The 55,366-nt window shown below is 58.6% G+C and carries 53 protein-coding genes and 6 pseudogenes (2 of these 59 running past the window's edge); 40 read left to right on the plus strand and 19 right to left on the minus strand.

Annotated features, from left to right (window positions below; translation table 11 throughout):
- From ACXPVS_RS06370 to ACXPVS_RS06395, 6 genes are all read left to right on the plus strand, one after another.
- Positions 1-254, plus strand: the 3' end of a protein-coding gene (locus ACXPVS_RS06370; protein WP_201187542.1) for a 3-methyl-2-oxobutanoate dehydrogenase (2-methylpropanoyl-transferring) subunit alpha. 982 nt of this gene lie to the left of the window's left edge; the window shows 254 of its 1,236 coding nt (coding positions 983-1,236); the start codon falls outside the window, past its left edge; it ends in the stop codon at positions 252-254.
- Position 255: 1 nt separating this feature from the next.
- Positions 256-1,314 carry an alpha-ketoacid dehydrogenase subunit beta gene (locus ACXPVS_RS06375; protein ID WP_458509162.1) on the plus strand — a complete coding sequence of 353 codons (1,059 nt, stop codon included), beginning with the start codon at positions 256-258 and terminating at the stop codon, positions 1,312-1,314.
- Positions 1,315-2,595, plus strand: a complete 1,281-nt coding sequence (locus tag ACXPVS_RS06380) for a dihydrolipoamide acetyltransferase family protein (protein ID WP_458509163.1) — start codon at positions 1,315-1,317, stop codon at positions 2,593-2,595. It begins immediately after the preceding gene.
- 17 nt (positions 2,596-2,612) lie between these two features.
- On the plus strand, positions 2,613-3,995 hold the full coding sequence (gene lpdA, locus ACXPVS_RS06385; RefSeq protein ID WP_458509164.1) for a dihydrolipoyl dehydrogenase: 1,383 nt from the start codon (positions 2,613-2,615) through the stop codon (positions 3,993-3,995).
- Between the two features lie 159 nt (positions 3,996-4,154).
- Positions 4,155-5,174, plus strand: coding sequence for a branched-chain amino acid aminotransferase (locus ACXPVS_RS06390; RefSeq protein ID WP_458509165.1), 1,020 nt, complete (start codon positions 4,155-4,157; stop codon positions 5,172-5,174).
- Between the two features lie 163 nt (positions 5,175-5,337).
- Positions 5,338-5,865, plus strand: a complete 528-nt coding sequence (locus ACXPVS_RS06395) for a serine acetyltransferase (RefSeq protein WP_458509166.1) — start codon at positions 5,338-5,340, stop codon at positions 5,863-5,865.
- Here the strand turns inward: ACXPVS_RS06395 and ACXPVS_RS06400 are convergent.
- Positions 5,850-6,762 (minus strand): annotated as a pseudogene (locus ACXPVS_RS06400) (LysR substrate-binding domain-containing protein). The gene ACXPVS_RS06395 and the pseudogene ACXPVS_RS06400 sit on opposite strands and share 16 nt — an antisense overlap.
- Between ACXPVS_RS06400 and ACXPVS_RS06405 the strand changes: the two are divergent.
- A complete protein-coding gene (locus ACXPVS_RS06405) occupies positions 6,673-6,861 on the plus strand; it encodes a hypothetical protein (RefSeq protein WP_458509312.1) in 189 nt (62 codons plus the stop codon). The pseudogene ACXPVS_RS06400 and the gene ACXPVS_RS06405 overlap by 90 nt on opposite strands.
- Positions 6,862-6,872: 11 nt before the next feature.
- Complete coding sequence (locus ACXPVS_RS06410; RefSeq protein ID WP_458509167.1) at positions 6,873-7,481, plus strand: LysE family translocator; 609 nt, start codon at positions 6,873-6,875, stop codon at positions 7,479-7,481.
- Here ACXPVS_RS06410 and ACXPVS_RS06415 read toward each other — a convergent pair.
- A complete protein-coding gene (locus ACXPVS_RS06415; protein ID WP_458509168.1) occupies positions 7,478-8,242 on the minus strand; it encodes an ArsR/SmtB family transcription factor in 765 nt (254 codons plus the stop codon). The genes ACXPVS_RS06410 and ACXPVS_RS06415 overlap by 4 nt on opposite strands.
- 82 nt (positions 8,243-8,324) lie before the next feature.
- Between ACXPVS_RS06415 and ACXPVS_RS06420 the strand changes: the two genes are divergently transcribed.
- Positions 8,325-9,446 carry a cytochrome P450 gene (locus ACXPVS_RS06420; RefSeq protein WP_458509169.1) on the plus strand — a complete coding sequence of 374 codons (1,122 nt, stop codon included), beginning with the start codon at positions 8,325-8,327 and terminating at the stop codon, positions 9,444-9,446.
- 33 nt (positions 9,447-9,479) lie between these two features.
- Here the strand turns inward: ACXPVS_RS06420 and ACXPVS_RS06425 are convergent, their stop codons facing one another.
- Positions 9,480-9,956: an MEKHLA domain-containing protein gene (locus ACXPVS_RS06425; protein WP_458509170.1), complete on the minus strand. Its 477-nt coding sequence runs from the start codon at positions 9,954-9,956 to the stop codon at positions 9,480-9,482.
- A 31-nt stretch (positions 9,957-9,987) separates the two neighbouring features.
- Here ACXPVS_RS06425 and ACXPVS_RS06430 point away from each other — a divergent pair, with 31 nt between their 5' ends.
- A complete protein-coding gene (locus tag ACXPVS_RS06430; protein WP_458509171.1) occupies positions 9,988-10,179 on the plus strand; it encodes a hypothetical protein in 192 nt (63 codons plus the stop codon).
- Between the two features lie 20 nt (positions 10,180-10,199).
- On the opposite strand, the gene ACXPVS_RS06435 is transcribed toward ACXPVS_RS06430, so the two are convergent.
- A complete protein-coding gene (locus ACXPVS_RS06435) occupies positions 10,200-10,538 on the minus strand; it encodes an FKBP-type peptidyl-prolyl cis-trans isomerase (protein ID WP_458509172.1) in 339 nt (112 codons plus the stop codon).
- Between the two features lie 185 nt (positions 10,539-10,723).
- Between ACXPVS_RS06435 and ACXPVS_RS06440 the strand changes: the two genes are divergently transcribed.
- A complete protein-coding gene (locus ACXPVS_RS06440) occupies positions 10,724-11,797 on the plus strand; it encodes a diguanylate cyclase domain-containing protein (RefSeq protein ID WP_458509173.1) in 1,074 nt (357 codons plus the stop codon).
- Positions 11,798-11,809: 12 nt separating this feature from the next.
- Here the strand turns inward: ACXPVS_RS06440 and ACXPVS_RS06445 are convergent.
- Positions 11,810-11,980: pseudogene (locus tag ACXPVS_RS06445) on the minus strand (RcnB family protein); the annotation flags it as partial.
- Positions 11,981-12,113: 133 nt separating this feature from the next.
- Here ACXPVS_RS06445 and ACXPVS_RS06450 point away from each other — a divergent pair.
- Positions 12,114-13,937 (plus strand): monovalent cation:proton antiporter-2 (CPA2) family protein, encoded by a 1,824-nt coding sequence (locus ACXPVS_RS06450; RefSeq protein ID WP_458509174.1) that lies wholly within the window; start codon positions 12,114-12,116, stop codon positions 13,935-13,937.
- Positions 13,934-15,046: a DNA alkylation repair protein gene (locus ACXPVS_RS06455; RefSeq protein WP_458509175.1), complete on the plus strand. Its 1,113-nt coding sequence runs from the start codon at positions 13,934-13,936 to the stop codon at positions 15,044-15,046. Before ACXPVS_RS06450 ends, ACXPVS_RS06455 begins: the two co-directional genes overlap by 4 nt.
- Here the strand turns inward: ACXPVS_RS06455 and ACXPVS_RS06460 are convergent.
- Positions 15,027-15,599, minus strand: a complete 573-nt coding sequence (locus ACXPVS_RS06460) for a cytochrome b (RefSeq protein WP_458509176.1) — start codon at positions 15,597-15,599, stop codon at positions 15,027-15,029. The genes ACXPVS_RS06455 and ACXPVS_RS06460 overlap by 20 nt on opposite strands.
- A gap of 322 nt (positions 15,600-15,921) precedes the next feature.
- Between ACXPVS_RS06460 and ACXPVS_RS06465 the strand changes: the two are divergent.
- The 3 genes and pseudogenes from ACXPVS_RS06465 to ACXPVS_RS06475 all read left to right on the plus strand — a co-directional run.
- Positions 15,922-16,374: pseudogene (locus tag ACXPVS_RS06465) on the plus strand (tetratricopeptide repeat protein); the annotation flags it as partial.
- 11 nt (positions 16,375-16,385) lie between these two features.
- Positions 16,386-17,048: a response regulator gene (locus ACXPVS_RS06470; protein WP_458509177.1), complete on the plus strand. Its 663-nt coding sequence runs from the start codon at positions 16,386-16,388 to the stop codon at positions 17,046-17,048.
- Positions 17,045-18,463, plus strand: a complete 1,419-nt coding sequence (locus ACXPVS_RS06475) for an ATP-binding protein (protein WP_458509178.1) — start codon at positions 17,045-17,047, stop codon at positions 18,461-18,463. Before ACXPVS_RS06470 ends, ACXPVS_RS06475 begins: the two co-directional genes overlap by 4 nt.
- 106 nt (positions 18,464-18,569) lie before the next feature.
- On the opposite strand, the gene ACXPVS_RS06480 is transcribed toward ACXPVS_RS06475, so the two are convergent.
- Positions 18,570-19,454, minus strand: coding sequence for a LysR family transcriptional regulator (locus ACXPVS_RS06480; protein ID WP_458509179.1), 885 nt, complete (start codon positions 19,452-19,454; stop codon positions 18,570-18,572).
- A 121-nt stretch (positions 19,455-19,575) separates the two neighbouring features.
- Here ACXPVS_RS06480 and ACXPVS_RS06485 point away from each other — a divergent pair, with 121 nt between their 5' ends.
- The 3 genes from ACXPVS_RS06485 to lldD all read left to right on the plus strand — a co-directional run bounded on the left by ACXPVS_RS06485 (position 19,576) and on the right by lldD (position 24,095).
- On the plus strand, positions 19,576-21,225 hold the full coding sequence (locus tag ACXPVS_RS06485; RefSeq protein WP_458509180.1) for a GMC family oxidoreductase: 1,650 nt from the start codon (positions 19,576-19,578) through the stop codon (positions 21,223-21,225).
- A gap of 80 nt (positions 21,226-21,305) precedes the next feature.
- The gene (locus ACXPVS_RS06490; protein WP_458509181.1) at positions 21,306-22,928 is read left to right on the plus strand and encodes an MFS transporter; all 1,623 of its coding nucleotides are present in this window, start codon (positions 21,306-21,308) and stop codon (positions 22,926-22,928) included.
- 24 nt (positions 22,929-22,952) lie between these two features.
- Entirely contained in the window at positions 22,953-24,095 is a 1,143-nt protein-coding gene (gene lldD, locus ACXPVS_RS06495; protein ID WP_458509182.1) for an FMN-dependent L-lactate dehydrogenase LldD, read from the plus strand.
- Positions 24,096-24,163: 68 nt separating this feature from the next.
- On the opposite strand, the gene ACXPVS_RS06500 is transcribed toward lldD, so the two are convergent.
- A complete protein-coding gene (locus ACXPVS_RS06500; protein WP_458509183.1) occupies positions 24,164-24,532 on the minus strand; it encodes a DUF427 domain-containing protein in 369 nt (122 codons plus the stop codon).
- A 394-nt stretch (positions 24,533-24,926) separates the two neighbouring features.
- Between ACXPVS_RS06500 and ACXPVS_RS06505 the strand changes: the two genes are divergently transcribed.
- From ACXPVS_RS06505 to ACXPVS_RS06525, 5 genes are all read left to right on the plus strand, one after another.
- Positions 24,927-25,100 carry a hypothetical protein gene (locus ACXPVS_RS06505; protein ID WP_458509184.1) on the plus strand — a complete coding sequence of 58 codons (174 nt, stop codon included), beginning with the start codon at positions 24,927-24,929 and terminating at the stop codon, positions 25,098-25,100.
- Positions 25,101-25,218: 118 nt separating this feature from the next.
- A complete protein-coding gene (locus tag ACXPVS_RS06510) occupies positions 25,219-27,168 on the plus strand; it encodes a DNA topoisomerase III (RefSeq protein ID WP_458509185.1) in 1,950 nt (649 codons plus the stop codon).
- A 78-nt stretch (positions 27,169-27,246) separates the two neighbouring features.
- Positions 27,247-27,876 carry a glutathione S-transferase family protein gene (locus ACXPVS_RS06515; RefSeq protein WP_458509186.1) on the plus strand — a complete coding sequence of 210 codons (630 nt, stop codon included), beginning with the start codon at positions 27,247-27,249 and terminating at the stop codon, positions 27,874-27,876.
- Between the two features lie 48 nt (positions 27,877-27,924).
- Complete coding sequence (locus ACXPVS_RS06520; protein WP_458509187.1) at positions 27,925-28,428, plus strand: GNAT family N-acetyltransferase; 504 nt, start codon at positions 27,925-27,927, stop codon at positions 28,426-28,428.
- Between the two features lie 519 nt (positions 28,429-28,947).
- Positions 28,948-29,277, plus strand: a complete 330-nt coding sequence (locus tag ACXPVS_RS06525) for a hypothetical protein (protein WP_458509188.1) — start codon at positions 28,948-28,950, stop codon at positions 29,275-29,277.
- A 189-nt stretch (positions 29,278-29,466) separates the two neighbouring features.
- Here ACXPVS_RS06525 and cynR read toward each other — a convergent pair whose 3' ends face one another.
- The gene (gene cynR / locus ACXPVS_RS06530; protein ID WP_458509189.1) at positions 29,467-30,372 is read right to left on the minus strand and encodes a transcriptional regulator CynR; all 906 of its coding nucleotides are present in this window, start codon (positions 30,370-30,372) and stop codon (positions 29,467-29,469) included.
- Positions 30,373-30,495: 123 nt separating this feature from the next.
- Between cynR and cynS the strand changes: the two genes are divergently transcribed.
- Both cynS and ACXPVS_RS06540 read left to right on the plus strand, forming a co-directional pair.
- A complete protein-coding gene (gene cynS / locus ACXPVS_RS06535) occupies positions 30,496-30,963 on the plus strand; it encodes a cyanase (RefSeq protein ID WP_458509190.1) in 468 nt (155 codons plus the stop codon).
- Between the two features lie 60 nt (positions 30,964-31,023).
- Complete coding sequence (locus ACXPVS_RS06540; protein WP_458509191.1) at positions 31,024-31,686, plus strand: carbonic anhydrase; 663 nt, start codon at positions 31,024-31,026, stop codon at positions 31,684-31,686.
- A gap of 80 nt (positions 31,687-31,766) precedes the next feature.
- On the opposite strand, the gene ACXPVS_RS06545 is transcribed toward ACXPVS_RS06540, so the two are convergent.
- The 3 genes and pseudogenes from ACXPVS_RS06545 to ACXPVS_RS06555 form a co-directional block, all read right to left on the minus strand.
- Positions 31,767-32,117 carry a BON domain-containing protein gene (locus ACXPVS_RS06545; protein ID WP_458509192.1) on the minus strand — a complete coding sequence of 117 codons (351 nt, stop codon included), beginning with the start codon at positions 32,115-32,117 and terminating at the stop codon, positions 31,767-31,769.
- A gap of 167 nt (positions 32,118-32,284) precedes the next feature.
- Positions 32,285-33,787 carry an aldehyde dehydrogenase family protein gene (locus ACXPVS_RS06550; protein ID WP_458509193.1) on the minus strand — a complete coding sequence of 501 codons (1,503 nt, stop codon included), beginning with the start codon at positions 33,785-33,787 and terminating at the stop codon, positions 32,285-32,287.
- Between the two features lie 178 nt (positions 33,788-33,965).
- Positions 33,966-34,319 (minus strand): annotated as a pseudogene (locus tag ACXPVS_RS06555) (glutaminase); the annotation flags it as partial.
- On the opposite strand from ACXPVS_RS06555, the gene ACXPVS_RS06560 reads away from it, so the two are divergent.
- The 4 genes from ACXPVS_RS06560 to ACXPVS_RS06575 all read left to right on the plus strand — a co-directional run bounded on the left by ACXPVS_RS06560 (position 34,269) and on the right by ACXPVS_RS06575 (position 37,039).
- Positions 34,269-34,436: a hypothetical protein gene (locus ACXPVS_RS06560; RefSeq protein WP_458509313.1), complete on the plus strand. Its 168-nt coding sequence runs from the start codon at positions 34,269-34,271 to the stop codon at positions 34,434-34,436. The pseudogene ACXPVS_RS06555 and the gene ACXPVS_RS06560 sit on opposite strands and share 51 nt — an antisense overlap.
- 36 nt (positions 34,437-34,472) lie before the next feature.
- Positions 34,473-35,171, plus strand: a complete 699-nt coding sequence (locus ACXPVS_RS06565; RefSeq protein WP_458509194.1) for a dienelactone hydrolase family protein — start codon at positions 34,473-34,475, stop codon at positions 35,169-35,171.
- 49 nt (positions 35,172-35,220) lie between these two features.
- Complete coding sequence (locus ACXPVS_RS06570; protein WP_458509195.1) at positions 35,221-35,397, plus strand: hypothetical protein; 177 nt, start codon at positions 35,221-35,223, stop codon at positions 35,395-35,397.
- 214 nt (positions 35,398-35,611) lie between these two features.
- Positions 35,612-37,039 carry a diguanylate cyclase gene (locus ACXPVS_RS06575; protein WP_458509196.1) on the plus strand — a complete coding sequence of 476 codons (1,428 nt, stop codon included), beginning with the start codon at positions 35,612-35,614 and terminating at the stop codon, positions 37,037-37,039.
- Positions 37,040-37,073: 34 nt separating this feature from the next.
- Here ACXPVS_RS06575 and ACXPVS_RS06580 read toward each other — a convergent pair whose 3' ends face one another.
- Positions 37,074-37,694 (minus strand): cell wall hydrolase, encoded by a 621-nt coding sequence (locus ACXPVS_RS06580; protein ID WP_458509197.1) that lies wholly within the window; start codon positions 37,692-37,694, stop codon positions 37,074-37,076.
- 175 nt (positions 37,695-37,869) lie between these two features.
- Here ACXPVS_RS06580 and ACXPVS_RS06585 point away from each other — a divergent pair, with 175 nt between their 5' ends.
- The 8 genes and pseudogenes from ACXPVS_RS06585 (at position 37,870) to ACXPVS_RS06620 (ending at position 45,895) form a co-directional block, all read left to right on the plus strand.
- Positions 37,870-38,721 carry a CAP domain-containing protein gene (locus ACXPVS_RS06585; RefSeq protein WP_458509198.1) on the plus strand — a complete coding sequence of 284 codons (852 nt, stop codon included), beginning with the start codon at positions 37,870-37,872 and terminating at the stop codon, positions 38,719-38,721.
- Between the two features lie 321 nt (positions 38,722-39,042).
- On the plus strand, positions 39,043-39,930 hold the full coding sequence (locus tag ACXPVS_RS06590; RefSeq protein WP_458509199.1) for a serine hydrolase domain-containing protein: 888 nt from the start codon (positions 39,043-39,045) through the stop codon (positions 39,928-39,930).
- 289 nt (positions 39,931-40,219) lie between these two features.
- Positions 40,220-40,426, plus strand: a pseudogene (locus ACXPVS_RS06595) (FAD-dependent oxidoreductase); the annotation flags it as partial.
- Between the two features lie 210 nt (positions 40,427-40,636).
- Positions 40,637-40,786: pseudogene (locus tag ACXPVS_RS06600) on the plus strand (RidA family protein); the annotation flags it as partial.
- 343 nt (positions 40,787-41,129) lie between these two features.
- The gene (locus ACXPVS_RS06605; protein ID WP_458509200.1) at positions 41,130-42,518 is read left to right on the plus strand and encodes an amino acid permease; all 1,389 of its coding nucleotides are present in this window, start codon (positions 41,130-41,132) and stop codon (positions 42,516-42,518) included.
- A 58-nt stretch (positions 42,519-42,576) separates the two neighbouring features.
- Complete coding sequence (locus tag ACXPVS_RS06610) at positions 42,577-43,959, plus strand: NAD(P)/FAD-dependent oxidoreductase (protein WP_458509201.1); 1,383 nt, start codon at positions 42,577-42,579, stop codon at positions 43,957-43,959.
- 12 nt (positions 43,960-43,971) lie between these two features.
- Entirely contained in the window at positions 43,972-44,322 is a 351-nt protein-coding gene (locus tag ACXPVS_RS06615) for a cupin domain-containing protein (RefSeq protein WP_324732252.1), read from the plus strand.
- Between the two features lie 61 nt (positions 44,323-44,383).
- A complete protein-coding gene (locus tag ACXPVS_RS06620) occupies positions 44,384-45,895 on the plus strand; it encodes a CoA-acylating methylmalonate-semialdehyde dehydrogenase (RefSeq protein WP_458509202.1) in 1,512 nt (503 codons plus the stop codon).
- 56 nt (positions 45,896-45,951) lie between these two features.
- Here ACXPVS_RS06620 and ACXPVS_RS06625 read toward each other — a convergent pair whose 3' ends face one another.
- Together ACXPVS_RS06625 and ACXPVS_RS06630 are read right to left on the minus strand one after the other, a co-directional pair.
- Complete coding sequence (locus tag ACXPVS_RS06625) at positions 45,952-47,400, minus strand: PucR family transcriptional regulator (protein ID WP_458509203.1); 1,449 nt, start codon at positions 47,398-47,400, stop codon at positions 45,952-45,954.
- Positions 47,401-47,876: 476 nt separating this feature from the next.
- Entirely contained in the window at positions 47,877-48,758 is an 882-nt protein-coding gene (locus tag ACXPVS_RS06630; RefSeq protein ID WP_458509204.1) for an ATP-binding protein, read from the minus strand.
- Between the two features lie 110 nt (positions 48,759-48,868).
- Between ACXPVS_RS06630 and ACXPVS_RS06635 the strand changes: the two genes are divergently transcribed.
- Positions 48,869-49,693 carry an AraC family transcriptional regulator gene (locus tag ACXPVS_RS06635; protein ID WP_458509205.1) on the plus strand — a complete coding sequence of 275 codons (825 nt, stop codon included), beginning with the start codon at positions 48,869-48,871 and terminating at the stop codon, positions 49,691-49,693.
- A 198-nt stretch (positions 49,694-49,891) separates the two neighbouring features.
- Positions 49,892-50,110, plus strand: a complete 219-nt coding sequence (locus tag ACXPVS_RS06640; protein ID WP_458509206.1) for a PLD nuclease N-terminal domain-containing protein — start codon at positions 49,892-49,894, stop codon at positions 50,108-50,110.
- A gap of 221 nt (positions 50,111-50,331) precedes the next feature.
- On the opposite strand, the gene ACXPVS_RS06645 is transcribed toward ACXPVS_RS06640, so the two are convergent.
- The 4 genes from ACXPVS_RS06645 to ACXPVS_RS06660 all read right to left on the minus strand — a co-directional run.
- Entirely contained in the window at positions 50,332-50,880 is a 549-nt protein-coding gene (locus ACXPVS_RS06645) for a cupin domain-containing protein (RefSeq protein WP_150747385.1), read from the minus strand.
- A gap of 236 nt (positions 50,881-51,116) precedes the next feature.
- Positions 51,117-52,403, minus strand: a complete 1,287-nt coding sequence (locus ACXPVS_RS06650; RefSeq protein ID WP_458509207.1) for an NAD(P)/FAD-dependent oxidoreductase — start codon at positions 52,401-52,403, stop codon at positions 51,117-51,119.
- A gap of 52 nt (positions 52,404-52,455) precedes the next feature.
- On the minus strand, positions 52,456-53,946 hold the full coding sequence (locus ACXPVS_RS06655) for an aldehyde dehydrogenase (protein ID WP_458509208.1): 1,491 nt from the start codon (positions 53,944-53,946) through the stop codon (positions 52,456-52,458).
- Between the two features lie 82 nt (positions 53,947-54,028).
- A protein-coding gene (locus ACXPVS_RS06660) for a glutamine synthetase family protein (protein ID WP_458509209.1) crosses the window boundary here: on the minus strand, positions 54,029-55,366 show its 3' portion. It continues 39 nt past the right edge of the window; the window shows 1,338 of its 1,377 coding nt (coding positions 40-1,377); its start codon lies off the right edge, out of view — the gene reads right to left on this strand; the stop codon is at positions 54,029-54,031.

The raw sequence follows: 55,366 nt of genomic DNA on the forward strand, positions 1-55,366 counted from the left end.
GGAGCTACTTCCCGTTGGGCGACCCGATTGCGCGTCTGAAGCAGCACCTGGTGAAAATCGGTCAGTGGTCCGAAGAGGAACACGTTGCTGTCAGCGCCGAACTGGAAGCCGAAGTGATCGCCGCACAGAAAGAAGCCGAGCAGTACGGCACCCTCGCCGGCGGCCAGATTCCGAGCGCCGCGACCATGTTCGAAGACGTCTACAAAGAAATGCCGGAGCACTTGAAGCGCCAGCGTCAAGAGTTGGGGATCTGACATGAACGATCACAACAACAAAATCGAGTTGGAAGCCGCCATGACCACGACCACCATGACCATGATCCAGGCCCTGCGCTCGGCCATGGATGTGATGCTTGAGCGTGACGACAACGTCGTGGTGTTCGGCCAGGACGTCGGCTACTTCGGCGGCGTGTTCCGTTGCACCGAAGGCCTGCAGAACAAGTACGGCACCTCCCGGGTATTCGATGCGCCGATCTCCGAAAGCGGCATCGTCGGCGTCGCCGTCGGCATGGGCGCTTACGGTCTGCGGCCAGTGGCCGAGATCCAGTTCGCCGATTACGTTTACCCAGCGTCGGACCAGATCATTTCCGAAGCCGCCCGGCTGCGTTATCGCTCGGCCGGCGAGTTCACCGCCCCTATGACCCTGCGCATGCCCTGTGGTGGTGGCATCTACGGCGGCCAGACCCACAGTCAAAGTATTGAGGCGATGTTCACCCAGGTTTGCGGTTTGCGCACGGTCATGCCGTCCAACCCTTACGACGCCAAAGGTTTGTTGATCGCCTCCATCGAAAACGATGACCCGGTGATCTTCCTTGAGCCGAAACGCCTGTACAACGGCCCGTTCGACGGGCACCACGATCGCCCGGTAACCCCGTGGTCGAAACACCCGGCCGCGCAAGTGCCGGACGGTTACTACACCGTGCCGCTGGACGTGGCCGCCATCGCGCGTCCCGGCAAGGACGTGACCATCCTGACTTACGGCACCACCGTTTACGTGTCGCAAGTGGCGGCTGAAGAAACCGGCATCGACGCTGAAGTCATCGACCTGCGCAGCCTGTGGCCGCTGGACCTGGACACCATCGTCAAGTCGGTGAAGAAAACCGGCCGCTGCGTGATCGTTCACGAAGCGACCCGCACCTGCGGTTTCGGCGCCGAACTGGTCGCCTTGGTGCAAGAGCACTGTTTCCACTACCTGGAAGCGCCTATCGAACGCGTCACCGGTTGGGACACTCCCTACCCGCACGCACAAGAGTGGGCGTATTTCCCTGGCCCGTCCCGAGTGGGCGCGGCTTTGCATCGGGTTATGGAGGTCTGAATGGGCACGCACGTTATTAAAATGCCGGACATTGGTGAAGGCATTGCAGAAGTTGAATTGTCGGTATGGCACGTCAACGTCGGCGACATGGTCGTCGAAGATCAGGTACTGGCCGATGTCATGACCGACAAAGCGATGGTCGACATCCCGTCGCCGGTGAACGGCAAGGTGATTGCGCTGGGCGGTGTGCCGGGCGAAGTCATGGCGGTTGGCAGCATCCTGATCAGCATTGAAGTCGAAGGCGCGGGCAACGTTAAAGAGTCGGCCCAGCCTGCACCTGTTAAAGAAGCGCCGGTTGCGGCGCCGAAAGTTGCAGCCGTAGTTGAAAGCAAACCGGTCGTTTCTGCGGCGCCGCGAGCTGCCGTATGCCAAGGCCCAATGGCCGCTCGCGATACTGATGAGCGTCCGCTGGCCTCCCCGGCCGTGCGCAAACATGCGCTGGACCTCGGCATCCAGTTGCGTCTGGTGCGTGGCACCGGCCCTGCCGGTCGGGTGCTGCACGAAGACCTCGATACCTATCTGGCCCAGGGTCAGCAGCCGCAATCCACCGCTGCCACCGCTGCCGCCGCTTACGCCCAGCGTAACGACGAAGAACACCTCCCGGTCATCGGCATGCGCCGCAAGATCGCCCAGCGTATGCAGGATGCCACTCAGCGCGCCGCTCACTTCAGTTACGTCGAGGAAATCGACGTCACCGCCGTGGAAGAACTGCGTGCTCATCTGAACGAAAAACACGGCGCGACCCGCGGCAAGCTGACCTTATTGCCGTTTCTGGTCCGCGCATTGGTTGTTGCGCTGCGCGACTTCCCGCAAATCAACGCACGTTACGACGACGAAGCCCAGATCATCACCCGCCTCGGCGCCGTGCATGTAGGCATCGCCACCCAAGCCGACATCGGTTTGATGGTGCCGGTAGTCCGTCACGCCGAAACCCGCAGCCTGTGGGACAGCGCCACCGAGATCTCCCGTCTGGCCACCGCCGCGCGCATTGGCAAGGCCAGCCGCGATGAGTTGTCCGGTTCGACCATCACCCTGACCAGCCTCGGCGCCTTGGGCGGTATCGTCAGCACCCCGGTGCTAAACCTGCCGGAAGTAGCGATCGTGGGCGTCAACAAAATCGTCGAACGCCCGATGGTCGTCAAAGGCCAGATCGTGATTCGCAAGATGATGAACCTCTCCAGCTCCTTCGATCACCGCGTGGTCGATGGCATGGACGCGGCGCAATTCATCCAGGCCATTCGAGGCTTGCTCGAACAACCCGCCACCCTGTTTGTGGACTGATTATTAGTGGAGCAGGCATGCAAACTTTGAACACCACGCTGCTGATCATCGGCGGCGGCCCCGGCGGTTATGTAACGGCGATTCGTGCCGGTCAGCTGGGCATCTCGACCATTCTGGTGGAAGGCGAATCACTGGGCGGTACGTGCCTGAACATCGGCTGCATTCCGTCCAAGGCGTTGATCCACGTCGCCGAACAGTTTCACCAGACGCAGCACCACAGCCAGCACTCGGCGCTGGGCATCAGCGTGTCGGCGCCGACGCTCGATATCAGCAAGAGTGTCGAGTGGAAGGACGGCATCGTTGATCGCCTGACCACCGGCGTTTCGGCGCTACTGAAAAAGAACAAAATCCAGGTTATTCAAGGTTTTGCGAAAGTTATCGATGGTAAAACCGTAGAAGTCGGCGACACGCGCATTCAGTGCGAGCACCTGGTGCTGGCCACCGGTTCGAAAAGCGTGAACCTGCCGATGCTGCCGATTGGCGGGCCGATCCTCTCCTCCACCGAAGCCCTGATGCCGACCTCCATGCCGAAACGGCTGATCGTGGTCGGTGGCGGTTACATCGGTCTGGAGCTGGGGATTGCCTATCGCAAGCTCGGTGCCGAGGTCAGCGTGGTCGAGGCTCAGGATCGCATCCTTCCGGCCTACGACGCCGAACTGACGCAGCCTGTGCATGACGAACTGAAAAAGCTCGGCATAAAGCTTTACTTGAAGCACAGCGTCCAAAGCTTTGATTCTGCTGGTAATACACTGCAAGTTATTGACCCGGACGGTGGCACCCTGAACCTGGAAACCGATCAGGTGCTGGTGGCCGTCGGCCGCAAACCGAACACCCAGGGTTGGAACCTCGAAGGTTTGAACCTGGACATGAACGGCTCGGCGATCAAGATCGACAACCGCTGCCAGACCAGCATGCGCAACGTGTATGCCATTGGCGACGTGAGCGGTGAACCGATGCTCGCGCACCGGGCCATGGCTCAGGGCGAGATGGTTGCCGAACTGATCAGCGGTAAATCCCGCGAGTTCAACCCGACTGCCATCGCCGCCGTGTGCTTTACCGACCCGGAACTGGTGGTGGTCGGAAAGACCCCGGACGACGTCAAGGCGGCGGGTCTGGACTGCATCGTTTCCAGCTTCCCGTTTGCGGCCAATGGTCGGGCGATGACGTTGGAATCGAAAAGCGGTTTCGTGCGGGTTGTGGCGCGGCGTGACAATCATGTGATTGTCGGCTGGCAGGCGGTTGGTGTGGGCGTGTCGGAATTGTCGACAGCGTTCGGTCAGAGCCTGGAAATGGGCGCACGGCTGGAAGACATTGCCGGCACGATCCACGCGCATCCGACGCTGGGCGAAGCGGTTCAAGAAGCGGCGTTGCGTGCCCTCGGCCACGCGTTGCATCTGTAACCGCCTCACCCTGATCGTTCCCATGCTCTGCGGGGGAACGATCAAAGGAACGCATTCTGGGCTGCGGAACAGGCCCGGAATGAAGTATTGTTGTCCCCATCCAGAAAAACGTCAGAAGCCTTGAACCGTTTCGGCGGTTGTTAAGCGATAGAGGGTGTCATGGGTAACGAAAGCATCAATTGGGACAAGTTGGGTTTTGACTACATCAAGACAGACAAGCGCTATCTGTCGCACTGGCGTAATGGCGAGTGGGACAAAGGCACCCTGACCGAAGACAATGTGCTGCACATCAGCGAAGGCTCTACTGCCCTTCACTATGGCCAGCAATGCTTCGAAGGGCTGAAGGCCTATCGTTGCAAGGACGGTTCGATCAACCTGTTCCGCCCGGACCAGAACGCCGCACGCATGCACCGCAGCTGCGCGCGCCTGCTGATGCCACAGGTGTCCACCGAACAGTTCGTCGACGCGTGCAAGGAAGTGGTCCGCGCCAACGAGCGTTTCATCCCGCCTTACGGCACCGGCGGCGCGCTGTACCTGCGTCCGTTCGTGATCGGCGTGGGTGACAACATCGGCGTGCGTACCGCCCCCGAGTTCATCTTCTCGATCTTCTGCATCCCGGTCGGCGCCTACTTCAAGGGCGGCCTGACCCCGCACAACTTCCTGATCTCCAGCTACGACCGCGCCGCGCCACAAGGCACCGGTGCGGCCAAAGTCGGTGGTAACTACGCGGCCAGCCTGATGCCAGGTTCCCAGGCCAAGAAAGCCCACTTCGCCGACTGCATCTACCTGGACCCGATGACCCACACGAAAATCGAAGAAGTCGGCTCGGCCAACTTCTTCGGGATCACCCACGACAACAAGTTCGTGACCCCGAACTCGCCGTCGGTCCTGCCGGGCATCACCCGTCTGTCGTTGATCGAGCTGGCAAAATCGCGTTTGGGCCTGGAAGTAGTCGAAGGCGACGTGCTCATCGACAAGTTGTCCGACTTCAAAGAAGCCGGTGCTTGTGGTACTGCCGCGGTGATTACACCGATCGGCGGCATCAGCTACAACGACAAACTGCACGTGTTCCACAGCGAAACCGACGTCGGCCCGGTCACCCAGAAGCTCTACAAAGAGCTGACGGGCGTACAGACCGGCGACATCGAAGCGCCAGCGGGCTGGATCGTCAAGGTTTGATTTGACGGGGCCTGACCCCAAGCGGCACATAACCCATCCATCGCTTTGCCGATGGGTGGGTTTTTTATTGCAAAAAAAATGGCTATCCAGGGTCCGCGCCTATTCCATAGCTCACTTGTTAAACTAACCCATTTTTCAGAGCCATAAGGCTAGGGGCTGCGCCGTGAATTTAGAAACTTTGACGATGCATTGGAGATCGGAAGTTTCAAACAAGAAAAAACCGGGAAGTCGCATCGGTCTGATAACCAACATTCTCAAACGAACCAGCAAGAACAATACGCTTAGGTACTTATTTTTATTTAGACTTGCGCAGTATCTAAATGCGCGAAAAGGTGTGTTCCGCGTTTATGCGAAACGATTGGAAAGGAAGATCAACCTAAAGTACGGGGTTGAAATAAGTATTGATGCCAAAATAGGCCCCGGCTTTCGTATCGGCCATTTGCCTGGGATCGTCATCACTGCCCATGTTCAGATCGGCCGAAATTTCTTTATCCGTCAAAACACCACCATTGGTATAAAAACCATGGGGTTACCTGAATATGACCTCAAGATCGGCGATAACGTAAGTGTTGGGGCAAATAGTTGCATCATCGCGGACACCCTCTCAATTGGTAATAACGTTACTATCGGGGCCATGTCCTTCGTCAATAAAAACATCCCTGAAGGCGCAACGTTTTATAACGCCCGATAATCGTGACGTCTCTGGAGGGTGTCCCGAGTAATCCGAGCAAACAACCACTCCACAAACACCCGTGTCTGCACCGTCACGTCCGGCGCGACACCGTAGTAATAGCGCGGTAACGGCATTCGCAATTCGGGTAACGGGCAGATCAGGCGACCGCTCGATAGGTGGGTGCCCAGCAAAGAAGTCGGGCACAAGGCAATGCCCTGTCCTTCCACGGCGGCCTCAAGCACCAGGTGCATGTGGTCAAACTGCCGGGTGACCTGAGTGGCTGACTGGCCTTGACCAAAATGCAGGGCCCAGTTGTGCCAATCTTCGCGGCGCGCCTTGGCGGTCAGTAACGTGTGCAGGTTCAGGGACGCGAGGTCTTCAAAGGTCAGGCGCTCGACCAGCGAGGGTGCCGCGACCAGCAACAGTTCGTCATCGAAGAGGGCTCGCGCCTCAATTGCCGGCGCCCAGTCGTCACGACCACGGCGAATGACAATATCGAATCCGTCGCGGGCATGATCGGGGGCTTGGGTCTGGGTGATGACGTGCGGTTTGATGTCCGGGTGCTGCGCAATGAAATCCGCCAGCCTGGGCGTTAGCCAAAGCATCGCGAAGGATGGACGGACATTGATCTTCACGGTCGGCAGCGAGGCGTGCTGCTTGAGTTCAGCTGCGGCGTTGGCGATCTGCGCCAGCCCGGCACTGACCTGCTCATAAAAACGCTGACCGGCCGGCGTCAGCACCGATTGACGGATACGCCGCTCGAACAGCAACACACCCAGGTGCTCCTCAAGCAATTATGTGCCGGCTGACGGCACTGTGACTGACATGCAACTCTTCGGCCGCCAGGCTGAAACTCTGATGACGAGCAGCAACGGCGAAGGCGCGAACAGCATTAAGCGGCGGCAGTGGATTTATCATGCGTCTAATTTAGTCACCTATGCGCTGCATTTAAAGCGTTTGTCACGCCCACGTCGTCACGCCAATCTGCCAGCACGCAGCCAGAGCGGCACCTGACGGAGCAATACATGAACAGCTACGGACTTTTTCTACTGTTTGCCACCCTGACCATTTTGAGTCCAGGGCCGGGCGTGGTCCTGACTCTGTCCAACGCGGTACGCCACGGCTGGACCGGAGCAGTCCCGGGCATTCTGGGGATCGCGTCGGGGGCGTTCGTTGTCGCCGCCATCAGCGCCACCAGTGTCGGCCTGATCCTCAGCACCTCAGCCAACGCCTTTACCGCCTTGAAATTCGCAGGCGCCGCCTATTTGTTGTACCTGGGTTACAAAAGCTGGCGCTCGGCTGGTTACAACACACTGATTGAAACGCGCCCCTCAAGTCCGGGCTACCGCTTTGTTGAAGCAGCTTCGATCCAGTTTCTGAACCCCAAGGCCGTGTTTTTCTTTCTGGCGGTATTCCCGCAATTTATCGACACCTCGGCGCACTTCTCCACCCAGTTTTTCAAGCTGGTCTCCTCCTACGGCGTGCTGGTGATTCTGGTGCATGGCAGCTATGCCTTGCTCGCCAATGCCGCCAAAGGCTGGTTGTCCAGCCCGAAGGGTTCCTGGCTGGCAGCGAAAGTCTCGGGCGTGACCTTCGCTGGTTTCGGCGTGCTGATGGCCTCGGCCAGTCGCTAAGGCGCAGAACTGGCGTTCGCGCGACGCCTGGTCTCGGTGAATGCAGGCTGTGCTGTCGACACCTGAACCGGCAGTTCAACAGCGAACCGGCTGCTGAGTTCCTTTCGCCCCGTCGCCGTCAACGCCAGCGCGCGGCTGTCCAGGTCCTGAGTCACCCATTTGCGCTTGATCGCTGTTTGCAATAACGCCGCCCCCAACGAACCACCCAGATGCGGCCGGCGCATGCTCCAGTCCAGGCATGGGCAGGCGAATCGGCGACGCTGCGTGCTCAAGTCCTTGACCGCGATACCTAACCCTCCAAACAACACCTCACCGCTGTCGCTCAGCTGATAGACCTGCTCATCGGTTTCCAGCAGCCACCCCGCCTCGATCATCCGGTCATGCAGCAGCACCGCCAACGTGCCGGCCATGTGGTCGTAGCAAGTGCGGGCGAATTGCAGGCGATCCGGGGTACGCGAATGGAAGGTCGGCGCAGCGTTCTGGCCGATCACCATCAACGCTTCCAGCGCCTGGGCGACGCGCTTGTCCGTCAGGCTGTAATAGCGATGCCGGCCCTGCACGTGCAGCCGCACCAGCGCCAGCTCCTTGAGTTTGGCCAGGTGCGCGCTGGCGGTCGAGGCGCTGACTTCGGCAATCGCCGCCAACTCAGTGCTGGTGCGGGCGTGGCCGTCCATCAGCGAACAGAGGATTTTCGTCCGGGCCGGTTCCGCGATCGCCGCAGCCACCTGAGAAACGCCGATGTCGTGCTGTTCTACGTTCATATTTCGCTCCCGGACGAATCAAGGCCCTTTCGGACTGGAGATAGTAGCAACACTTTTCCAACCACGAACAAGGCTGCGACCCATGGACCCGATCACCGCTGCAACTCATGCCGATCCATATCCCTATTACGCGCAACTGCGCGCGGAGGGCGGGCTGGTTTTTCACCAAGGACTGAACGTCTGGGTGGCGAGTAGCGCCCGAGCCGTTGCGGCCGTGCTGGCGCATCCTGACTGTCATGTCCGGCCGTCCCACGAGCCGGTGCCCAAGGGGATTGTAGGCGGGATGGCCGGCAAGGTCTTTGGTCAGTTGATGCGGATGAATGAGGGCGAACGGCAGCGTTGCCCGAGGTCGGCGATTCAACCGGAGCTGGCGTTGCTTGATGTGGCTGAAGTCAATGCGCTGGTCAGTGCGCGTCTGATCACGCCCGGCGCCGATGGACTGTACAAGGCGATGTTCCGCGGGCCGGTGAGCGTGACGGCTGCATTGCTGGGGTTCTCTGCGCCTCAGGGTCGGGCTATCAGCGAGCTGACCAGGGACTTTGTCGCGTGCTTGTCGGCCCTCGGCGATCAGGCGCAACGGGATGCAGCGCACGTTGCAGCGCAACACTTGAGCGACTATGTCGTTGAGCTGCTGGATGAGCCGAACAATCAGAGCACCCTGCTCGCCGGAATTCGCCAGCGCTTCGCGGCAACCTCTGGCGACGTTGAAATGTTGGTCGCCAACCTGATCGGGCTGTTTTCCCAGACCTATGAAGCCACCGCGGGGCTGATCGGCAATGCGCTGTTGGCGTTGATTCAAAACCCATCGTTGCACAGCGAATCGACACCCGTTGACGACTTGATCGCTGAAGTTCAGCGCTTCGATCCGTCGGTGCAGAACACCCGCCGGTTTGTCGCGGCGCCTTGTGAAATCGAGGGGGTAAGCCTGAACGCCGGCGACGCGATTCTGGTGCTGCTGGCTTCGGCTAATCGTGATCCGCAGCTCAATGACCCTCCCGACGTCTTTCTTCTTGATCGTCCAGACCGACGTAGCTTCACCTTTGGTGCGGGGCGGCATCAATGTCCGGGGCAGAGATTGGCCCTCAGTATTGCCAGTGCAACGTTGAAGGAGATTCTTTCGTTAAAGCCTGCTTTGGATCGCCTGACCTGGCATTACCGACCTTCGCTCAACGGGCGTATTCCGCTGTTTAGCGATTTGCCGTAAGCCCGATCGTTCCCGCGCTCTGAGGGGGAACGATCAATCAACCCGACCAACACGCTTCGCATCCGGCCAGAACAGTGCTGCCTGCCCGCGATGCTCACCGTGCTGATCGATCAGCGTCCAGACTTTTCCTTCGTGAATCATGAAGGCATTGCCATCTCGATCCACCCGATAACCGCTGTAACCATGAGCGATCCCGTTGGCCGTGACTTGCTCCAGCAATGTTTGGCGCATGGCTCGGTCCAGTGGCGAAGCGCTGAACCGTGACGGCATGCCGAGGAATTGCGAGCGAGGGTATTTGAAACAGATCAACGTTTGTTCGTTGGCGTAGAAGAAACAAGGATCGGCTTCAGTGCCGTGGGCCAGCAGGCTGTAAGGCGCGTGCGCATGCAACCAGTGCAAGCGCTCAGGTCCGCTCAGTGACTCAGGGGCTGGCAGGCTTTGGCCGGTCCAGCGCCGGTAAGCGTCGTCCAGCAGTTGAACAGCAGCTACATATTCGTTGATTGACGACACGCGCCCTCCCACGTAAAGGCGTTGGTTTTTGATGGATGTCTACCACGACCACGTCAGGCCATGGGATAAACTCTACCAAGATATGAAAAATGCGCTGATCAAAGCGAAGAAAGCAGATCGCCATCATGGCGAACGGGATAATAAAACGGTGCTGGCGACACTCGAAAAGGTGAAAAACAAACTCCCTTCCCTTGACGGAATTATTGCGCGGCCCTCGTCATAAAACTAGTTTCAACTCACGCATCAATCATCGCGGGTCAGCACTTCCAGTAATTCAATCTCAAAGATCAGGTTCGAATTCGGCGTGATCTTGCCCATGGTCCGTTCACCGTAAGCCAGAGGCGCCGGCACCAGTAACTTACGCTTGCCACCAACCTGCATGCCCATAATTCCCTGATCCCACCCTTTGATCACCCGACCCGTGCCAATCACGCACTGGAAAGGTTTACCCCGGCTGTAGGAGGAATCGAATTCAGTCCCGTCTTCCAGCCAGCCGCGGTATTGGGTGGTGATCAGCGCGCCTTTGACGGCGGCTTTGCCGTCGCCCAGTTCAAGGTCGATTAGCTGAAGTTCGTCATTCATTGCAGGCCCTCGTGTGTTCGTTTGCCAAAAAGGCTTATTGGGCGCCGTTTTCCCAGATTGGCGGTCGATTGGCAACCACTGCGATCACCTGGCGAGGGGTTTAAACCTGTTTCCCACAGTGACCGTGAACTAAGATAAGCAACACCTACCCGTACGGATCAACACGCCATGATGGCAATTTCTGAATGAATCTGGTCTGGACCAGCGCAACCATCGGCTCACTGATGCTTGCCCTGATCGTCGCGTTGTTCTGTCGCGAGCGCTCGCTACAAAAGCAACTGGCCGAGTATCGCATGCTGATCACCAGCCTGACCGACGGACAAAACATCCGTCAGGACGGTGACGCCGAACGCTTCAAGCGCAGCCAGTACTTCGCCCGTATCGGCACGTGGGACTGGGATGTCGACACCGACAAGCTCTACTGGTCGGACGCGATCTACGGCATGTTCGGCTTCAAGATCGACGAAGTAACGCCCTCCTACGCGCTATTTTGCTCATGTGTTCACCCGGACGACCGGGCCAAGGTCCGGACCGGGGAACTGCGCTGCCTGGAAACCGGTGACAACCATGACGAGGAATATCGAGTGGTCTGGCCCGACGGCACGGTCCGCTGGCTTCGGGAAACCGGCAATGTGGTCAAAAACGACCAAGATGCAACGATCAAGATGATGGGCGTGGTGCGCGATATCACCGAGGAAAAAGCCTCCGCCAGCTACCTGCGGCACCTGGCCCACTTCGACCCGCTGACCGGCCTGCCCAATCGCCTGGTGCTTGAGGAGCGTCTGTCCGAGGCGCTGGAACAGGCGCGCACCAGCGCCACGAGGGTTGCGCTGGTGTTCGTCGACCTCAACGGTTTCAAGGCAATCAACGACCAGTACGGCCATGCCGCCGGCGACCGGGTACTGATCACCACCGCCACCCGACTGAAGAGAATCCTGCGTTCAACCGATACCGTCGCCCGGATCGGTGGCGACGAATTTGTGGTCATCCTTCAAGGCCTGCCCCAGGGCATCAGCCTGCAAGACGAAGCCCGCAGCATCTGCCAGAAAATCTTTGTCGAACTGTCGCCACCGGTGACCCTCGGTAATGATCAACGCCACATTGGCACCAGCCTGGGGGTCGCGGTGTTCCCGGACCATGCGCCGAGCATGGACCGATTGATTCATATTGCCGATCTGGCGATGTATGAGGCGAAGCGCAGTGGGAATAATCAGTATCGGCTGGGCACTGAACGCCCCGTACGCGCTCACAGCGAATAGCCCTTCGACGGTTTAACGCTCCACTGCCGTGATATCCACAATCGTCCCATTGGTGATCATCACCATCATGTACTTGTCATTGATCTGCACCCATTGCGCCTGAGCCTTCGGCGCTTTAAGGCCTTTGTGCTTCCAGTTGAGCGGGGATTTTTCGCTGCGCTGATAAACGTCGGGGGCACGATCGCCCTTCACCATCCGACTGCGCTGGCGCTGAATCATTCCTTATTGCTGCGATGATTGCGATCGCATTAGCTGACGCATGCTTCTCAAGCCTTTATCCTGAGCGCCCCCGCCGTACCGAGTTCTGGAGTAAGCCATGCCCCACGAAGGCAACCTGTTGCAAGCCGCTGTCGTGTTTCTGTTCGCGGCGGTGCTCACCGTTCCCTTGGCCAAGCGCCTGCAACTGGGGGCGGTGCTGGGTTATCTGTTTGCAGGTGTAATTATCGGGCCCTCGGTGCTGGGGTTGATTGGCAATCCGCAAAGCGTCAGCCACATTTCCGAACTCGGGGTGGTGTTGCTGCTGTTCATCATTGGCCTTGAACTGTCGCCGCGACGGTTGTGGGTGATGCGCAAATCGGTGTTCGGCGTCGGCCTGGCGCAAGTGCTGCTGACCGGTTCGGTGATTGGTGTGTTGGCGTTGTATGTGTTCGGCCAGCCGTTGAACAGTGCGATCGTCCTGGGCTTGGGCCTCGCGCTGTCGTCCACGGCGTTCGGCTTGCAAAGCCTGGCCGAGCGCAAGGAACTGACCAGCCCTCACGGGCGCTTGGCATTCGCGATTCTGTTGTTCCAGGACATCGCCGCCATCCCGCTGATCGCCATGGTGCCGTTGCTGGCGGGCGGCGATCACACCAGCAGCACTGGCGAAGACCTCAATCACGGCTTGCGCGTACTGGGCAGCATCGCGGTGGTGGTCATCGGTGGGCGGTATCTGCTGCGCCCAGTGTTCCGGGTGGTGGCCAGGACCGGTTTGCCGGAAGTCTCGACCGCCACTGCGTTGCTGGTGGTGATCGGCACGGCGTGGCTGATGGACCTGGTCGGCGTGTCCATGGCACTGGGCGCGTTCCTTGCCGGGTTGCTGCTGGCGGACTCCGAATACCGTCACGAACTGGAAGCGCAAATCGAACCGTTCAAAGGATTGCTGCTGGGGCTGTTTTTCATCAGTGTCGGCATGGGCGCCAACCTGAGTCTGCTCCTGAGCACACCGATCACGGTGCTGGGCCTGACCCTGTTGCTGATCGCAATCAAATTGCCGTTGCTGTTTATTGTCGGTCGGCTGGCGGGTGGTCTGGGCAAAGTCAGTGCTATTCGTCTCGGCATCGTGCTCGCGGCCGGTGGTGAATTTGCGTTTGTGGTGTTCAAGATCGGCCGCGACCAAGGACTGTTCGAACCGCACCTGTACGACTTGCTGGTGCTGACCATCACCTTGTCCATGGCGGTGACGCCGCTGCTGTTGCTGGTGTGCGCGAGACTGGTCAGCCCCAAGGTTCAACCCGTGGTAGTGCCAGAGAAGTTCCGCGAAATCGATACCGACACGCCGCGCGTGGTGATCGCCGGCATGGGCCGTATGGGGCAGATCGTTGCGCGGATTCTGCGCGCGCAGAACATCAAGTTCGTCGCCCTCGACACCTCGGTGGAAACCATCGAACTGTCGCGCAGCTTCGGCGGTGTGCCGGTGTTCTACGGCGACCCGATGCGCCCGGAGATCCTCAGTGCGGCCAAGGTCGAGCAGGCGGAATACTTTGTCATCGCCACCGACGACCCGGACACCAACATCAAGACCGCCGAGTTGGTGCACAAACTCTACCCGCACATCAAAATCATTGCCCGGGCCCGTAACCGTCAGCATGTGCATCGCTTGGCAGACCTTGGCGCCGAGGCCATTCGGGAAACCTATTATTCGAGTCTGGAAATGAGCCGACGCACCCTGGTCGGCCTAGGGCTGACCCAGGACCAGGCCGATGCGCGGATCAAGCGCTTCAAGCATCACGACGAGCAGGTGTTGGAAGCCCAGCATGCGATTTATGACGATGCGGCGAAGGTATTGCAGACGGCGCAGGAAGCCCGGGTGGAACTGGCGAGGTTGTTTGAGTCGGATCAGCTGGAAGAAGAATCAGGAACGATCAAAAGGACACCTCGATGAGCAATGCAGATCAAACCTCCCCGGCCCTGAAAGAAATCTTCAACGCCGACCGCCTCAAGCACATCGCCACCGAGATGACTGCGGTCTACCCCACGTTCAACGCCAAGGCCTTCCTGAAAATGGCCAACGAGGGGCTTGCCGAATTATCCATCATGCAGCGCATGGCCCGAGTCAGCGAGTGCCTGCACACCGTCCTACCGTTGAACTATGAAGAAACGCTTGAAGTGCTGCGCGCGCTCGCTCCACGGCTGAACAGCGGCTTCGTCAGCATCTCATTGCCGCATTACGTCGCGACCTACGGCGGACACGCTTTCGAAAAGTCCTTGGACGCACTGAAATACTTCACCACCTTCGGCTCCTCGGAATTCGCGATCCGCCATTTCCTGCGCAGCGACATTGAACGCTCACTGGCGGTCATGCACGATTGGTCCCTGGACGAAAACGAACATGTTCGCCGCTTGGCCAGCGAAGGCAGCCGTCCACGCCTGCCCTGGTCGTTTCGGCTGGAACAGATTCAGGCTGACCCGACATTGGCGGCGGCGATCCTCGATAACCTCAAGGCCGACAACAGCCTCTACGTGCGCAAGTCCGTGGCCAACCACCTCAACGACATCACCAAGGATCACCCACAATGGGTGCTGGACCTGATCGAAGGCTGGTCGCTGGACAACCCACACACCGCATGGATCGCCAAACACGCCCTGCGCAACCTGATCAAACAGGGCAACCAACGCGCATTGGCGATCATTGGCGCAGGCGGCAAGCCTGAGGTCGAGATCATCGATGTGAAGGTGGAGCCGGCGGTGATTCATCTGGGTGAAAAAATCACCCTGTCCTTCGCCGTGAAATCCACGGTCCATGACAGTCAGCGACTGGTGATCGACTACGCCATCGATTACGTCAAAGCCAACGGCAGCACGTCGGCGAAGGTATTCAAGCTCAAGGCGCTGACGCTTCCCGGCAAGGTGACCAAGACCATCACCCGGGGTCAGCACATCAAGGAGCTCACCACACGCAAGCACTACGTGGGCAAACACGCCGTACACGTGCTGGTGAATGGAGAGCGCCTGGCTAGCACCGGGTTCGAGATTATCGCTGACGCTGATTGACCGTGTTGCCGGATCGACCAGGCAACATGCGCGTCAGGGTGTTGTCGCGGACCCAATAGTGATGAAACAACCCCGCCGCCGCGTGCAAGCCGATCAGCCAGTAACCGGCGCTGCCGAGCAGTTCGTGCCAGTGCTTGAATTGCTTGGCCAGGTCCGGATCGACGGCCACCAGCGATGGCAGGAAGAACCCAAAATAAGGCATCGGCTTGCCACCCGCCGACAACATCAGCCAGGCCAATAGCGGCACGGCGATCATCAACCCATACAGCGCCAGATGCATCAGGTGCGAAACGCCCGTCTGCCAGCCGGGCGGCGCCGGCGTGATGGGCGGACGCGGAGTGAGCCGCCCAAGCAAGCGCACCCAGACCAACACAAAAATGCTTAACCCAAACAAGCCGTGTAACCCCAGGAACAAGCTCTTCAATGCATGCCCGCGGGGCAACAGCCCTTTGATTTCGATGCAGGCATAAACGCCGACAAACAGCGCCAGCATCAGCCAGTGCAAGGTAATAGAAAGTTTTCCATACCGGTGTGCTACTGAATCGCGGGTCATAAAAAGGCCTCGTGAATGTCATTGTGGCTGCCGACTCATTCGCGCAGCCCGGTTCCGCTTTGATGCCGAACCGATTGGCGCCACCCTGCCCGTCCAGTCTTAAGGCAATCTGAAGACAGCCCCATCCGATCTTTTGTCCACCTTCAGACTTCGCTAAGAAATGCCTCCGATACTCCCCCCACACTGACTCGGGGAGCGTCTTCCAATGCCCGATTTCGACTGAAACATCCCTCTGCCCCTGCATTTTGGCCAAGCCGAAACCCCGCAGGAGCGGTTCAATCTGCCGATCATTCGCGACGCCCTCGAGGGCAGGGCAAGCCTGAAAAGCTGGGCCCACATTCAATACGAAGTGCCCGCGGATCAACGCACTGCGGCGTTTGAAAAACTCGCCGTCCATGCCTCGGCGTTCACTCACGAGCGCCAATCAGTGGCCAACGCCTGGATCTGGTCCGGTATCGTCACCAGCAGTTGGGCCGGTGCCCAGAGCGGGCTCGGTGCACTGTACGACCGCGTACCGGGTTGGCCCATCGGTTTCGGCGACGCCGACAAGGCCGAACAGTTGCTCAAACAGGCCTTGCAACTCAACCCGAACGGCATCGATAGTCTGTACTTCTGGGGTGATCACCTCTACCGTCAAAAACGCTACATCGACGCCCGAAGCTCGCTGCAAAACGCCCTGCAGGCAGACCTGAGGCCAGGCCGGGAAACCGCCGACGCGGGGCGGCGCAAAGAGATCGGAGCGTTGCTGGTGGACGTGAACAAGAAACTCAACTGACAGGAGCCCGTGTGCGCTTATTACTGATTGAGGATGACGTGGCCCTGGGCGAAGGCATCCATCAGGCCCTGGGCCGCGAAGGTTATACCGTCGACTGGTTACAGGACGGCAGCAGCGCCTTGCATTCGCTGCTCAGTGAGTCCTTCGACCTGGCAGTGCTCGACCTCGGCCTGCCGCGCATGGACGGGCTGGAAGTGTTGCGCCACCTGCGTGACAGCGGCTCCAATCTGCCCGTGCTGATCCTCACCGCGCGGGACGCCACCGAAGACCGTATTGCCGGGCTGGACGCCGGGGCCGACGACTACCTGATCAAGCCTTTTGATTTAGCCGAACTCAAGGCGCGTCTGCGGGCCTTGCTGCGGCGCAGTGCCGGCCGCGCGCAGATGCTGATCGAACACGCCGGCATCAGCCTCAACCCTGGCACCCAGCAAGTCAGCTACTTGGGCAATCCGGTCGCGCTGACACCCAAGGAATATCAGCTGCTTCACGAACTACTCTCGCCACCGGGCCGGGTCATGACTCGCGATCACTTGATGCAGTTGCTTTACGGCTGGAACGAAGAAGCCGAAAGCAACACCCTGGAAGTGCACATCCATCACCTGCGCAAGAAATTCACCAGCGATCTGATCCGTACCATTCGCGGTGTCGGTTATCTGGTGGAGGAGCGTCTATGACGTCCATTCGGCAGCGCACCCTGACGTTGATCATCGCACTGATGCTCGCGGGTCTGGCGGTGATCAGCGTGTTCAACTGGCACGACAGCAATCACGAAATTGCCGAAGTCTATGACGCTCAACTGGCGCAGAACGCCCGGCTGCTGCAGGGTGTGATGCGCATGCCGCTGGCCAGCAAGGAGCATACCGGGCTGTATCAGGCATTCAACCGGGCCTTGGGCGAAGCGACGCCAAGAGACGATGGTCATCCTTATGAAAGCAAAATTGCCTTTCAAGTCTGGAATCGTCACGACGACGTGTTGGTGCACACCGCCAGCGCGCCCTCCTTCACCGCGCCCCCGTCGACACCCGGTTTCAGCGATGTGGTGGATCTGAACAACCGCCACTGGCGCGCGTTCATGCTGGAAGACAAACAAACTGATGTCAGGATCTGGGTGGGCGAACGCGCCGATGTGCGGTCGGAGCTGGTAGACCGGATTCTGCGCCATACCCTGTGGCCTAATGTGCTGGGCAGCCTGATTCTGGTAGCGATGGTGTGGCTGGCCATTGGCTGGGGCCTCAAGCCCCTGGCCGATATGGCGGCGACGCTGCGGGCTCGGCACAGCGGCTCTCTGGAACCGCTGCAACTGACGCCGCTGCCCCGCGAGCTCGAGCCGATGCAAGCGGCGCTCAATCGCATGCTCGCGCAGATTCAGGAAGTGCTCGGCCGCGAGCGACGCTTTATCGCCGACGCCGCCCATGAACTGCGTACGCCTCTGGCGGTGCTGCGGGTGCATGCGCAAAACCTGCTGGAGGCCGGCACCGAACAGGAGCGCCGGGAGTCCCTTGAGTTTCTGATTTCGGGCGTGGACCGAACCAGCCGTTTGGTCAACCAGTTGCTGACCATGGCGCGCCTTGAACCCAAAGCCGTGACACCGGTGCAGCACACCATTAACCTGACTGAAACCGTACGTGACAGCCTGGTTCAGCTCACGCCTTGGTTACTGAGCCAGAACCTTGAGCTGGCCTTCGACGTCGCCGACCGGCCCCTGAAAGCAGTCGCTGACGCCGCCGCCATCGACATCGCCCTGAATAACCTGATCAGCAATGCGGCCAATTTTTCCCCCGCGCACGGCGTCATCACCGTGCAGCTGGATCAGGCTGACGGGAGCTATTTATTGAGTGTCGAAGATCAGGGGCCGGGTATCGACGAAGCGGAACGTGGCCGGTTGTTCGAACGTTTTTACAGTCGCGGTAACGTCCAGGGGGCGGGGTTAGGGCTGACGATCGTCAACACCATTGCGGATCGGCTGGGCGGACGCATCACCTTGGTCAACCGACCGGAGGGCGGGTTACGGGCGACGCTGTCGATACCGGACGGCCATTCCCGCACACCTTTACCGCGCACCACGCACAAATTGCCGCCGAATGTTTGAGTGATCACACGCGGGGTCTTACGGTAATGCCGCCGGTGTTCAGTGAGTCTGGCACGCTACCAAGATCAAAAAACCGGGCCGCGTCCGGACGGTTTTTTGATGTTTGTTACCCCATCAACAACCCCTGCTCCGCCTCGCACAACGCCACTACGTAATCCCACAACACCCGCAACCGCACGGATTTGTGCAGCTCACGCCGCGTGCTGATCCAGTAGCTGCGCTGGATGCTTTCATCCGGCAACAACGGCACCAGGCCAGGATCGGCGCTGGCCATGTAGCACGGCAGCACCGCGATCCCCAACCCGGAACGAGCGGCCTGTTGCTGGGCGATGACGCTGGTGCTGTGAAACACCACCTGCGGATTGCGGCAGAAGCTGTTGAGAAACATCAGTTCCTGGCTGAACAGCAAGTCATCGACATAGCCGATCCAGGCGTGGCGACCGAGGTCTTCGCGGCTGCGCAGCGGTGGCGAACGATCCAGATACGCCTGGCTGGCGTACAACGCCAATCGATAGTCAGTCAGTTTGCGCGTAACCAGCATGTCGGCCGCCGGGCGTTCCAGGTGGATGCTGATCTCGGCCTCGCGATTGAGGATGCTGACAAAGCGCGGCACCGCCACCAGTTCCACTTCCAGCCCCGGAAAACGTTCGAACAGTCCGTTCATGCGACTGGCAAGGAACATGATACCCAGCCCTTCGGTCACGCCAACACGGATCTTGCCCAGTGGTGCCGTGGACTGGGTGATTTCTTCCTGCGCCAGCAACGCAACATTTTCCATGGCTTCGGCGTGTTTGAGCAGCGCTTCGCCCGCCGGCGTCAGCTCATAACCCTGGGCGTGCTGAACAAACAACGCGGTGCCGAGGCTCTTTTCGATGGCCTCGATGTGACGGGCCACGGTGGCGTGGGTGGTGTGCAATCGGCGGGCAGCGGTGAGCAAACGCCCGCTGCGCTGCAACTCGAGAAAAAACCGCAGGTCATTCCAGTCAAACATGATCCGTCCTTGAGGTGGGGCTGTTTAAAAACGCACAGCGGCTGCGCAAAAACTAACATTCTTTTGACGAAAGCTAACAACTAGGATGACCGACTATAAGAACCACAAATTGAGGTCACGGATGCAGACTTCCCTGGATGAATACGACTACATCGTGGTCGGGGCCGGCCCGGCCGGTTGTTTGCTCGCCAATCGATTATCGGCCGACCCGCAGCATCGCGTGTTGCTGCTCGAAGCCGGCGGCCGCGATAACTATGCGTGGATTCACATTCCCGTGGGTTACCTGTTCTGCATCGGTAACCCGCGCACCGACTGGTGCTTCAAGACCGAAGCGCAACCCGGCCTGCAAGGTCGCGCCCTGAGTTATCCGCGTGGCAAAGTGCTCGGCGGCTGTTCCTCGATCAACGGCATGATCTACATGCGCGGCCAGGCCGGTGACTACGATGGCTGGGCGGCTCAGGGCAATCCCGGCTGGCGCTGGAACGACGTGCTGCCGCTGTTCAAAAAAAGCGAAAACCATTTTGCTGGCGACTCGGAGTTTCACGGCGCCGCCGGTGAATGGCGGATCGAACGTCAGCGACTGTCGTGGCCGATTCTCGATGCATTCCAAAGGGCCGCCGAGCAAAGCGGCCTCGCCAGCATCGATGACTTCAACCAGGGCGACAACGAAGGCTGCGGTTACTTTCAGGTCAACCAGAAGGCGGGGATTCGCTGGAACGCGGCCAAGGCGTTTCTCAAACCGATCCGCAACCGGCCCAATCTCACCGTACTGACCGACGTCGAAGTGGATCGCGTGCTACTGGAAAACGGCCGTGCGTCATCGGTCAGTGCGCGTTGGCAGGGTCAGGCGAAAACCTTTAAAGCGCGCAAAGAGATTGTGTTGTGCGCCGGTTCCGTAGGCTCACCGAGCATCCTGCAACGTTCCGGCATCGGCCCCCGCCCGCTGCTGCAAAAACTGGGGATTGGCGTTGCCCATGAACTGCCCGGCGTGGGTGCAAATCTGCAGGATCACCTGCAACTGCGCCTGATCTACAAACTGGAAAACGCCCGCACTCTGAATCAAATCGCCGCTAGCCTGTGGGGCAAGATGGGCATGGGCCTGCGATACCTGTATGACCGCAGCGGTCCGTTGTCCATGGCGCCGAGCCAACTTGGGGCCTTCGCCCGTTCGGGACCGGAGCAGACGTCGGCGAATCTCGAGTACCACGTTCAACCGCTGTCGCTGGAGCGTTTCGGCGAGCCCTTGCATGCGTTCCCCGCCTTCACGGCGTCGGTGTGCGATCTGCGCCCGCAAAGCCGTGGTCGCATCGAGATTCGCTCCACCGACCCGCAGGAAGCGCCACTGATTCAACCCAACTATTTGAGCCATCCGGAAGACTTGCGGGTGGCAGCAGACGCCATTCGCCTGACCCGCCGCATCGTCGCCGCACCGGCTCTGCAAGCATTCAAACCGGTCGAGTACTTGCCCGGCGACAGCTTGCAGAGCGAAGAACAATTGCACGAAGCCGCCGCCCGCATCGGCACCACTATCTTCCATCCGGTCGGCACCTGCCGCATGGGCAACGACGCGGACGCCGTGGTCGATGCGCAACTCAAAGTCCACGGCATCCCCGGCCTGCGCATCGCCGATGCCTCAATCATGCCGCGCATCACCTCGGGCAACACCTGTTCGCCTACGCTGATGATTGCCGAAAAAGCTGCACAACTGATCCTGGGAACACCCACAAGGAGTTTTGCACCCGACGAAAAAGCACTGACCGCAGTCTCTTGAGCAAAGGAATAGCGACGCTAGCCCATAAGGCCGGCGTCGACAGTGGAACAAAAAAAACAATCACTGTGAGGGATACCGATATGTCAGAACATGTTCAGCCTCTGGAAGCCGTCCGCAGCGCGGGCACCAGCCAGGAAACCCAGAAAGTCATCTTCGCCTCGTCGCTTGGGACGGTCTTCGAGTGGTACGACTTTTTCCTTTATGGCGCCCTCGCGGCGGTGATCAGCAAACAGTTTTTTGCCGGGGTCAACGACACCACGGCGTTCATCTTTGCGCTGATGGCCTTCGCCGCCGGCTTCATTGTGCGGCCGTTCGGCGCCTTGGTGTTCGGCCGGTTGGGGGACATGATCGGGCGTAAATACACGTTCCTTGCGACCATCATCCTCATGGGCCTGGCGACCTTCTGCGTCGGGCTGCTGCCGACCTACTCAAGTATCGGCATTGCCGCGCCGATCATTCTTGTGGTGCTGCGCATGCTTCAGGGCCTGGCCCTGGGCGGTGAATACGGCGGCGCTGCGACCTATGTCGCGGAACACGCACCGATGGGTAAACGCGGTTTCCACACCAGCTGGATTCAGTCCACCGCAACCCTCGGCTTGCTGCTGTCGCTGCTGGTGGTGCTCGGTTGCCGCTACTTCACCGGTGACCAGTTTGAAGTCTGGGGCTGGCGCATTCCGTTTCTGTTCTCGATCATTTTACTGGGCATCTCGACCTGGATTCGCATGAGCCTGCACGAGTCGCCTGCGTTCGTGAAAATGAAAGAAGAAGGCAAGCTCAGCAAGTCGCCGCTGCGCGATTCCTTCGGCAAATGGGACAACCTGAAAGTCGTACTGATCGCCCTGTTCAGCATCAATGCCGGGCAAGCCGTGACCTTCTACGCGGCGCAGTTCTACGTGCTGTTCTTCCTCACCCAGTTCCTGAAAATGGACCCGGCGCTGGCCAACAGTCTATTGATCGTCAGCGTAATCATCGGCGCACCGTTCTTTATTTTCTTCGGCTGGCTGTCGGACAAGGTCGGACGCAAACCGGTGCTGATGATCGGCCTGCTGCTGGCGACTGCACTGTACTTCCCGATTTTCAAGTCCATCGCCCACTACGCCAACCCGGCCATCGACCTGGCCAGCCGTCAGGCACCGATCACCGTACTGGCTGACCCGGCCACCTGCACGTTCCAGTTCGACCCGGTGGGCAAGGCGAAATTTGATAGCCCTTGCGACAAGGTCAAAACCTTCCTGGTGAAACAGGGCCTTCCCTACAACAGCGAAGCGGCTCCAGCCGGCAGCGCCCTGCAGGTGAGCGTCGGTGACGTGAAACTCGAAGGCTACGATGAAGCGGCCCTGCGAGGCGCCGTGACCTTGGCGGGGTACCCGTCACAAGCCGACACTCAACTGATCAACAAACCGATGATCGTGGCGCTGATCGTCGCACTGATCATCATCTCCGCCATGTGCTACGGCCCGCTGGCAGCGCTGATGGTCGAACTGTTCCCGACCCGCATCCGCTACACCTCGATGTCCCTGCCGTACCACATCGGCAACGGCTGGTTCGGCGGTTTCCTGCCTACGGTGTCGTTTGCCTTGGTGGTGTACACCGGGGACATTTTCTACGGGCTGTGGTACCCGGTGGTAATTACCGGGGTGAGCCTGGTCGTCGGGATCATCTGTTTGCGTGAGACCAAGAACGTGGATCTGGATACCAACTGACAGCACGAGCCAAACCGAGGCACCATGATCATTTCATCCGCATCTGACTACCGCGAGGCAGCACGTCGTAAACTCCCGCGTTTTTTGTTTGATTACATTGATGGCGGGGCTTATGCAGAGCATACGTTGAGGGCCAATAGCGCTGATCTGACGGGTATCAGCCTTCGTCAGCGCATTCTGAAAAACGTCGAAACCTTGAGCCTTGAGACCACCCTCTTCGACCAACCACTTTCAATGCCAATCATATTGGCTCCGGTCGGCCTGACAGGCATGTTCGCCCGTCGTGGTGAAGTGCAGGCGGTTAAAGCGGCGGAAAATAAAGGCATTCCACTGTGCCTGTCGACGGTGTCGGTGTGCTCGATCGAAGAGGTCTCGGCACAAAGCCAACAGTCCATCTGGTTTCAACTGTATGTGTTGAAGGACAGAGGCTTCATGAAAAATGCACTGGAACGGGCGAAGGCCGCCGGTGTGAAGAACCTGGTGTTTACCGTGGACATGCCCACGCCCGGCGCCCGATACAGGGACGCACACTCGGGCATGTCAGGCCCTTTTGCATCATCGCGGCGAATGCTTCAGGCCATGACCAAACCCGACTGGGCATTCAATGTCGGCGTCATGGGGCGTCCACACGACCTGGGCAATATTTCAACGTACCTTGGCAAAGCCGTCACCCTCGAAGACTACATGGGCTGGCTGGCCAATAACTTCGACCCTTCGATCAGCTGGAGTGATCTGGAGTGGATTCGTGAGTTCTGGAAAGGCCCGATGATCATCAAAGGCATTCTCGATCCTCAGGATGCCAGAGACGCGGTCAGCTTTGGCGCGGATGGCATTGTCGTGTCGAACCATGGGGGGAGACAGCTGGACGGCGTGCTCTCCACAACCAAAGCATTGCCGCCCATCATGCACGCCATCGGTAATGATCTGACGGTACTGGTCGACTCGGGAATCCGCTCAGGGCTTGATGTCGTACGGATGTTGGCACTCGGCGCAAAAGGCGTATTGCTGGGGCGTTCCATGGCCTATGCCCTGGCCGCCGATGGTCAACGCGGGGTGGAGAATATGCTGGACATCTTTGCCAAGGAAATACGCGTTGCCATGACCTTGACCGGGGTGACCTCGATTAACCAGATTGATGAATCCACGCTGGTGGAGGCTGTTCGATGAGCTGAACACCTGACCTTAAAACGCCGCGCCCATGCGCGGCGTTTTCGTTGATGCCTGGAAAGCGATCCTCACTCGACGTCTTTGAGCACCTCAAACGTGACTTGATCGGGATAGAACGCCATGTAGCCGCGAATCTGATCGACCGACACTTTGGGGTCTTCATAGCTCCACACCGCGTTAGCGCCCTCATTTCCCGGGACTTGCAGACTGAAATAGCTGGCATCACCTTTGTAGGGGCAATAACTCGTGTGATCGGTGCGGGCAAAGTGTTTTTCGTCGATGTCCTCCCGCGGTACGTAATACACCGGCGGATAGTTGGCCTCGAGCAACACCAACGCTCGTGCAGAAGCGGCCACCTGAATACCGTGAAACTTTACAAGCAGGCAGCCCGGCTGCTCTGCGATGGTGATGACAGGACTAGGACCGGTGCTTTTCATGGAGTACGTTCCTCATGAGGCTGATGGGCCGCGCAGCAGCCCCAAAACCTGAGACCACAACTTTCAGGTATAACCCAGATTTTGCACACATGACGGCTTCGCAGCCGAACGGGACGGTGCGGCGTTCCGAAGAGCCTCCTCAATGGCATAGGTAATGCCAAGTCCCTGCACGGCGAGGTCCTTGGTCCTTCCACCGAACTGAATATTCGAAGTCGGCGAAACATCGTCCACGATCAATAGGACCGTTGACATTCCTACTGCGCAGTCGCGCAGTGGTGGCGTGGGGTTCGAGTCTCAGAAACTTGAGGGTCCAACATGCCAGCCACCCAGTTTTCTCTCGACCAGACAATCATCACCTTGGATGCCCGTCCCGCAGGCGTAGAGCCTAACCATCGTGATGGAAAACAACGGCGGCACCGGGGCACCGGAGACGTTTGCCGACATCGTCAAGGACGCCCTTGCGGGTCTCTTTTCCGAGTCGTGTGGCATCAGCGATGTGTTGAAGACCATTCTCAAACGAGAACCCGACACGAAACTGGACCAACCGGTGGTTAACCTGAACTACTGAGGCGCTTGTGCAATGAATCGCAACGCACCGACTGTACATCCATACAGATAAAGATTGCCCCATCGCTCATCAGCCGCCATTCTGTCCGCCTCTCGACAGTTGATGAGCGATGGTGGTTATGCGGCTGTACCTCTGTGAAAAACCTTCCCAGGCCAAAGACATTGCGGCCGTCCTCGGCGCCAGGCGTCGGGGCGACGGCTGCTGGCTGGGAACGGACGTCACAGTGACCTGGTGCATCGGCCATCTGCTGGAAACCGCGCCACCGGACGCCTATGACGCACGTTACAAGCGCTGGGTGCTGGCGGATCTGCCGATCATTCCAGACAAGTGGAAGATGACCGTCAAACCGCGTACGGCCAGCCAGTACAAGGCCGTCAAACGGCTGCTCGGCGAGGCCAGCGAACTGGTGATCGCCACCGATGCCGACCGTGAGGGCGAGATGATCGCCCGGGAACTGGTGGAGCATTGCCGTTATCGCGGGCCGATCCAGCGGCTATGGCTGTCGGCGCTGGATGATGCATCGATCCGCAAGGCATTGGCAGCCCTGAAGCCGGGGGCCGAGACCTTTAATCTTTATCATTCGGCACTCGGGCGTTCGCGGGCCGACTGGCTGATCGGTATGAACATGAGTCGGTTGTTCACACTGCTGGGGCGTCAGTCCGGTTATCAGGGCGTATTGCCGGTCGGTCGGGTGCAAACGCCGACCCTGCGCCTGGTGGTGGATCGCGACCGCAGCATCGCCGATTTCGTGCCGATCGCCTATTGGGCGATCGATGTGCAACTGCTGCACGACGGCACCGCGTTCACCGCCCAGTGGCGCGCCGCCTCCGAAGTTTGCGACGATCAGGATCGCTGCCTGAGTCAGGCGTTGGCGCAGAAAGCAGCGGCGGCAATCGGCAATGCGGCGAGTGCCAGGGTGATCAAACTGCGCACCGAGCGGATGCGCGAAGTAGCCCCCCTGCCCTTCGATCTGGGCACCTTGCAGGAAGTCTGCTCGAAGAAACTCGGGCTCGGCGCCCAGGAAACGCTCGACATCGCCCAAGCCCTGTACGAAACCTACAAAGTCATCACCTATCCACGCAGCGACTGCGGCTATCTGCCCGTGAGTCAGCACAGCGAAGCATCAGGCATTCTTGCTGCACTGAGGCAGGCGGACCCGGCGCTGAACGCCTTGAACGATTTCCTGGAGCCTCAGCGCCGTTCACGAGCCTGGAACGACGCCAAGGTCAGCGCTCACCACGGCATCATCCCCACCGCCGCGGCGAAAAACCTCGAGCGACTGGCGGGCAAGCAGCGGGCGGTCTATACCCTGATCCGCGCGCGCTATCTGGCGCAGTTTCTGCCCAACCATGAATACGACCGGACCCAGGCCGACTTCGACTGCGCCAGTGAAGCCTTGCGTGCCGTCGGCAAGCAGATCGTCGAGCCCGGCTGGAAACGCGCGCTGCCCGAGGCCCTCGCCCCATCCAAGGGCCGCGAAGCACCGGCGCCGCAAACGCTGCCTGCATTGGCCGAAGGACGTGATTGCGCGGTGGCTGACGTGAAGCTCAAGGACCTCTGGACGCAACCGCCCAAACCGTTCACCGAAGGCGATCTGATCAAGGCGATGAAGAACGTCGCCAAACTGGTGGAAGATCCGCTGCTCAAGCAGAAACTCAAGGACACCACCGGCATCGGCACTGAAGCGACCCGCGCCTCGATCATCCAGGGCCTGCTCGACCGTGGTTATATGATCAAGAACGGCAAGGCCCTGGCTGCCACCCCGGCCGCGTTCAGCCTGATCGATGCCGTGCCGCGTGCCATCGCCGACCCTGGGACCACGGCAATCTGGGAGCAGGCGCTGGACATGGTGCAGAGCGGCGAGATGAGCCTGGAAGAATTCGTCACCAAACAGGCCGCGTGGATGAGCAAACAGGTCGCCCGTTGCGCCGGCCTGAGCCTGATCATCAGCGGACCTGCAAGCCCCGCCGGGCGCGGTGCTACGCCATGGAAAAACAAACGCAAGCCCGCCAAACGCAAGCCCTCGACGGGCACCAAACGCGCGGCAAAACCGTCGAGCAGCGTTTAAGGGCACTTCGAGCAAGCCAAAAGGGTCTAGTGTTCTTCAAGCCCAGCGACAGCCCCATTTTCTGATAAGGCCTCAACCATGATTATTGTGCATCACCTGAACAACTCCCGTTCCCAGCGGATTCTCTGGATGCTGGAAGAACTGGCCATCCCTTACGAGCTGAAATGCTATCAGCGCGACCCGAAGACCAACCTGGCACCGCCGGAATTGAAAGCGATCAACGCCCTGGGTAAATCACCGGTCATCGAAGACGGCGCGCAGAAGCTGATCGAGTCCTCGGCGATCATCGACTACCTGATTCGCCGCCATGGCGACGGTCGCCTGCAACCCGATCCGTCCACCCCCGCCTATGACGAATACGTGCAGTGGCTGCATTTCGCCGAAGGCTCGGCGATGTTGCCGTTGATGTTGAACCTGTATGTAGGGCGTCTCGGTGAGGCCGGCACACCTTTGCATCCGCGGATCAATTCGGAGGTGGCCAACTACCTGAGCTACCTCGACACGGCTCTGAGCCCGTCCGATTATCTGCTGGGCGATGAGTTCAGCGGCGCCGACATCCAAATGAGTTTTATCGGCGAGATCGCCCGAGCCCAAGGCAAACTCGATGACTATCCTCATATTGCGGCCTGGATTGAACGCTTTCAGGCTCGTCCGGCCTATCAAGCCGCACTGAAAAAAGGCGGACAATACGATTTCGCCCCCCACTGAGTGATCATGCCCGGGCCAGGGATGGCCTGCACCTCAGGAGCCATCAACATGCCTTTGATCGAACTGCACGCCGCCCAGCGCGACGAACTGGAAACGATTGAAAACCTGATGCAGTTCTATATGTATGACTTCAGCGAGTGGCTGCCGCTGAAGCTCGGTGAGCAGGGTTTCTTCAACGCTCAGCCCAAACCGGGTTACTGGCGAAAACCCGCAACCAGGCCGTTTCTGATCAAGGTCGACGGAGAATTGGCCGGTTTCGTGACAGTGGATGATGAAACCTATATTCATGATGCCGAGTACAACATCGGTTACTTCTTTGTCAGTCGACGCTTTCGTGGCCAAGGCGTCGCGACGTTTGTCGTTTCCACCCTCTTAAGCCGGTTCCTCGGTCAATGGCAAATTTTCCACCTCGACGTGAATCAGCCCGCGCAGCGGTTCTGGGCCAGGGTCCTGGCTGATATCACCCATGGAAACTTCACTCTGCATCAGCTGCCGGTAGACGGTTATCCCTGCACCGTTTACCGATTCCAGACATCGTTGCCGTCGTCCTGACTGGCGCTTTCCCTTTCCGTTTTTTAATTCCAAACGACTTTGTCCGACAATATGTAGTGCTCAAAAATAATCACTACAAAATCGTTGACGCCTCCGATTTGCCCTTGCATGATGCAGACGTCTCCCCGATCGGGAGTACAGGCAACACGTTTGAGCAAGCTCGTCTGACCGCCGAGCTGTTTTCCCGGATACACGCTGCCCACAAGGCAGATTGAAGACGCTGACCTGGCCTGAACGTCCAGTACAAGGACGAGAAGCGCTGGCGATCAATCCTCATGAAGCTTGTGGCCGACCCTGAAAATGTCGGCAGTGGCCAGAAGGTTTTCGCCGCTTCTCCTCGTTGTGACGCTATTGCGTAGCAGTTATTCAACACGACTACATGCAGCAGACGCGGGACCCCGTCAATTTGGCGGCTGACCGCTGACGTCCTGGTTTCGGTGCCAGGGATCAACTAACCGATGGGCTACCTGTATTAGCGAATCAACTTTGAAAGATCACCAAATGGTCAAGGGGCTTACTATGAATCTGAACAATCAACCCACTATCGATGACTTGGCTCATCTGTTCGCTGCGCAAAAAGACAGCCATGACAGCCATATTCTGTGGATCAGCAAGTCGGGCCAGGTGCATATCGACTGCCTGTCGCCTCACGCCCATGAAGCGGAGTTCGACAAGAACAACCAGAATCTGCTCGCCCGACTGAAGATGTACCGTCGCGGCCAAGGCTATGTCGGCAAGAAAGCCGCGGCTGACAAGGACTTCATCGGTAATGTTCTGCACACACTGAAACAGGCATGGGCCTCAATGCAGAACCAGAACGAAGTTCGGGTGATTGACCGGTTCTCCTGATAGCTCCCAGGGGGTTTATTTCACCCTGTCCAGTCCTGAAATAGGTTTACACCTGTTTCACCCCAACGCCCGATGCACCGCATCGGGCGTTTTGTATTTTAAAGACAGGTGCAGTCGTTCCTGCTTGTAGATCAGGATCGCCGATTCGAAGCCAAGGGTTCGGGCAAGGCGCTCAATGGGGTGTGCCCATTAATAGAAGATTGATGCCGTCGACTCACCTGCAGCCGCACCCAATACCAGTTCCATAAAAGCCACCGACGCTGCGCTGTGATAGTTGTTTTTGCGTCGCAGCACCGCGGCCCCTCGTTTGGGCGCAGGCCCCAACAACGGGATTTTGCGCAACGCCCGGTCCTCGGTGGCGATGGGGTCGGGAAGGATGGTGGCGATGGCCGTGTGACGAATGACTTCCAGCAAGGTACTCACCGAGTTGACCTCGATCACCACCTTCGGCGTGATCTGCTCCTGGGCAAAGTACTCATCAATACGAGTGCGGGTCACGAAGTCGGGGGCCAGCAGCGCAAACTCCAGTTGCGCGACCTCTTGCGCGGACAACGCGACCTGGCTTTCGTATAACGGGTGATCGCGCCCCACCATGACGCCCAACGTCTCGGTAAACGCCGGGATCGACTCGATGTCGGCATTTCTGACCTGAGTAAACGCGATGGCGATGTCCAGTGAGTCATCCACCAGCCCGGCCTCGATGTCATCCATCGACAGCTCGAAAATCTGTAGATGGATATTCGGATACCGCACCACATAATCGCGCACCAGCGACCCCACCAGGTACGCCATGAACGTTGGGGTCATGGCCAACCGCAAGGTGCCGCGGGACAAGTCTTTTACGTCATGCAGCGCACGTTTGCCTGCCTCCAGTTCCACCAGCACCCGACGAGCACATTCGATGTAGGCCTCTCCCGCATCGGTCGGTTTCACCGTGCGCGAGGTTCGGTCGAACAGGCTCACGCCCAGGGTTTCTTCCAGTTGCCGGATCTGTTGGGACAGGGTCGGCTGCGAAACATGAAGCGCCTCGGCGGCGCGGGTGAAACCGCCGTGATCGGCGACCGCCAGCAAATAGCGTAAATGTCGGAGCAACATGGGAATTACCCTCTATAGGCTGTGCTTATGCCTTGCATTGTATATCGGTCTTGGACGCTATGGATCGATCAGCACAAGATTGCTCCACACCCAAGCAACATCACTCCCGACAGGTGAAACACCATGCAACAGTCCCACGCTTACAACGACCCAAGCCTGGCCCTGACCACGTCGATCCTCGATGCCAAAGCGAGCAAAAACTTGTCCTGGCAGGACCTCGCCGACGGCACCGGCCTCGGTCTGGCTTACATCACTGCCGCCCTGCTCGGCCAGCACCCGCTGCCAGAAAGTGCCGCCAAAGTGATTGGCGAAAAACTTGACCTGGACGCCGACACCGTAGCCCGCCTGCAGATCATCCCGTTGCGCGGCAGCCTCTCGGGCGTCCCGACCGACCCGACCATCTACCGCTTCTACGAAATGATCCAGATTTACGGCACCACCTTGAAAGCCCTGGTTCATGAGCAATTCGGCGACGGCATCATCAGTGCGATCAACTTCAAGCTCGACATCAAGAAAGTCGAAGACCCGGAAGGCGGCTCCCGCGCAGTGATCACCCTCGATGGCAAATTCCTACCACTGCGTCCTTTCTAAGTGGATACCGGCCCGCACTGATGTGCGGGTCAAACCCGACTCACACATGAGAACATCACCATGAAAGCGCTCATCGACGGTTTTTTGAAGTTCCAGAACGAAGCCTTTCCGCAACGAACCGATCTGTTCAAGCACCTGGCCACTACCCAGCATCCGGGCACACTGTTCATCACCTGTTCCGACAGCCGTGTCGTGCCGGAACTACTGACCCAACAGGAACCCGGTGAACTGTTTGTGATCCGCAATGCCGGCAACATCGTGCCCTCCTACAGCCCTCACCCCGGCGGTGTGTCGGCGACGGTCGAGTATGCGGTCGCAGTGCTCGGTGTCACCGATATCGTGATCTGCGGGCACTCGGACTGCGGCGCCATGACTGCCGTCGCCAAGTGCAAATGCATGGACCACCTGCCCGCCGTCAGCGGCTGGTTGCAACACGCAGAGTCAGCGAAAGTCATCAACGAATCCCGCCCTCACGCCAATGATGCGGCGAAGGTGAGCTCAATGGTTCGGGAAAATGTCATCGCGCAACTGGCCAATATCCAGACGCATCCGAGCGTGCGCCTGGCCCAGGAGAAAGGCCGGCTGAATTTACATGGTTGGGTTTACGACATCGAGACCGGGTCGGTCGACGCCCTGGATGCCAACAGCCACCGTTTTGTGGCGCTCGCCGAGCATCCGGACACCTGCGCCCTTCAAGCCCGATCGTTAGAAGCAGCAGCCTGAAGCGTGTATCCATTGGCCGCGAGACGATCGACGCTGCGCCCCCGGTTCACGGGAGCGCGGCACTGACACGATCGACCGGGTTATTTATCGTCCATCTTTGCTGAAGATTGTGGCCGAATTTCAACGCTCTCTTCGGCGTTGGGGGGTTCTGGAATACTGCCGGGGGTGAACACGTGAGTCAGCAAGTCACTGGCATCGATGTCGACGACGCCCGGAACCGAACGGGTCAGAGCAACTGCCTGCTCACACTGTTTATGGGTGTTGACACGACCGCTCAATGCCACCGTGCCACTGTGGGTTTTGACATGGATTTGCAGGCCCAGGCTGGGTTCAGCCATCGCCAGGGCTGACTTCACCCTCGCGGTAATCCACGTGTCGTGAACGCCCCTTTCCAGATCATGAGAGTACTGTTGAAAGGAATGAAGTTTCATGGTGTAACCCTCTCTACGTCATCAGAGGCACTGCCCGTCCATTGGCTGTGCAACCTTGACTCTCAGGCGAGCGTTATGGACATCTGATTCGTTTTGGAGCGCTCGCCACGCCCATACGGACGCACATTAAGTATAGTGCGTCCGTTGACTGGGGTCGTGGTGCTGGATCAGCGTTTGACCGACAGATCCGTCTGGGTCATGCGACTGCGGATCGTGAACACCCCATCTCCCGAGAGAATCGCGCTGCGAGCAAACAGGCGACCACTCTCCCAGTTCGAAAGCCCCAGTTCCGGCTTGTTCAGCGCGTACTGTCCGTCGACCCACCGGGTAATCCCGTTACCGACAAAGGGGGCGTTGACCGCGCTGTAGAAGCGCTCCTGAGCCGCGGCATCTTCACTGATCAATGACACGGTGAACTGCGGGCTATAGCGATTGAACAGCGCGATGGCACTGTCCAGGTCATCGACAATCTTCAGGCTGACTTCCGGGGTTTCTTCCCATTCCCACTCGCGGCTCAACTGAGCCTCGGGCAACGGTTCGGCCAACGCTTCGGTTTGATAACCTTCGGCGCGGTACACCTCAACGCTGGCGGTCTGCCAATCGGTCGGCAAGTACGGCTCGCTGCCTTCGACGATGTGCAATTTGCAGCCCTGCCCGCGCGCGGTGCCGGCCTGTTGCAACGCGTCGAGGAACAGCGGCAGCAATTGCGCGACACGGTCACGGTGGATCAGGCAGACGTTCATCGTGTTGCAGACTTTGCGATCCAGCGAGTTGCGCACTACAGCGGCAAAGCGCTTGGCATCGGCGTCCTTGTCGGCGATCAACCAGGCACCACCGGTGCCGTGCAGACTGACAGCGGTGCCGGCCTGTTGGGCGATACTGCCCAATTGACTGACGGCGCGACCCGAACCACGAGCCACCGCCAGCGACAGACGCCGATCGGCGAACATCGCCCAACCGGCGGCGTGATTGACGCTTTCCACCAGCGACACCGCGCCCGCCGGCAGCCCGGCGTCATTCAGTGCAGGATTCAGCGCATGGGTGACGATGGCTTGCGCCGTGCCCAACGCATCGCTGCCAATGCGCAACACCGCCGTGTTACCCGTGCGCAACACACCGGCGGCGTCAGCGAAGACGTTCGGTCGCCCTTCGAAGACGAACGCGACGATGCCCAGCGGCGAGACCACTTGCTCGACTTTCCAGCCGTCATGCTCGATGCAACTGACCACTTTGCCGCGCGTGGCCGACGCATCGCGCCAGGCCCTGAGGCCGGCGATCATGTCGAGACGCATGCGTTCATCCGCCAGAAGCCGCGTGGTGGAACGCCCACGGGCCTTGGCCCGCTCGATGTCGGCCAGGTTGGCGGCTTCGATCAAAGCCCAGCAGGCAGGGTCTTCCAGGCGCTGGGCGAAGCGATCAAAGAACTCGCTGATGGCTTGATCGGAGACCGCGGACATTGCGCTGAACGCCGCCTCGGCACGCTCGATTGCAATGGCCGCTGCTTGCTGGTCGGCCACCGGAATCAGCAGCAATTCACCGCTGACCTGCTCCACCAGCAAATGGTCCCCGGGCTGAAAGCGCGCGGCCAATTCGGGGCTGACCACAGAGACACGATTCCCGGCGAAAGGGATAGGCGTGCCAGCGACTAGACGTTCGAGCGCAAGAGACATGAAGCGGTTTCACCATGCAGTGGGCGGCCGGAAAATGTATAGGAAAATCCCTGGAGCGTCATTAACCGCACGCCCGACCGATGATCGAGAACCCGGCGCCCCTCACCTGGCCCTCCTTCGCTAAAAGGGGTACATCAGCGTTTCCTGCTGTCCAAGGAGGCTGTCATGAGCGATGAATTCACACGGCCATGCCCGCGAGGGCGTTGCAGGCGGTGTTCAACTCCGGCGACCAGACACACACCGTGAATTGCCCTGGCACCACCGCGACAATCCCCCCGCCCACTCCGCTCTTGCCGGACAAGCCGACGCGATAGGCAAAGTTGCCGGCTTCATCGTAAAGGCCGCGGGTGGCCATGATCGAGTTGACTTGCTGGGTCTGACGGGCGGTGAGGATCTATTCGCCGCTGTGCTTGCAGACGCCGTCATTGGCCAGAAGACAGAACGCCCGCGCCAAGTCCACGCAGCTCACGCGCAGCGCGCAATGGCTGAAATAACTGCGCAGTACCACTTCGACGTCGTTGTGAAAACTGCCGGCGCGGCAACGCGTGACGGGTTGGATGCCCCACCGATGTTTGCCGTGGACGGTGTCGGCCAATGGTGGGAACGTATGCAGGTGCTGCCAAGCTTCAAGGCCACACAGCCCCAATAAACTTCATCCAACTCACTTGCGAAAACAGGAGCCACCATGAGCGTGACCACCCAATGGATCGAAATCAACAGCGCCGACGGTAAATTTGGCGCTTACCTGGCCATTCCGCACACCCGCAAAGGCCCGGGGATCGTGCTGATCCAGGAAATCTTTGGCGTGAATGAACACATCCGCTCGGTCGCCGAACAATACGCTGCCGACGGTTACCTGGTGATTGCACCGGACCTGTTTTGGCGCAGCGGCGAGCGCATAGAACTGGGCTACGACGAGGCTGGCTGGAAACGCGCCGTCGAATTGATGAACGCCACTGACGTCGGCAAGGCACAGACCGACATCGCGTTGGCCATCGACGCATTGAAAGCCCAGCCGGGTCTGGACGGCGGGATCGCTTCGATTGGTTACTGCTTCGGTGGTTTGCTCTCGTACCTCACCGCCGCCAATGGGCTGGTGGACGTGGCCATCGCCTATTACGGCGGCGGAATCCAGAATCAACTGGAGCGGGCCGATGAAATTGAAGTGCCGCTGCTGATGCACTTCGGCGAACAGGACAGCCACATCCCACTGGAAGCCGTGGAAAAAATCGCCGAACGTTTCGAGAACAACGATAACGTCGAAATTGTCGTGTACCCGGAGGCCGAACATGGCTTCAACTGCTCGCATCGCGACAGCTACAACCAACGCGCAGCGGCTGAGGCCCATGGCAATACGTTGATCTTTTTGGGCCAGGAACTGTAAGGCCAGACGAGCAAAAGGGGACTTCCAACGTCCCCTTTTTGTGTCCCGGATGCGCAGCACATTGACGGACAACGGACGGGGTATGCCGATCTTCCTCTCGGCACTGGCATGGGGCTGGCACAACCTGCGCATCAACCGGACCGAGATCGAAGCCGCATACCAGTGGGGACGGGCTCGACGCTTGATTCGCCGGGGCACAGGCCGCTTGCACGGATGGGCGCAATGAGGGAAATGAACTATTCGTTACGAGTTACTGGCGTTCGCGTGAACCTTTTTACCTGCTTATGCAGCAGAAATCGGGAGGGCGTCTAATCTTGAAATGCCATAGGCCGGTCCATTACCTATTTGCGTAATGATGCAAGGGGCCGTTGGCATGCAGGCGGCTTTGGAGCCAACACCGGACCGGTGCTGGCTAATTAGATTTCAACGTGGAGGGAACCATGAGCAATCTCATCGCTAGCGGCGAGTCACCTGAAGCCGTTCGCCTCATGGTCAAGGTGTACGCCTACTTGCTGCTCGCGGGATTTGCGTTTGTTCCGGCCTATCTGATTGGCTACTTATACGTCTTTCAAGACCCCACCCTTATAGTTAAAAATCACCTGTTCCATATACTTGCGATCACGGCAGCCACCTTGGCGGGCTTGTTTGTTACTTACGTAACGTGGCGCTGCTATCAATCATCGGGAGATCCGCTGCTGCGATGGATGACGCTAGGTTTTCTCGGTTTTGTACTGATCTACGCGTTGCATGGTGCGTTCACCGGGCTTGCCCACCACAATATCTGGCTCTTCCTGCTTTATGGACCGGCCTCTCGACTGGTCATGTCGATTCTGCTGTTAGTCGGAATGCTGTCGTACCACCGCCCACCTGACGCCCCGGACCAACGAATGAAGGCCCGCCCCTGGTTGTCCTGGATAGGGCTGTTCCTGCTGGTTGACGTGGCAGTGGCGTACGTCGCGAACTCACCGATCGCCGGCGATCTCGCGGTGCGTCTCTCGATGGAAGCTGGAGCCCTCATTCTTTCTACATTGACCGTCGCAATACTCTTGCTGCGCCGTATCCGTTCGCCACTGATGATGATTTTTGTCATCTCGGTCACCGCGTTCGCGCTGTCGTCGCTTGCCTTCATCCTTGCACGTCCGTGGAACCACATGTGGTGGCTCGCTCATGCGATCTTCGCCGGTGGATTCTTCATGTTGAGCTATGGGGTCGTGCAAGCATTCCTCTCCACGCGGTCGTTCTCGAAGATCTACAGCCAAGAGGAGCTGATGGTGCGTCTTGCCGAAGCGATGGCGTATACCGAGAGCGCCCTGCAGGAACTCCAGCGCACCAATCAAGAACTCGGGCACCTTGCGGCGACCGATCCACTAACGGGCGCTGATAATCGGCGTCGGTTCATGGAGCGGGTCGAAGTCGAAATGGACCGGACCCAGCGCGGCGGTGAGCCGTTCTCCGTGTTGGCGCTCGATCTGGATAATTTCAAGTCCATCAACGATCGCTTCGGGCATCAGGTTGGCGATGACATCCTGAAGAGCTTCGTGGAGAAATGCCTCGATTCGATCCGGCCGTATGACGGCGTAGCCCGAGTGGGCGGGGAAGAATTCATGATACTGCTACCTCAGACTTCACTTGAAGGCGCGCACGTAATCGCCGAACGCCTGCGAAGCACCGTAGCAAATAATTCTTTTCATGGCCTGCAGCGGTCAACCGTGGTCACCGTGAGCATTGGCGTATCACAATCCGGCCGTGACGGCGACACCATCGAGGCCATTCTGCGCACAGCCGATCAACGCCTGTATCACGCTAAACACGAAGGCCGTAACCGGGTGGTCACGACCATCAAAACCAGCCTCCAATCTCTGCCTTGACCATCATCTGCGCACCTGTTTTTGATCGAACCCCCTACTTCGCCGATCCACGGCGCGGCTTATAAAAAAGAAACATCGAAGTCTCGGTGGTCTTGATGTATTGCCTGGCCCAAGCGGGTTTCACATTCCTGTCGTGGAAATACATCGCGCCGCGGGTTCGGTCGTTCAGTTGCTTGTTGAGCGCCTTGCGCGCGATTTCCTTGGCAATCGCGTACTGGGTTTCTTCCTGAGCCTGATCGGAGCGTCCATCACACCACCACGAAAACTGACAATTTTTGGTTTCAGAACCCTGCTTGACCACGGCACATACCGTGTCCGGAAAGCCCTCATGGCCCAAGCGATTCATGACGACGCTGGCGACGGCTTCCATGTCGGCGGACGATTTGCCTTTGGATTCCCAATAAATGGAGCGGGCCAGACAGGTGATTGCATCGTCCATGGGCGACTGTCCGGCCGGATCGATCGCTTGAGCCTCGGAGGTGGTGATGGTTTCAGACTTGGGCACCGGTACATCGCTGCCCTTCTGCGCGGCTTTCTGCTCAAGGACCTCGGCCTTGTCCTCGGCCACTTGCTTTTTTTGCGCCAGCTCAGACGCGATGGACTGCCCGGCGAGAAGGGTTATTGCCCAGCAGGTGGCTATCCAGATAACTCGCATGATCGACCCTTCGGATGGAACCGGAACCACGCCGCACTGGCGACTGTGCTTGATTGTAGTTGCCAAAATTCATTCCAACAGACGGACAAAAAAACTGCCTTCGGGGGTGAAAAGTCATTGCGCTCGCGGGGGTGAAATCGCGCATCATGGGCGCAGTCAGCTCAAGGGGATTTCCATGCGATTCAAATCATCTGCTAAGCGTCTTGCCACGTTGTCACTGGGGATGTTGTTCGCCGTGAATGCGTTGGCGTCCGACGAAAAACAACTGATTGACTCGATCAACCTCTACCGCAGTCAGGTGCAACGCTGCGCGGGTCAGGTATCGCAGGAACTGCCACCGCTGACCGGCGACCCACGGCTGGCACTGAACGCCAACAGTGTCGGCAACCTGCAGCAGGCAATGGCCACCGCGGGTTATCCGATGAAGAATGTACAGGCGATCAGCCTGTCCGGGCCGCGCGATGCGTCGTCGGCGATGAAAGCCATTCAAGAAAGCTTTTGCCAGATCGTGCTGGACCCGCAATTCGTCGATGTCGGCGTCAGCCACCAGGACCGTGAGTGGCGTATTGTGCTGGCGCGTCCGCTGTTGAGCGCTCGCCTGGGCGACTGGCAGGCGGAAGGTCAGAAGCTGTTGGCTGAACTCAACATCGCACGCAGTCAGCCGCGCCAGTGCGGCACGCAATCCTTTGCCGCCACCACGCCACTGGCCTGGAACGCCACGCTGGCGACGGCGGCCGAGGAACACGCCCGGTCGATGGCGAACAACAATTACTTCGATCACAAGGACCGCGATGGCCGCATGCCGGGTGACCGCGCTGAATTGGCAGGTTATGGCGGCGGGCAAATCGGCGAGACCATCGCTGCCGGACAAGACACCGTGCGCAAGGTGGTCGAGGGCTGGGTATCCAGCGCCGGTCACTGCGCTAACCTGATGAACCCGAAGTACCAGGAGCTGGGCGCGGCGTATGCGGTAGATCCGAAGAGTGATTCGGGGATTTACTGGACAGCGATGTTCGGGGCGCAGTGAGAGGGCGCTCCGCAGCTGAGTGTTGATCATGCATGTTTGGGCGTGAAACTGCGTGCTTGCGCGAGATTGGCCAGCGCGCGGGATAAACACACAGCACCTGGACATCAATTCTTTCGATGATTCAAATCATAAAGCCGAATTTTTTATTTCTGTGTGACCTGTTCAAGATGACGCCATCAAAAATGCTTTGGATGAAAACGTCATGAATCTAAACTTTGCCTTTGCCTGCATGATCGTGGTCTCGTTCGCGGTTGCGTTGGGCCACGCCTGATTAGCAGAAACCAAGGGCCATTTGCGCCCTCCTCCATCCAGAGTCAACTCATGCTGTGTTCCCTTGTATCGAACGGCGCGCTCGTTACGCCTGAAAGGCCGGATACTGCGGTGCCCTGGTGGAGCTTTACCAAAACCGTGCTCGCTGCTGCCGCGCTGTCACTGGTGCGTGACGGGTTGATCAACCTGGACGACACCGTTGCTGAGGGGCCCTTCACGCTGCGCCAGCTGCTGCGACATGAGGCCGGGCTGGCGGATTATGGCGAGCTCGCCGACTACCACAACGCCGTGGCTCGCCATGAGACCCCGTGGCCGGCCGCTGACATGCTGCAACGCCTTGATGCCAGCCGGTTGCGCTACGCCCCCGGGGACGGTTGGCGCTATTCAAACGTCGGCTATCTGTTTGTTGTGCGACTGATTGAACGCCTGACGGGGCGCACGCTTGAAGCAGCGCTCGCGGAGCGTGTGTTCGCCCCCCTCGGCTTAACCCGCGTACGCCTCGCCAAGACACAAGCCGATCTAAAGGGCGTGAACATGGGTAACGCGCCAACCTACGACCCCGGCTGGGTTTATCACGGTTTACTGGTCGGCCCGCTTGAGGAGGCCGCTCTTTGTCTGGACGGTCTGCTGAGCGGACACTTGCTACCAAATGTGCAGCTACAAGCGATGCAAACTGCACGCGTCCTCGGCGGCCCGATTCCCGGTCGCCCGTGGATTTCCCCAGGCTACGCGCTAGGCCTGATGCAGGGTTTGGTCATGGGCGATCTGACGTTGAGCGGACACACCGGCGCCGGTCCGGGCAGCGTAGTGGCGGTCTATCGCTGCGTTGATGGCGAAAACGCGGCGAGTTGCGCGGTCTTTCATGAAGGCGCCGACGAAGGGGTTGCCGAAGCCGACGTGGTCAAGCGTATGTCGGCAGTCCTTGGGAAAAGCCGGTAGAAAAGCCGTAACCCAGCGCGTACAACAAGGCGCCCACCTGGCGTCCTCCGCTTTTATTTCGGGGATCAAACTGGATGTGCTCGATCGGGAGGTGCTCATGGCCTTCGCCGACGAGCATGAAGCTGATGCCGGCACCTAGCGATGCATCAGTTATTTATATTCAGATGCCAGCTTAATAATATTTTACCGATACCCGGGTGATCCCTAGTCTTGCCCCCAAGAAATGGCAGGCCGTTACCGACCTAAATCCAACGTCGAAGGGTATTGAGATGACCTCGGCCCCGATGACTCTGCCCCGATCCGCACCGGCGTGGACGTGCTGAAGGTGGAGCGCAATGTCGCTCGCCCGGGCTGCACCATCGAGACCTCTGAAGGCGTAATCGAGGCCAACCGCGGTGTTGCCGCCACCGGGCCATTCCAGCGCTCTGTCATCCCGCCAATCGCTCCGAAAGATCGGCCATTCCTGCAGATCCACTCCGCCGACTATCGCAACCCGGCGCATCAGCTCGGCGTGTCGAGCGAGCCGGGCGTGTATTTACTCGGCCTGGCGTGGCAGTCCCGTCGCGGTACCTCGTTCATCTGGGGCGTTTGACATGACGCCAAGTACATGGCCGACCACATCGCCATCCAGCGTTCCTACCTCGACTACCACGATGCCGCGCAACGCGAGACTGAAACTGTCCCGGCCGCCCATACCCGTATTCGCATGTTCAACACCAAAGAAACCTACCCCAACCAGAGCCTGGACAACGACCGGTGCCAAGCGGTCCGAGCCGGCAACACCGTTTACGTTCGCGGTCAGGTTGGCACCGATTTCGACGGCAACCTGGTGGGCCTCGGTGATCCACACGCGCAGAAGCCGCCATCGGGGCGGGCGGCGAAGCCGGGGCGGTGCAATCTGACCTGTAATTCATCCGAGGATCATTCATCGCTAGCCGACCCATAGCTGTCGTTAGTTAAGGGCAGTAACCGGCCAGAAATAGACAGTCGTAATACCTACAAATTAGTAGCCGTTCAGTTTTGATCCTTTGCTGGGGCGTGGCGGCGAATCACAACCTTTTCCCTCGCGACTATCTCATTCATACATTTGTACAGGCGCACAGCACGTCGAATGGATTTTGACGATGTTCAGCCCTGCCTGATCTGCATAACCTTCTGAACAGGCTCCGTTGATCACTAACAATAAAAGGAGATGACCAATGCCTATTCAGACCGAGCACGATCCGCGGTTGAAACGCACACTAAAGACTCGACACATCAGTATGTTGGCACTGGGCGGCGTCATAGGCGCGGGGCTTTTCGTAGGCTCCAGCGCTGTTATCGCGTCAACCGGCCCTGGTGCGTTTATTACCTATGCGATCACCGGCCTCATCGTTGCACTGGTGATGCGAATGCTGGGTGAAATGGCGGCTGCGCACCCATCAAAAGGATCGTTCGTCGATTATGCCCGCATGGCCTTCGGGCGCCCGGCGGGTTACATGACCGGCTGGCTCTACTGGTACTTCTGGGTCATCGTGGTTGGCTTCGAAGCAGTCGTCGGTGGCCAGATCATCAATGGCTGGCTACCAGACGTTCCGGTTTGGGTCATCGCGCTTGGCCTGATGATGAGCATGACGCTGCTGAACTTGATGTCGGTTCACTCCTTCGGGGAGGCCGAGTACTGGTTTGCTGGTATCAAGGTGGTGGCCATCATTGCTTTCCTGATCGTGGTGGGCGCCTATGTCTTCAACCTCTGGCCGGGGTCGACCGCAAGTTTCAGTAACCTTACCGAGCATGGAGGCTTCCTGCCTCACGGCGTCTCATCACTGTTTACCGGTGTGGTCGTCGTGATCTTCTCTATGACCGGCGTTGAAGTCGCTACCCTCGCTGCGGCGGAGTCCGAAGACCCTTCTCGCAACATTCGCAAGGCCGTCAATACTGTGATGGTTCGCATCCTGGTGTTTTTTGTCCTGGCGACCTTCTTCATCGTGGTAGCACAACCATGGACTGACATAGTTCCAGGTAAATCTCCCTTTGTTACGACGCTCGAGCACATCGGTATTCCGGGTGCTGGCACCCTGCTGACTGCCGTGATTTTGGTGGCGGTGCTGTCAGTGTTGAATGCGGGTCTGTACATCTCGTCTCGACTGCTCTTCGTGCTGGCCTCCAATGATGAGGCACCACGCTGGCTGGCGTCTGTAAGCAGTAATGGTGTTCCTGTGCGCGGAGTCATCGCCTCGACGCTCGTGGGTTATGGATGCGTGGTGATAGCGGCGCTTTGGCCCGATACGGTGTTTCAGTTCCTCATCAATTCGTCCGGCACCGTGTTCCTTTTTGTCTACCTGATGATCTGCCTGTCGCAAATCAAGTTGCGCCGTAAATGGGTAGCGGAGGGGTCGCTGAAGTTCGCGATGTGGGGCCATCCATGGCTGCCACTGATGGTGGCCGCTTCGATCGTGGCTGTCTTAGTCAGCATGGCCTTCGATCCCACAATGCAGATCAGTCTTCTGCAATGCGTCCTCGCTATTGCCGCCATCGCCGCCTCCTACGTGCTCATGCGGCTATCCCGTGTTCGTAGAAAGAACGCGCTGCCGGCGAGAGTCGTCTAGCAGGCCAGTCATATAAGAGCACCCCCATATCCAGAGTAGTCATTGGGAAGCCAACTACATGTCAGTAAAGATCGAATTAAGTCAGTTACCCAACAAACCACTGTGGTTTGAGCAAGACTCGCCTCGCGAACGATTAGACGGCGCAACACACGCCGATGTAGCCATCGTAGGTGCCGGATACACGGGGCTCTGGACGGCCTACTACCTGCTCAAGAGTGATCCTTCGCTTCGCGTGGTACTTCTCGACAAACATGAGGTAGGTTTTGGCGCCTCCGGACGAAACGGTGGCTGGGCTTCGGCGATATTCCCTATCTCCCTTCCGAGGGTGGCCGAGATGTACTCCCATGACGCAGCTTTGAATCTGCAAGTGGCCATGAACGATACAGTTGACGAGATTGGTCGCGTTCTGGCCGTTGAGGGCGTCGAAGCGGATTACTCGAAGCAGGGGTTCCTCTCGCTAGCCCGTAGCGCTCCGCAAATGGCCCGGGCGCGTGCCGCGGTCGAGGCATCTGCGCGCTTCGGGTTACCGAACCAGTGGCAGGTTTTCGACGGCGCGCAAGCCGGCGCCAAAGTCGGGGCACAAGGCACGCTGGGCGGTCTCTACACTGAGCACTGCGCCCTCATCCATCCAGGCAAACTGGTGCGTGGCTTGGCACGACTAGTCGAGCAGATGGGTGCCAAAATTTATGAGCGCTCTGCAGTCACAGAACTTGTTCCCGGGAGCGTGCGCACAGAACACGGTTCGGTTACGACGAAGTTTACGGTGCGCGCCACCGAGGCATTCACTTCGCAGCAACCAGGACACTCACGCTTTGTCATCCCGCTGTATTCATTGGTGCTTGCCACCGAACCACTGCCTCGAGACCTGCTGGGCAAGCTCAATCTTGACCACCGCATGGCGTTCAATGACATGCGTCATCTGCGTGTCTATGGGCAGGTCACGGCCGAGGGACGACTGGTATTTGGTGGTAGGGGCGCGCCCTATCACTGGGGCTCACGAATATCCGACGCCGCCGACCTGGTGGACAAAATTCATTCCAAGATCCATGAGACGTTGATCGAGTTTTTTCCGGACCTGGCCGACACGCGAATCACCCATCGCTGGGGTGGTGCCCTAGGTGTTTCCCGTGACTGGTGCCCTACGGTGAGTATCGATCGGAAAAACCGGCTGGCCTGGGCTGGCAACTACGTCGGCGACGGTGTCGCCACCAGCAACTTGGCAGGTCGCATTCTGCGCAACCTGATCCTTGAGCAAGACGAGGACATCAACGCCCTGCCCTTGGTCAATCACTGCTCCCCGTCCTGGGAGCGCGAGCCGCTGCGCTGGCTGGGTATCAACAGCGGGCTAGCTGCGGCCTCGCTCAGCGATATCGAAGAGCGCATCACCCATCGTCCATCTCGCACTGCAATGTTGCTGGAAAAGTTAACAGGTGCACATTAATAGGAGCATGCCGTGACTACTTTCACGATTATCAAGTCTGCCGCGATCCAATCGTTGCCATTAAATCCCGCCGGCCAGCGTGCCGGTGCAGACAAGGGCGACCCACAAATAGCGATCCAGCAACTGGCACCAGAAGCCACTGGCAACCTGGGTGTCTGGGAATGCCAACCTGGCGGATGGCCGGTGGTTAACCGTCCCGACACCGAGTTCACGTACATCATCTCCGGCGTTGCGCTGTTGACGGATGACGCGAGCGGTGAAGTGGTAGAGGTCACGGGTGGTGACCTGATCATTCTCCCGCCTGGCTGGACGGGGCGCTGGGACGTGCTTGAAACCGTCAGAAAGGTCTACGCGATCTACTGACCAGCGCCGCTTTCATGGCGGGAACTGCAACCCGCCGCCATCCTATTTTCGAGAAATTACAATGACCAATACGATCGTAAACTGGGTATCCGGTGCCCTTGTGAACGCCACCAGCGGCCAGCAATTGCCGGTCTACAACCCTGCCACTGGCGTGGTCACAGGCCAGGTGCAACTGGCCAGCCACGCTGACGTAAACGCTGCCGTTGCCTCAGCCAAAGCGGCCTTTCCGGCGTGGAGCAACCTGTCGCCACTGCGCCGCTCACGTGTTCTCAATAAATTCTTGGCACTGCTCAACGAGCATCGTGATGATCTGGCTCGGCTGATCACTGCCGAGCATGGCAAAGTTTTCAGCGACGCCCAAGGTGAGGTCATGCGGGGTATCGAGATCGTCGAATTCGCGTGTGGCGCACCGCAGTTACTTAAGACTGACTTCTCCGACCAGGTCAGCACCAATATCGACAACTGGACGCTGCGCCAGCCATTGGGCGTGGTCACCGGTATCACACCCTTCAACTTCCCGGTAATGGTGCCGATGTGGATGTTCCCGCTGGCGCTGGCTACGGGTAATACCTTCGTGCTCAAGCCCAGCCCGATAGACCCAAGCCCTAGCCTGTTTATCGCCGAACTGCTTAAGCAGGCCGGTCTGCCCGATGGCGTGTTCAACGTCGTGCAGGGTGACAAGGAGGCCGTCAACGCGCTGCTCGAGCACCCAGATGTCGAGGCCATCTCGTTCGTGGGTTCCACGCCTATCGCAAACCATATCTACGAGATTGGGGCTCGCCACGGTAAACGTGTTCAGGCCTTAGGCGGCGCCAAGAACCACTTGGTTGTTATGCCAGACGCCGATATGGATCAAGTCGTGGATGCGCTCATGGGTGCAGCCTACGGTTCGGCGGGCGAGCGCTGCATGGCCGTCAGCGTGGCAGTTTTCGTGGGTGAAAACACAGCAGAACAGGTCCTTCCTAAGCTGATCGAGCGTACCCGCGCACTGAAAGTGCTAAACGGTACCAACAACGACGCGGAGATGGGACCGATCATCAGCCGTGCTGCGCAACAACGCATCACCGGTTATATCGAGCAAGGTGTCGCGGAAGGCGCAACGCTGCTGGTCGACGGCCGTGGCTTTGATGGCGAGGCCGCAGGCGAAGGCTGCGGCGATGGGTTCTGGATGGGTGGCACGTTGTTCGATCATGTCACCCGGGACATGCGCATCTACAAGGAAGAGATCTTTGGGCCGGTGCTGGCTTGCTTGCGGGTCAAGGATTTCGCCGAGGCAGTGGCGCTTATCAATGATCACGAATTCGGCAATGGCGTGAGCTGTTACACCCGTGACGGTCACGTCGCGCGTGAGTTTGGTCGTCGTATTCAGGTCGGCATGGTCGGTATCAACGTGCCTATTCCAGTGCCCATGGCGTGGCACGGCTTTGGCGGTTGGAAGAAAAGCCTGTTCGGCGACATGCATGCCTACGGAGAAGAAGGTGTGCGTTTTTATACCAAGCAAAAGAGCATCATGCAGCGCTGGCCGCAGGCTACTGCCAAGGGTGCTGAGTTCGCGATGCCAACCAGCCACTAAGGCTATCGTTAAAGTCGCGTGAACGGCCCCGCACTGCAGTGCGGGGCCGTTTGCATTCAATAATTGCTATCGAGCAGTTCGGTATTTTTACCGGCTTGGATCGCAATCCAGAAACGCGCAGTGCCATTGGTTGACGTGGGTTTGATTCCCGTCAGTTGCTCCACCAACTTGAGCCGATAGACGAGTGTCTGGCGATGAACACCGAGGTCGAAGGCGGTCGCTTTCCAGTTGCCATCGTTTTCGAGAAACCTCATTAATGTTGGCAAAAGTACCGCCCCTTGCGCGCGGTCATGCTCCATTAGCGGTCCCAGGTATCGTTCTATTAATGCACGCGCTTCGGTCAACGATTTTGGTGCCATGATCAGCCCAGTCTCAGTATCGCCGTAACGCAGTCTGTCCGTGCCGACTTCCTGAGCCTGTGTCAGCGCTAGGCGCGCCTGTCTGACGCTTTCACGAAAGCCCGTTGCCTCTGCGATCGGCCTACTTATTCCAATCACAGTGCCTTCACCGAGGTTGCTGAGCAGGGCCTCGAGTGTAGCGTTGTCATCAGGACTGATTGCTAGCAGCAGGCCTTTGTCGCTGAGCAATAGTGGGGGGGCAATGTGCAGAGCAGGGGCATGGTGTATTTCATCCGCACACCAGAACCCATTTAGACCTGGGCGTATAGCAAGACTGACTAGCGTGCCGGTAAGGCCGCGGCGTTCCAGTAGAGGGCGCGCCAGAATGAACGGTGTCTCGCTCTCCAGTAGGCTGCGTAACAGTGCCGATCCTTCCTCGCGCTGCAGATCACGTTGGATCATCAATCGTTCGAGTTCAACGCCGAGCAGGCCGACCAGCGAGCGTACCAGGATGGCGTCATCCAGTGTGCGCTTGCCGTTGCGGGTCAGGACGAGGTTGGCTCGCGCTCGGCCAGCGATCGCTATCCGCTCAACCCCTTCCATATCTTGCTGTCCCGATGGTTTCGTATCGACGATATTGATGCCGCTGACCGCATCCTCAATGGCCAACTCAAGGTCCAGCGTGCTGGCGAGAATTGAGAGTCGACCTGCCATGTCGGGTGCCTTGCGTAGCGCATCGGCGTAAGTCTGGAACAGCCGCTCGCTGGCGTTGAACCGTTCGCGCTGGGCATTCAGAACGCTTTCGATCACGTAGTGAGAAAGCTTGACGAACTCGAGCTCGAAACTGGCACGAAGGATCGGAAACAACATGCGATCGGCCGCTTTCAGCATCAAGCGCGATAGTTTTGGGGCATCGTGTCTGGGAGCGACCACCAACGCACTGGCATTGCAATGCGCCAGTTGCTCCAGCCAGGCAACCTGATCTTGCGCGGCACGTGGAATGCCCACCCCGGTCGTCATGACTAGGTCGCCGGGAGAAATCCATCGCCATGGGTCTGGCAAGTCGACGGCATGAGCCCAGGATATCGGCCTGCTGGTAGCGGCGAGGCCTGCGACTGCTTTCAGCTTCAGCAGCTCGACATTGATCAAGTCCTGTACCGTTAGCATGGGATTGTCGTTCCGTATTTTTGAGTTGTCATGCTACCGGGTAAAGCCGGGGTGAACCATGTTTGCGCAAGAGCACCTCATTGTGAATGGGTGTTTTTGATCGAGAAGGTGTCAAGCCTCTATTGAGCAGGTACAGCGTTCCAAAATGGAAGAAATATTCCGCTTGAACGCGAATTTCAGATCTGCTGATTAGTCGAACGCGGGTTGACTTAAAGTAGGCGCGAGGACTTCAAAATGGCTAGGTCGTTTTTACACCGCAGAGGCAATTTCTGGCGGCCGCCAAAGGCCGACTTCGGTCAGTCGTGGGGGTGATAGTCCGGCAGCACAGCGCTCTGTTGCTTCTGGCCTTGGCGCTGAGTTGGTGTCCATGCGTATCGGACTCTGCCCCGCTCTTTTTCAACGCCATTTCTATCGCGTTTGATGCCGCAGATGATTGAGCACCTGCGACTCTGGTTTGAATAGACAACTATCCTTGTTCAAACGTGTGAATTATTCGCAAAGCTTTTCGCGAACTGAGCGGCGATACGGCCTGATTTTGAACCCCGTTGGGTTGCCCAGCGTACCGCATGCATATGCGCCTCTTCGAATCGAGATTCAGGTACATCGTAAGTAGCAAGCCACTGATTCACCGCTTCAAGATACTCGTCCGGGGAAAAAGCATAAAACGATATCCAGAGACCAAAACGATCCGACAACGAGACTTTTTCTTCTACCTCTTCCCCGGGATTCAAAGCACCGTTTTCACCGCGTGTGGCGTGATGGTTGTCAGATATCTTGGACGCCATGAGATGACGCCGATTGGATGTTGCGTAAATCAAAACATTATCGCTTTGCGACGCGATAGTGCCGTCTAACGTTGTTTTCAAACTTTTGTAGCCGATATCTCCTTCTTCAAAAGAGAGGTCGTCACAGACAATGATGAACTTTTGAGGTCGATCCGCCAGCAGCTCAATCACCTGGGGCAAATCCGCCAAGTGATCCTTGTCAATTTCGACAAGACGCAGGCCATTAGCATGGAATCGCTGCAGACAGGCCTTGACCAACGATGATTTACCCGTACCTCGGGCGCCTGTCAGCAATACGTTGTTGGCAGGAAGGCCTTTGACGAAGCAATGGGTATTGTGCTCAATCAACCTTTTCTGGCGATCAATATTCTTGAGCTGATCGAAGCTCATCAACGCAGGTCTGGGGATGGGCACCAGCCTGCCCTGGCCAACTCCGTTGACGGACCTATATTGCCACGCATAAGCGAGAGCGTCGGAGAACGTGTCCTCACTAAAAACTCGGGGATAGGCGCGCTCCAGACTGTCTGCGATTCTTGTAAGTTGAAGCACGAGTTGAGCTTGAATATTGTCCACGGCGGGCGGCCTTTAACGTTTAGGATTGGGCTGGTACTGCCACTGATAGCGCTATGATAAAAGCATCCCGAATAGGTGTCTCACGACAGATGGGCCGCCATGTACGAAAAATGGACATGCTCAAAGAAAAAACGACAGATAAAAGCATCGGAACCAGCCAGCATCCTCCCCGAACCGTATTCACATCGTTCTCTGACGGTCACTGGGTATCCAGTCATAGTCACGATCAAGCTCAGTTGCTATACGCGATTGAAGGGGTATTGGTGATTGGTACTGTCACTGGCCGGTGGGTGCTGCCGAGCAACCGCGCGTTATGGATCCCTCCCAATACCGAACACTGGACACGAATGGTCGGGGCGGTTCAGCTTCGCAGCCTTTATCTGCAGCAGCTCCAGGCCCCCCGAATGCCTGCTCACTGCTGCATCGTTGAAGTATCACCTTTGTTACGTGAACTGATCCTTTCAGCGATGACGATTCGCGAACCATTCTCGGCGGATACCCGTAATGAGTGGATCATGAAATTGCTCGTCGACGAGCTTGACTACATCCCGCTTCATGCCATGCATTTGCCGTTACCTGACCATCCGAAGCTTGCTCATGTATGTCATCTGCTAATCAAGTCGCCCCACCTAGATCTTGCCGAATGTGCTGCGCTATTAGCCGTCAACCCAAGGACACTGCGCAGATGGTTTATGGATGATCTCGGTATGACCTTCGGGAAATGGCGACGGCAGGCCAGATTACAATTAGCGCTTGAATACTTGGCTAAAGGCGAGAGCGTGCTGGGTGTCGCGATCGCCACTGGATATGCCAACCACAGCGCCTTTAGCACGATGCTCCGCAACGAGTTGGGAGTGTCACCTGCCGAATTCGTTACACATCTCCGTCGAGCAGATCAGCTTTCAACTGGCAGTCCTGTGGCTCACTTTCCATAACTCCTGTTGTTCGCACTCAGCCAGGCGCGCCATGGACTGTTACTGTTCCCTGAACAATGCTTTCCCGTCTTAGGTTTTATCCAAAATGCCATCGACATAAACTTGGCTCATCGTCCAGACAAAGCCACAAAACCCCGAAATTTAATGAACCCTCCCCACGCCAACTCGCCTAACTGAATAACTGTCAGGAGGTGACTCATGCAAATCGAAACAATCTGGATCGTGTTGACAGCAGCTCTTTTGCTGTTAGAGCTATGGGCAATCAACAAAATACGTAAAGCCCAAGGCAAATCCAGCAACAAACTCGTATGGATGGTGGTGATCGTGTTTGTACCGCTGTTCGGGCTGATAGCCTGGGCATTGGCGGGGCCAAAATACACCGATCACAACCCGCATTCACCGCAGGCTGGACAATGACGTTGGAGTCTGCGGTTTAAGGCTATGGATCGATCCACGCGTTTTCCTTGAACCGTTCACGTAGCGGCCTGCTCAAGGTTTAGAACACCGGATGCGTCGCGCGGTCATGAAGTGAAGTCCATTCACTTTGAAAAAACCTGCGCGGCTGTTTCCATTGGGCATTGGTGTTGGCCGCAGACGCAGCCTTCGGCAGCTACTACAGCTTGGCGTCCGCTTTGATATCAGAAGTTAGCCGGGGTGTTGGCACTGATGATTTCCGCTTCATCCGCCCCGATATTCCGAAACCGATGCGCCAACGTCGTCGGAAAGTAATATCCATCCCCAGCATTCAGCACACTAATCTGCCCATCAACCGTCAACTCAACCGTCCCCCGCGTAACCAACCCACACTCCTCCCCTTCCGAGTGCACAATCGGCTCTTCCCCCGAACTCGCCCCCGGCGCGTATTGCTCGCGCAACAAGCGCATCTGCCGACTCGGCACCGAAGCGCCAATCAGCAACAACCGCAATCCATGACGGCCGAGATCCGGCTGTTCATTGGCGCGGAACACGTATTGATGCTCACGCGGCGGCTGATCAAAGGTAAAGAAGTCCGCCAAAGACATAGGTATGCCTTCGAGCAGTTTTTTGAGGGAACTGACGGAGGGACTGACGCGATTTTGTTCGATCAGGGAGATGGTGGCATTGGTGACGCCGCTACGTCGGGCCAGCTCGCGCTGGGACAGCTTGTAGCTTTCGCGTACTAATTTGAGTCGTGAGCCCGTGTCCATGACAGCCTTATGCGAAGAATACTTAAGGGTTATGGGGGTGGATGGCGGGCGACTTTTGGCCGCGAGAACACCGCTTCCCTGTCCCGGAAATTTGAAAGGCGGGTATTAAATCACGTTTGGTGGTGTTGCTCAGCAGGTTCGATATACGGCTGAATGAAAAGCCAAAAAAGCGGGGCCGCTTCTCGACCCAACGGGGGCAAGCCCCCTCGCCATAAGCGCTCTTTTGCGTCTGACGCTTAGATGCCGAATCGGTCACGCAGCGCGTAATACGCGGCGCCCATGGCGGTGAGCGGGGCCTGGAAGGTGCGGCCGCCGAGCATGGGCATGTGCGGCAACGATGCGAAAGCATCGAAGCGTTCGGCGTCGCCGCGGATCATTTCCGAGATGAGTTTGCCGGCCAGGTGCGAGCAGGTGACGCCGTGGCCGCTGTAGCCTTGCATGTAGTAGGCGTTTTTCTCGATGCGGCCGAATTGCGGCATGCGGGACATCGTCAGCAGGAAGTTGCCGGTCCAGCGGTAGTCGATCTTCACATCCTTCAGTTGCGGGAAGGTCTTGAGGATTTTCGGTTTGATCAGTTGTTCGATGTCGTCCGGTTCGCGGGCGCCGTAGACCACACCGCCGCCGTACAGCAAGCGGTTGTCGGCGGTGAGGCGGTAGTAGTCGAGCAGGTAATTGCAGTCTTCGACGCAGTAGTTGTTTTTGATCAGGCTGCGCGCAACCTTTTCGGACAACGGCTCGGTGACGGCGATTTGCGAGCCGCACGGCATGCTTTTGCGCGTGACGCGGTTGTCGAGGTCTTGCGGCAGGTAGGCGTTGCCGGCGATCAGCAGGTACTTGGCGCGGACCACGCCTTTGGCGGTGCGCACGGTGATCGGTTCGCCGTAGGTGATTTCCACTGCGGCCGATTGTTCGTAGATTTTGCCGCCCAGACCGATGATGGCCGAGGCTTCGCCGAGGGCCAGGTTCAGCGGGTGGATGTGGCCGCCCTGCATGTCGAGCAGGCCGCCGACGTAGTGGTCGCAACCCACTTCGCGCTTGATGTCCGCCGCGTCGAGCATTTTCAGGTTTTTGTTGCCGTAGCGTTCCCAACTGCTTTTCTGTTCGGCCAGGCCTTTGAGTTGCTTTTTGTTCAGCGCAGCGAAGATGCCACCCGGACGATAGTCGCACTGGATGTCGTAGTGTTGTATGCGCTGACGGATGATGTCGGCGCCTTCGAAAATCATGCTGCCGAGGACTTCGGCGGTCTTGTCACCGTAGCGTTCTTCGATGACATCGACGTCGCGGCTGTAGGAGTTGACCAGTTGGCCGCCGTTGCGACCGCTGGCACCGAAACCGACTTTGGCGGCTTCGAGCACGGTCACGCTGTAGCCGGCTTCGGCGAGGAACAGGGCTGAGGACAAACCGGTGTAGCCGGCGCCGATCACGCAGACGTCGCAGTCCACTGCTTGTTCGAGCACCGGGAAGTCGCCGGTGAAATTGCGGGTGGCGGCGTAGTAGCTGTTTACATGTGTTGTTTGTTTCATAGGTTTCTCCGATGGCCGCTGGCACCTGCCGGCGGCCGCCGTTGTAGAGGTGTTAGAGCTTGATCCAGGTCGCTTTGAGCTCGGTGTATTTGTCGAACGCGTGCAGCGATTTGTCCCGACCGTTACCCGACTGCTTGTACCCGCCGAACGGCGCGGTCATGTCGCCACCGTCGTACTGGTTGACCCAGACACTGCCGGCGCGCAAACCGCGCGCGAAGGTGTGGGCCTTGCTGAGGTTGTTGGTCCACACACCTGCGGCGAGGCCGAAGATGCTGTCGTTGGCGATGGCCAGCGCTTCTTCCTCGGTGTCGAAGGTGATCAGCGACAGCACCGGGCCGAAAATTTCTTCCCGGGCGATGGTCATGGCGTTGGTCACGCCGTCGAAAATCGCCGGTTCCACGTACAGGCCACCGGTGCTTTCGAGGGTGCGGCTGCCGCCGGCGATCAGTTGTGCGCCCTGGTCTTTGCCGACCTGGATGTAGCGCAGCACGTTGTCCAGTTGACGCTGATCGACGACCGCGCCGACGGTGGTTTCCGGGTCCAATGCATGTCCCGGCTTCCAGGCTTCCAGCGCTTCCACCAGCAGCGGAATGAACTGCTCGCGAATCGAACGCTCCACCAGCAAGCGCGAACCGGCGGTGCAGACTTCGCCCTGGTTGAAGGCAATCGCACCGACTGCCGCTTGTGCTGCCGCGCGCAGATCCGGCGCGTCGGCGAACACCACGTTCGGGCTCTTCCCTCCCGCTTCGAGCCAGACGCGTTTCATGTTGCTTTGCCCGGAATAAATCAGCAGTTGCTTGGCAATTGCGGTCGAGCCGGTGAAGGCCAGCACGTCGACGTCCATGTGCAACGCCAGTGCCTTGCCGACGGTGTGACCGTACCCCGGCAGAACGTTGAACACGCCTTTCGGGATGCCGGCATCCAGCGCCAGTTGGGCGATGCGGATGGCGGTCAGTGGCGACTTTTCCGAAGGCTTGAGGATGAACGAGTTGCCGGCCGCGAGGGCTGGGGCGAACTTCCAGCTGGCCATGATCAACGGGAAGTTCCACGGCACGATGGCGGCGACCACACCGGCGGGTTCGCGGGTGATGAGGCCGAGTTGGTCGTGGGGTGTGGCGGCGACTTCGTCGTAGATCTTGTCGATGGCTTCGGCACTCCAGCGGATCGCGTTGGCGGTCGCCGGGATGTCGATGTTCATGGAATCGTTGATCGGCTTGCCCATGTCGAGGGTTTCGAGCAGGGCCAGTTCTTCCTGATTGGCCAGGATGAGGTCGGCGAAGCGAATCAGGATGCGCTTGCGTTCTGCGGGGGCCAACCGCGCCCAGATGCCGGATTCGAAGGTGCGGCGCGCGACGGCGACCGCCGCATCGGTATCGGCTTCGTCGGTGCTGGCAACGTTGGCCAGGAAGCGGCCGTCGACCGGGCTCACGCATTCAAAAGTGTCGCCGCTGAGTGCCGGGCAGTATTGGCCGTCGATGAATGCACGGCCTTCGAGTGTCAAGGACTGGAAGCGTTGCTCCCAGTCGCTGCGAGTGTTTGTCATGGTTGTGACTCGACGCAGAGGAATAAGTAGTCATGAAACCCGTAGGAACTGAGCTTGCTCAGCGCCTACAGGTTGTTCTCCGTCAGACGGTGTGCAAGTACCAGTTGTATTCAAGGTCGGAAATGGAGTTCTCGAACTCGGCCAGCTCGCTTTCCTTGCACGCCACGAACACGTCGATGTACAGCGGATCGATGTAACGGGCCATGACGTCGCTGTCGTCCAGCTCGCGCAGTGCATCGCGCAGGTTGTTCGGCAGGCTCTGCTCGTTCTGCTCGTAGCTGTTGCCTTCCACCGGTGCGCCCGGCTCGATTTCGTTGGTCAGACCGTGGTGAATACCGGCCAGTACTGACGCCATCAGCAAGTACGGGTTGGCATCGGCGCCGGCTACACGGTGTTCGATTCGTACGGAGTCCGGCGAACCGGTCGGTACACGCACGGCAACGGTACGGTTGTCGATGCCCCAGCTCGGCGAGTTCGGCACATAGAACTGCGCGCCGAAACGACGGTACGAGTTGACGTTCGGGCACAGGAACGCCATCTGCGCCGGCAGGGTCTCGAGCACACCGCCGATCGCGTGACGCAGTGCGGCGTTCTGCTCGGGATCCTCGCTGGCAAAGATGTTGTTGCCTTCTTTGTCGAGAATCGAAATGTGCACGTGTAAACCATTGCCCGCCTGGCCCGGATACGGCTTGGCCATAAAGGTGGTGTCCATCTCGTGGTCGTAGGCGATGTTCTTCACCAGACGCTTGAGCAACACCGCGTAGTCGCAGGCCTTGATCGGATCGTTGACGTGATGCAGGTTCACTTCGAACTGCGCCGGGGCGCTTTCCTTGACGATGGCGTCGGCAGGAATGCCCTGCTCTTTCGCGCCTTCGAGGATGTCTTGCAGGCAATCGACGTATTCGTCCAGGTCGTCGATCAAATACACCTGAGTCGACATTGGACGTTTGCCGGAGACCGGCGAGCGTGGCGATTGCGGACGACCGTTCACGTTGTCCTGGTCGATCAGGTAGAACTCGAGTTCGAACGCAGCGCAAATGGTCAGGCCCATTGCATCGAATTTGCTCACGACCTGACGCAGCACTTCGCGAGGGTCAGCGAAGAACGGCTGGCCTTCGAGTTCGTGCATGGTCATTAACAGTTGCGCGGTCGGGCGCTTCTGCCAAGGCTCGATGCTGAGCGTATCAGGGATGGGAAAGCAGATTCGGTCTGAGTCACCGATGTCCAGACCCAGGCCGGTGCTTTCCACCGTAGAACCGTTGATGTCCAGAGCAAACAGAGACGCCGGGAGGTTGATGCCTTTTTCGTAAACCTTATGAAGACTGGTGCGCTCGATGCGCTTGCCGCGCACCACACCGTTCATATCCGCAATCAGAAGGTCGACGTACAAAACCTCAGGATATTTCTTAAGGAATGCGTT

It is taken from the genome of Pseudomonas sp. Ma2-10 (assembly GCF_054330215.1).

What these genes read in the sequence shown, in the direction of transcription:
- ACXPVS_RS06375 (WP_458509162.1), top strand. Translation starts at nt 256, where the DNA reads ATGAACGATCACAACAACAAAATCGAGTTGGAAGCCGCCATGACCACG.
- ACXPVS_RS06380 (WP_458509163.1), top strand. Translation starts at nt 1,315, where the DNA reads ATGGGCACGCACGTTATTAAAATGCCGGACATTGGTGAAGGCATTGCA.
- lpdA (WP_458509164.1), top strand. Translation starts at nt 2,613, where the DNA reads ATGCAAACTTTGAACACCACGCTGCTGATCATCGGCGGCGGCCCCGGC.
- ACXPVS_RS06390 (WP_458509165.1), top strand. Translation starts at nt 4,155, where the DNA reads ATGGGTAACGAAAGCATCAATTGGGACAAGTTGGGTTTTGACTACATC.
- ACXPVS_RS06405 (WP_458509312.1), top strand. Translation starts at nt 6,673, where the DNA reads ATGCAACTCTTCGGCCGCCAGGCTGAAACTCTGATGACGAGCAGCAAC.
- ACXPVS_RS06410 (WP_458509167.1), top strand. Translation starts at nt 6,873, where the DNA reads ATGAACAGCTACGGACTTTTTCTACTGTTTGCCACCCTGACCATTTTG.
- ACXPVS_RS06415 (WP_458509168.1), bottom strand. Translation starts at nt 8,242, where the DNA reads ATGAACGTAGAACAGCACGACATCGGCGTTTCTCAGGTGGCTGCGGCG.
- ACXPVS_RS06420 (WP_458509169.1), top strand. Translation starts at nt 8,325, where the DNA reads ATGGACCCGATCACCGCTGCAACTCATGCCGATCCATATCCCTATTAC.
- ACXPVS_RS06430 (WP_458509171.1), top strand. Translation starts at nt 9,988, where the DNA reads ATGGATGTCTACCACGACCACGTCAGGCCATGGGATAAACTCTACCAA.
- ACXPVS_RS06435 (WP_458509172.1), bottom strand. Translation starts at nt 10,538, where the DNA reads ATGAATGACGAACTTCAGCTAATCGACCTTGAACTGGGCGACGGCAAA.
- ACXPVS_RS06440 (WP_458509173.1), top strand. Translation starts at nt 10,724, where the DNA reads ATGAATCTGGTCTGGACCAGCGCAACCATCGGCTCACTGATGCTTGCC.
- ACXPVS_RS06450 (WP_458509174.1), top strand. Translation starts at nt 12,114, where the DNA reads ATGCCCCACGAAGGCAACCTGTTGCAAGCCGCTGTCGTGTTTCTGTTC.
- ACXPVS_RS06455 (WP_458509175.1), top strand. Translation starts at nt 13,934, where the DNA reads ATGAGCAATGCAGATCAAACCTCCCCGGCCCTGAAAGAAATCTTCAAC.
- ACXPVS_RS06460 (WP_458509176.1), bottom strand. Translation starts at nt 15,599, where the DNA reads ATGACCCGCGATTCAGTAGCACACCGGTATGGAAAACTTTCTATTACC.
- ACXPVS_RS06475 (WP_458509178.1), top strand. Translation starts at nt 17,045, where the DNA reads ATGACGTCCATTCGGCAGCGCACCCTGACGTTGATCATCGCACTGATG.
- ACXPVS_RS06480 (WP_458509179.1), bottom strand. Translation starts at nt 19,454, where the DNA reads ATGTTTGACTGGAATGACCTGCGGTTTTTTCTCGAGTTGCAGCGCAGC.
- ACXPVS_RS06485 (WP_458509180.1), top strand. Translation starts at nt 19,576, where the DNA reads ATGCAGACTTCCCTGGATGAATACGACTACATCGTGGTCGGGGCCGGC.
- ACXPVS_RS06490 (WP_458509181.1), top strand. Translation starts at nt 21,306, where the DNA reads ATGTCAGAACATGTTCAGCCTCTGGAAGCCGTCCGCAGCGCGGGCACC.
- lldD (WP_458509182.1), top strand. Translation starts at nt 22,953, where the DNA reads ATGATCATTTCATCCGCATCTGACTACCGCGAGGCAGCACGTCGTAAA.
- ACXPVS_RS06500 (WP_458509183.1), bottom strand. Translation starts at nt 24,532, where the DNA reads ATGAAAAGCACCGGTCCTAGTCCTGTCATCACCATCGCAGAGCAGCCG.
- ACXPVS_RS06510 (WP_458509185.1), top strand. Translation starts at nt 25,219, where the DNA reads ATGCGGCTGTACCTCTGTGAAAAACCTTCCCAGGCCAAAGACATTGCG.
- ACXPVS_RS06515 (WP_458509186.1), top strand. Translation starts at nt 27,247, where the DNA reads ATGATTATTGTGCATCACCTGAACAACTCCCGTTCCCAGCGGATTCTC.
- ACXPVS_RS06520 (WP_458509187.1), top strand. Translation starts at nt 27,925, where the DNA reads ATGCCTTTGATCGAACTGCACGCCGCCCAGCGCGACGAACTGGAAACG.
- ACXPVS_RS06525 (WP_458509188.1), top strand. Translation starts at nt 28,948, where the DNA reads ATGAATCTGAACAATCAACCCACTATCGATGACTTGGCTCATCTGTTC.
- cynR (WP_458509189.1), bottom strand. Translation starts at nt 30,372, where the DNA reads ATGTTGCTCCGACATTTACGCTATTTGCTGGCGGTCGCCGATCACGGC.
- cynS (WP_458509190.1), top strand. Translation starts at nt 30,496, where the DNA reads ATGCAACAGTCCCACGCTTACAACGACCCAAGCCTGGCCCTGACCACG.
- ACXPVS_RS06540 (WP_458509191.1), top strand. Translation starts at nt 31,024, where the DNA reads ATGAAAGCGCTCATCGACGGTTTTTTGAAGTTCCAGAACGAAGCCTTT.
- ACXPVS_RS06545 (WP_458509192.1), bottom strand. Translation starts at nt 32,117, where the DNA reads ATGAAACTTCATTCCTTTCAACAGTACTCTCATGATCTGGAAAGGGGC.
- ACXPVS_RS06550 (WP_458509193.1), bottom strand. Translation starts at nt 33,787, where the DNA reads ATGTCTCTTGCGCTCGAACGTCTAGTCGCTGGCACGCCTATCCCTTTC.
- ACXPVS_RS06560 (WP_458509313.1), top strand. Translation starts at nt 34,269, where the DNA reads ATGGCTGAAATAACTGCGCAGTACCACTTCGACGTCGTTGTGAAAACT.
- ACXPVS_RS06565 (WP_458509194.1), top strand. Translation starts at nt 34,473, where the DNA reads ATGAGCGTGACCACCCAATGGATCGAAATCAACAGCGCCGACGGTAAA.
- ACXPVS_RS06570 (WP_458509195.1), top strand. Translation starts at nt 35,221, where the DNA reads ATGCGCAGCACATTGACGGACAACGGACGGGGTATGCCGATCTTCCTC.
- ACXPVS_RS06575 (WP_458509196.1), top strand. Translation starts at nt 35,612, where the DNA reads ATGAGCAATCTCATCGCTAGCGGCGAGTCACCTGAAGCCGTTCGCCTC.
- ACXPVS_RS06580 (WP_458509197.1), bottom strand. Translation starts at nt 37,694, where the DNA reads ATGCGAGTTATCTGGATAGCCACCTGCTGGGCAATAACCCTTCTCGCC.
- ACXPVS_RS06585 (WP_458509198.1), top strand. Translation starts at nt 37,870, where the DNA reads ATGCGATTCAAATCATCTGCTAAGCGTCTTGCCACGTTGTCACTGGGG.
- ACXPVS_RS06590 (WP_458509199.1), top strand. Translation starts at nt 39,043, where the DNA reads ATGCTGTGTTCCCTTGTATCGAACGGCGCGCTCGTTACGCCTGAAAGG.
- ACXPVS_RS06605 (WP_458509200.1), top strand. Translation starts at nt 41,130, where the DNA reads ATGCCTATTCAGACCGAGCACGATCCGCGGTTGAAACGCACACTAAAG.
- ACXPVS_RS06610 (WP_458509201.1), top strand. Translation starts at nt 42,577, where the DNA reads ATGTCAGTAAAGATCGAATTAAGTCAGTTACCCAACAAACCACTGTGG.
- ACXPVS_RS06620 (WP_458509202.1), top strand. Translation starts at nt 44,384, where the DNA reads ATGACCAATACGATCGTAAACTGGGTATCCGGTGCCCTTGTGAACGCC.
- ACXPVS_RS06625 (WP_458509203.1), bottom strand. Translation starts at nt 47,400, where the DNA reads ATGCTAACGGTACAGGACTTGATCAATGTCGAGCTGCTGAAGCTGAAA.
- ACXPVS_RS06635 (WP_458509205.1), top strand. Translation starts at nt 48,869, where the DNA reads ATGGACATGCTCAAAGAAAAAACGACAGATAAAAGCATCGGAACCAGC.
- ACXPVS_RS06640 (WP_458509206.1), top strand. Translation starts at nt 49,892, where the DNA reads ATGCAAATCGAAACAATCTGGATCGTGTTGACAGCAGCTCTTTTGCTG.
- ACXPVS_RS06645 (WP_150747385.1), bottom strand. Translation starts at nt 50,880, where the DNA reads ATGGACACGGGCTCACGACTCAAATTAGTACGCGAAAGCTACAAGCTG.
- ACXPVS_RS06650 (WP_458509207.1), bottom strand. Translation starts at nt 52,403, where the DNA reads ATGAAACAAACAACACATGTAAACAGCTACTACGCCGCCACCCGCAAT.
- ACXPVS_RS06655 (WP_458509208.1), bottom strand. Translation starts at nt 53,946, where the DNA reads ATGACAAACACTCGCAGCGACTGGGAGCAACGCTTCCAGTCCTTGACA.